This window comes from Paenisporosarcina sp. P5_A11 (assembly GCF_056400705.1).
The window spans coordinates 1-57,671 of the sequence record NZ_JBFUKT010000002.1; the positions used below are offsets into that span (position 1 = coordinate 1).

Annotated in this window: 54 protein-coding genes and 1 pseudogene (1 of these 55 running past the window's edge); 39 read left to right on the forward strand and 16 right to left on the reverse strand. The window is 35.1% G+C overall.

Features of this window, described 5'->3' with window-relative positions:
* The first annotated feature begins 197 nt into the window (after window positions 1–197).
* Window positions 198–899: a hypothetical protein gene (locus AC1DOS_RS00930; RefSeq protein WP_477536042.1), complete on the forward strand. Its 702-nt coding sequence runs from the start codon at window positions 198–200 to the stop codon at window positions 897–899.
* A gap of 16 nt (window positions 900–915) precedes the next feature.
* On the forward strand, window positions 916–2,118 hold the full coding sequence (locus tag AC1DOS_RS00935; protein WP_477536043.1) for a hypothetical protein: 1,203 nt from the start codon (window positions 916–918) through the stop codon (window positions 2,116–2,118).
* A 216-nt stretch (window positions 2,119–2,334) separates the two neighbouring features.
* Here AC1DOS_RS00935 and AC1DOS_RS00940 read toward each other — a convergent pair whose 3' ends face one another.
* Entirely contained in the window at window positions 2,335–4,239 is a 1,905-nt protein-coding gene (locus AC1DOS_RS00940) for an ATP-dependent DNA helicase (protein ID WP_477536044.1), read from the reverse strand.
* A 222-nt stretch (window positions 4,240–4,461) separates the two neighbouring features.
* Between AC1DOS_RS00940 and AC1DOS_RS00945 the strand changes: the two genes are divergently transcribed.
* Window positions 4,462–6,606 (forward strand): type IA DNA topoisomerase, encoded by a 2,145-nt coding sequence (locus tag AC1DOS_RS00945; protein ID WP_477536045.1) that lies wholly within the window; start codon window positions 4,462–4,464, stop codon window positions 6,604–6,606.
* An 84-nt stretch (window positions 6,607–6,690) separates the two neighbouring features.
* Here AC1DOS_RS00945 and AC1DOS_RS00950 read toward each other — a convergent pair whose 3' ends face one another.
* Window positions 6,691–6,933: a helix-turn-helix domain-containing protein gene (locus AC1DOS_RS00950; RefSeq protein ID WP_477536046.1), complete on the reverse strand. Its 243-nt coding sequence runs from the start codon at window positions 6,931–6,933 to the stop codon at window positions 6,691–6,693.
* 130 nt (window positions 6,934–7,063) lie between these two features.
* On the opposite strand from AC1DOS_RS00950, the gene AC1DOS_RS00955 reads away from it, so the two are divergent.
* From AC1DOS_RS00955 to AC1DOS_RS00965, 3 genes are all read left to right on the forward strand, one after another.
* Window positions 7,064–7,585 carry a hypothetical protein gene (locus AC1DOS_RS00955; protein ID WP_477536047.1) on the forward strand — a complete coding sequence of 174 codons (522 nt, stop codon included), beginning with the start codon at window positions 7,064–7,066 and terminating at the stop codon, window positions 7,583–7,585.
* 157 nt (window positions 7,586–7,742) lie between these two features.
* On the forward strand, window positions 7,743–9,428 hold the full coding sequence (locus tag AC1DOS_RS00960; RefSeq protein WP_477536048.1) for an Eco57I restriction-modification methylase domain-containing protein: 1,686 nt from the start codon (window positions 7,743–7,745) through the stop codon (window positions 9,426–9,428).
* 14 nt (window positions 9,429–9,442) lie between these two features.
* On the forward strand, window positions 9,443–10,183 hold the full coding sequence (locus AC1DOS_RS00965; protein WP_477536049.1) for a PaeR7I family type II restriction endonuclease: 741 nt from the start codon (window positions 9,443–9,445) through the stop codon (window positions 10,181–10,183).
* 107 nt (window positions 10,184–10,290) lie between these two features.
* Here the strand turns inward: AC1DOS_RS00965 and AC1DOS_RS00970 are convergent, their stop codons facing one another.
* The 4 genes from AC1DOS_RS00970 to AC1DOS_RS00985 are packed head-to-tail and all read right to left on the reverse strand — an operon-like array spanning window position 10,291 to window position 16,831.
* A complete protein-coding gene (locus AC1DOS_RS00970; protein ID WP_477536050.1) occupies window positions 10,291–11,013 on the reverse strand; it encodes a hypothetical protein in 723 nt (240 codons plus the stop codon).
* Window positions 10,997–12,643: a site-specific integrase gene (locus AC1DOS_RS00975; RefSeq protein ID WP_477536051.1), complete on the reverse strand. Its 1,647-nt coding sequence runs from the start codon at window positions 12,641–12,643 to the stop codon at window positions 10,997–10,999. Before AC1DOS_RS00975 ends, AC1DOS_RS00970 begins: the two co-directional genes overlap by 17 nt.
* 17 nt (window positions 12,644–12,660) lie before the next feature.
* Window positions 12,661–15,603, reverse strand: a complete 2,943-nt coding sequence (locus AC1DOS_RS00980; RefSeq protein WP_477536052.1) for a helix-turn-helix domain-containing protein — start codon at window positions 15,601–15,603, stop codon at window positions 12,661–12,663.
* Between the two features lie 4 nt (window positions 15,604–15,607).
* Window positions 15,608–16,831, reverse strand: a complete 1,224-nt coding sequence (locus AC1DOS_RS00985) for a tyrosine-type recombinase/integrase (protein WP_477536053.1) — start codon at window positions 16,829–16,831, stop codon at window positions 15,608–15,610.
* Between the two features lie 200 nt (window positions 16,832–17,031).
* On the opposite strand from AC1DOS_RS00985, the gene AC1DOS_RS00990 reads away from it, so the two are divergent.
* The 6 genes from AC1DOS_RS00990 (at window position 17,032) to AC1DOS_RS01015 (ending at window position 21,523) form a co-directional block, all read left to right on the forward strand.
* The gene (locus tag AC1DOS_RS00990) at window positions 17,032–18,825 is read left to right on the forward strand and encodes a type IA DNA topoisomerase (protein WP_477536054.1); all 1,794 of its coding nucleotides are present in this window, start codon (window positions 17,032–17,034) and stop codon (window positions 18,823–18,825) included.
* Window positions 18,826–18,837: 12 nt separating this feature from the next.
* Window positions 18,838–19,260 (forward strand): protein-tyrosine phosphatase family protein, encoded by a 423-nt coding sequence (locus AC1DOS_RS00995; protein WP_477536055.1) that lies wholly within the window; start codon window positions 18,838–18,840, stop codon window positions 19,258–19,260.
* 411 nt (window positions 19,261–19,671) lie between these two features.
* Window positions 19,672–20,097: a hypothetical protein gene (locus AC1DOS_RS01000; protein ID WP_108584905.1), complete on the forward strand. Its 426-nt coding sequence runs from the start codon at window positions 19,672–19,674 to the stop codon at window positions 20,095–20,097.
* Between the two features lie 179 nt (window positions 20,098–20,276).
* On the forward strand, window positions 20,277–20,405 hold the full coding sequence (locus AC1DOS_RS01005) for a hypothetical protein (RefSeq protein ID WP_477536171.1): 129 nt from the start codon (window positions 20,277–20,279) through the stop codon (window positions 20,403–20,405).
* A complete protein-coding gene (locus tag AC1DOS_RS01010) occupies window positions 20,375–21,073 on the forward strand; it encodes an alpha/beta fold hydrolase (RefSeq protein WP_477536056.1) in 699 nt (232 codons plus the stop codon). Before AC1DOS_RS01005 ends, AC1DOS_RS01010 begins: the two co-directional genes overlap by 31 nt.
* Window positions 21,074–21,205: 132 nt before the next feature.
* On the forward strand, window positions 21,206–21,523 hold the full coding sequence (locus AC1DOS_RS01015; protein WP_477536057.1) for an ankyrin repeat domain-containing protein: 318 nt from the start codon (window positions 21,206–21,208) through the stop codon (window positions 21,521–21,523).
* Window positions 21,524–21,593: 70 nt separating this feature from the next.
* Here AC1DOS_RS01015 and AC1DOS_RS01020 read toward each other — a convergent pair whose 3' ends face one another.
* Both AC1DOS_RS01020 and trhA read right to left on the reverse strand, forming a co-directional pair.
* On the reverse strand, window positions 21,594–22,073 hold the full coding sequence (locus AC1DOS_RS01020) for a transporter (RefSeq protein WP_108584906.1): 480 nt from the start codon (window positions 22,071–22,073) through the stop codon (window positions 21,594–21,596).
* A 447-nt stretch (window positions 22,074–22,520) separates the two neighbouring features.
* The gene (gene trhA, locus AC1DOS_RS01025; protein ID WP_477536058.1) at window positions 22,521–23,168 is read right to left on the reverse strand and encodes a PAQR family membrane homeostasis protein TrhA; all 648 of its coding nucleotides are present in this window, start codon (window positions 23,166–23,168) and stop codon (window positions 22,521–22,523) included.
* A 142-nt stretch (window positions 23,169–23,310) separates the two neighbouring features.
* Between trhA and AC1DOS_RS01030 the strand changes: the two genes are divergently transcribed.
* Together AC1DOS_RS01030 and recQ are read left to right on the forward strand one after the other, a co-directional pair.
* A complete protein-coding gene (locus tag AC1DOS_RS01030) occupies window positions 23,311–23,919 on the forward strand; it encodes a DUF1836 domain-containing protein (RefSeq protein ID WP_108584908.1) in 609 nt (202 codons plus the stop codon).
* 55 nt (window positions 23,920–23,974) lie between these two features.
* Complete coding sequence (gene recQ / locus AC1DOS_RS01035) at window positions 23,975–25,729, forward strand: DNA helicase RecQ (RefSeq protein WP_477536059.1); 1,755 nt, start codon at window positions 23,975–23,977, stop codon at window positions 25,727–25,729.
* A 395-nt stretch (window positions 25,730–26,124) separates the two neighbouring features.
* Here recQ and AC1DOS_RS01040 read toward each other — a convergent pair whose 3' ends face one another.
* Window positions 26,125–27,624 (reverse strand): MDR family MFS transporter, encoded by a 1,500-nt coding sequence (locus AC1DOS_RS01040; RefSeq protein ID WP_477536060.1) that lies wholly within the window; start codon window positions 27,622–27,624, stop codon window positions 26,125–26,127.
* Between the two features lie 138 nt (window positions 27,625–27,762).
* Here AC1DOS_RS01040 and AC1DOS_RS01045 point away from each other — a divergent pair, with 138 nt between their 5' ends.
* Window positions 27,763–28,059 (forward strand): hypothetical protein, encoded by a 297-nt coding sequence (locus AC1DOS_RS01045; protein WP_477536165.1) that lies wholly within the window; start codon window positions 27,763–27,765, stop codon window positions 28,057–28,059.
* A 762-nt stretch (window positions 28,060–28,821) separates the two neighbouring features.
* On the opposite strand, the gene AC1DOS_RS01050 is transcribed toward AC1DOS_RS01045, so the two are convergent.
* Complete coding sequence (locus AC1DOS_RS01050; protein WP_477536061.1) at window positions 28,822–29,676, reverse strand: VOC family protein; 855 nt, start codon at window positions 29,674–29,676, stop codon at window positions 28,822–28,824.
* A 1,503-nt stretch (window positions 29,677–31,179) separates the two neighbouring features.
* Between AC1DOS_RS01050 and AC1DOS_RS01055 the strand changes: the two genes are divergently transcribed.
* The 10 genes from AC1DOS_RS01055 to AC1DOS_RS01100 all read left to right on the forward strand — a co-directional run bounded on the left by AC1DOS_RS01055 (window position 31,180) and on the right by AC1DOS_RS01100 (window position 40,500).
* A complete protein-coding gene (locus tag AC1DOS_RS01055; RefSeq protein WP_477536166.1) occupies window positions 31,180–32,655 on the forward strand; it encodes a spore germination protein in 1,476 nt (491 codons plus the stop codon).
* A 14-nt stretch (window positions 32,656–32,669) separates the two neighbouring features.
* A complete protein-coding gene (locus tag AC1DOS_RS01060) occupies window positions 32,670–33,755 on the forward strand; it encodes a GerAB/ArcD/ProY family transporter (protein ID WP_477536062.1) in 1,086 nt (361 codons plus the stop codon).
* Window positions 33,752–34,858 (forward strand): Ger(x)C family spore germination protein, encoded by a 1,107-nt coding sequence (locus AC1DOS_RS01065; protein WP_477536063.1) that lies wholly within the window; start codon window positions 33,752–33,754, stop codon window positions 34,856–34,858. The genes AC1DOS_RS01060 and AC1DOS_RS01065 overlap by 4 nt, the downstream gene beginning before the upstream one ends.
* Before the next feature lie 123 nt (window positions 34,859–34,981).
* Window positions 34,982–35,401 (forward strand): MarR family winged helix-turn-helix transcriptional regulator, encoded by a 420-nt coding sequence (locus AC1DOS_RS01070; RefSeq protein ID WP_477536064.1) that lies wholly within the window; start codon window positions 34,982–34,984, stop codon window positions 35,399–35,401.
* On the forward strand, window positions 35,394–36,563 hold the full coding sequence (locus AC1DOS_RS01075; RefSeq protein ID WP_477536065.1) for an MFS transporter: 1,170 nt from the start codon (window positions 35,394–35,396) through the stop codon (window positions 36,561–36,563). The genes AC1DOS_RS01070 and AC1DOS_RS01075 overlap by 8 nt, the downstream gene beginning before the upstream one ends.
* 97 nt (window positions 36,564–36,660) lie before the next feature.
* The gene (locus AC1DOS_RS01080) at window positions 36,661–37,275 is read left to right on the forward strand and encodes a PH domain-containing protein (RefSeq protein WP_108584917.1); all 615 of its coding nucleotides are present in this window, start codon (window positions 36,661–36,663) and stop codon (window positions 37,273–37,275) included.
* A 261-nt stretch (window positions 37,276–37,536) separates the two neighbouring features.
* Window positions 37,537–38,211, forward strand: a complete 675-nt coding sequence (locus AC1DOS_RS01085; protein WP_477536066.1) for an SOS response-associated peptidase — start codon at window positions 37,537–37,539, stop codon at window positions 38,209–38,211.
* An 18-nt stretch (window positions 38,212–38,229) separates the two neighbouring features.
* A complete protein-coding gene (locus tag AC1DOS_RS01090) occupies window positions 38,230–38,970 on the forward strand; it encodes an ABC transporter ATP-binding protein (protein WP_477536067.1) in 741 nt (246 codons plus the stop codon).
* Window positions 38,948–39,976 carry an ABC transporter permease gene (locus AC1DOS_RS01095; protein WP_477536068.1) on the forward strand — a complete coding sequence of 343 codons (1,029 nt, stop codon included), beginning with the start codon at window positions 38,948–38,950 and terminating at the stop codon, window positions 39,974–39,976. Before AC1DOS_RS01090 ends, AC1DOS_RS01095 begins: the two co-directional genes overlap by 23 nt.
* A gap of 11 nt (window positions 39,977–39,987) precedes the next feature.
* The gene (locus tag AC1DOS_RS01100; protein ID WP_477536069.1) at window positions 39,988–40,500 is read left to right on the forward strand and encodes a GNAT family N-acetyltransferase; all 513 of its coding nucleotides are present in this window, start codon (window positions 39,988–39,990) and stop codon (window positions 40,498–40,500) included.
* Between the two features lie 41 nt (window positions 40,501–40,541).
* Here AC1DOS_RS01100 and AC1DOS_RS01105 read toward each other — a convergent pair whose 3' ends face one another.
* Complete coding sequence (locus tag AC1DOS_RS01105) at window positions 40,542–41,663, reverse strand: NADH-dependent flavin oxidoreductase (protein ID WP_477536070.1); 1,122 nt, start codon at window positions 41,661–41,663, stop codon at window positions 40,542–40,544.
* A 237-nt stretch (window positions 41,664–41,900) separates the two neighbouring features.
* Here AC1DOS_RS01105 and AC1DOS_RS01110 point away from each other — a divergent pair, with 237 nt between their 5' ends.
* Complete coding sequence (locus tag AC1DOS_RS01110; protein ID WP_477536071.1) at window positions 41,901–42,416, forward strand: GNAT family N-acetyltransferase; 516 nt, start codon at window positions 41,901–41,903, stop codon at window positions 42,414–42,416.
* Between the two features lie 7 nt (window positions 42,417–42,423).
* Here the strand turns inward: AC1DOS_RS01110 and AC1DOS_RS01115 are convergent, their stop codons facing one another.
* On the reverse strand, window positions 42,424–43,080 hold the full coding sequence (locus tag AC1DOS_RS01115; RefSeq protein WP_477536072.1) for a phosphatase PAP2 family protein: 657 nt from the start codon (window positions 43,078–43,080) through the stop codon (window positions 42,424–42,426).
* A 398-nt stretch (window positions 43,081–43,478) separates the two neighbouring features.
* Entirely contained in the window at window positions 43,479–44,498 is a 1,020-nt protein-coding gene (locus tag AC1DOS_RS01120; protein ID WP_477536073.1) for a potassium channel family protein, read from the reverse strand.
* A gap of 905 nt (window positions 44,499–45,403) precedes the next feature.
* On the opposite strand from AC1DOS_RS01120, the gene AC1DOS_RS01125 reads away from it, so the two are divergent.
* From AC1DOS_RS01125 to AC1DOS_RS01150, 6 genes are all read left to right on the forward strand, one after another.
* Window positions 45,404–45,859, forward strand: coding sequence for a YaiI/YqxD family protein (locus tag AC1DOS_RS01125; RefSeq protein ID WP_477536074.1), 456 nt, complete (start codon window positions 45,404–45,406; stop codon window positions 45,857–45,859).
* Between the two features lie 133 nt (window positions 45,860–45,992).
* Complete coding sequence (locus AC1DOS_RS01130; protein ID WP_477536075.1) at window positions 45,993–46,148, forward strand: YpzG family protein; 156 nt, start codon at window positions 45,993–45,995, stop codon at window positions 46,146–46,148.
* Window positions 46,149–46,427: 279 nt separating this feature from the next.
* Complete coding sequence (locus tag AC1DOS_RS01135) at window positions 46,428–47,234, forward strand: ABC transporter permease (protein ID WP_477536076.1); 807 nt, start codon at window positions 46,428–46,430, stop codon at window positions 47,232–47,234.
* A 4-nt stretch (window positions 47,235–47,238) separates the two neighbouring features.
* Complete coding sequence (locus AC1DOS_RS01140; RefSeq protein WP_477536077.1) at window positions 47,239–48,018, forward strand: ABC transporter ATP-binding protein; 780 nt, start codon at window positions 47,239–47,241, stop codon at window positions 48,016–48,018.
* A 13-nt stretch (window positions 48,019–48,031) separates the two neighbouring features.
* Window positions 48,032–49,105: an ABC transporter substrate-binding protein gene (locus AC1DOS_RS01145; RefSeq protein WP_477536078.1), complete on the forward strand. Its 1,074-nt coding sequence runs from the start codon at window positions 48,032–48,034 to the stop codon at window positions 49,103–49,105.
* 189 nt (window positions 49,106–49,294) lie between these two features.
* Window positions 49,295–49,966, forward strand: a complete 672-nt coding sequence (locus AC1DOS_RS01150; protein ID WP_477536167.1) for a TerC family protein — start codon at window positions 49,295–49,297, stop codon at window positions 49,964–49,966.
* A 189-nt stretch (window positions 49,967–50,155) separates the two neighbouring features.
* Here AC1DOS_RS01150 and AC1DOS_RS01155 read toward each other — a convergent pair.
* From AC1DOS_RS01155 to AC1DOS_RS01165, 3 genes and pseudogenes are all read right to left on the reverse strand, one after another.
* Window positions 50,156–50,254 (reverse strand): annotated as a pseudogene (locus AC1DOS_RS01155) (VOC family protein); the annotation flags it as partial.
* Window positions 50,255–50,380: 126 nt separating this feature from the next.
* Entirely contained in the window at window positions 50,381–50,623 is a 243-nt protein-coding gene (locus AC1DOS_RS01160) for a VOC family protein (RefSeq protein ID WP_477536079.1), read from the reverse strand.
* Complete coding sequence (locus tag AC1DOS_RS01165) at window positions 50,620–50,982, reverse strand: ArsR/SmtB family transcription factor (RefSeq protein ID WP_477536080.1); 363 nt, start codon at window positions 50,980–50,982, stop codon at window positions 50,620–50,622. Before AC1DOS_RS01165 ends, AC1DOS_RS01160 begins: the two co-directional genes overlap by 4 nt.
* A 174-nt stretch (window positions 50,983–51,156) precedes the next feature.
* Between AC1DOS_RS01165 and AC1DOS_RS01170 the strand changes: the two genes are divergently transcribed.
* The 7 genes from AC1DOS_RS01170 to AC1DOS_RS01200 all read left to right on the forward strand — a co-directional run.
* Entirely contained in the window at window positions 51,157–52,602 is a 1,446-nt protein-coding gene (locus tag AC1DOS_RS01170; protein WP_477536081.1) for a circularly permuted type 2 ATP-grasp protein, read from the forward strand.
* Window positions 52,602–54,482 carry an alpha-E domain-containing protein gene (locus AC1DOS_RS01175; RefSeq protein ID WP_477536082.1) on the forward strand — a complete coding sequence of 627 codons (1,881 nt, stop codon included), beginning with the start codon at window positions 52,602–52,604 and terminating at the stop codon, window positions 54,480–54,482. Before AC1DOS_RS01170 ends, AC1DOS_RS01175 begins: the two co-directional genes overlap by 1 nt.
* Before the next feature lie 212 nt (window positions 54,483–54,694).
* Window positions 54,695–55,033 (forward strand): bacillithiol system redox-active protein YtxJ, encoded by a 339-nt coding sequence (gene ytxJ / locus AC1DOS_RS01180; RefSeq protein WP_477536083.1) that lies wholly within the window; start codon window positions 54,695–54,697, stop codon window positions 55,031–55,033.
* Between the two features lie 145 nt (window positions 55,034–55,178).
* Entirely contained in the window at window positions 55,179–55,994 is an 816-nt protein-coding gene (locus AC1DOS_RS01185; RefSeq protein ID WP_477536084.1) for an STAS domain-containing protein, read from the forward strand.
* An 18-nt stretch (window positions 55,995–56,012) separates the two neighbouring features.
* Entirely contained in the window at window positions 56,013–56,525 is a 513-nt protein-coding gene (locus tag AC1DOS_RS01190) for a GNAT family N-acetyltransferase (protein WP_477536085.1), read from the forward strand.
* Between the two features lie 93 nt (window positions 56,526–56,618).
* Window positions 56,619–56,993 carry a nucleotide excision repair endonuclease gene (locus tag AC1DOS_RS01195; protein WP_108584941.1) on the forward strand — a complete coding sequence of 125 codons (375 nt, stop codon included), beginning with the start codon at window positions 56,619–56,621 and terminating at the stop codon, window positions 56,991–56,993.
* Between the two features lie 171 nt (window positions 56,994–57,164).
* A protein-coding gene (locus AC1DOS_RS01200; RefSeq protein WP_477536086.1) for a P-loop NTPase family protein crosses the window boundary here: on the forward strand, window positions 57,165–57,671 show its start. 534 nt of this gene lie beyond the right edge of the window; 507 of the gene's 1,041 nt are visible here — the first part of the coding sequence; the start codon lies at window positions 57,165–57,167; its stop codon lies beyond the right edge, outside the window.

Below are 57,671 nucleotides of genomic sequence, written 5' to 3' on the forward strand. Positions count from 1 at the left end.
AAAATAGTTGGGTAAATAACGAAAAATATGTTTTTCCAGATGAAAAAAAATTAATTGCGCAAAGAGAAGAAATTGTTAAAAAGTATTCGGAAAAAATTAAAGAGTTAGAATAGAACATCTCAAAGGTAAGAGAGGAACATCAATTTCTTACCAATACAATTACATCACAGGGTTTTGGCGAATTTCTTGTTGAGAATTTGAAAAAAGTTTTTGAATATATAGGATACAACAAGGTTATAGATTCAGACTTAGTTGTAGATGGAAATAGACAAGAAGATTTAAGAATATTAGATGATGACAGGCTCACTTTAATCGAAATAAAAGGACATAAAGGTCGCCCAACAGAAGATGATTGTCAAGCAATTGTTAAGTATATTCTTAGAAATATAAAATCGGAAAAAAGAACGGATGTTCATGGTATTTTAATAGTTAATCATCAGAGAATGTTAGCCCCTTTAGATAGAGGGTTTCCTGGTTACACCCCAGAACAAATTGAAGATGCAGACTCACATACCCTGGTTACAACTTGGGAGCTATATAAAGCAGTTCGATTATATCAAGAAGGATTAATTACATTTGAGGATATAAATAAATCATTGCATACACCTGGTCTTTTCAAAGCTATACCAAGTACTTTTAGTTATCTTGGGCAAATTGTTCAATTCTATAACAGAAATAAGGAAAATAACATTGTGTGTTTTAATCTAGAATGTAGTCGCATTGAACAAGGAGACCTCTTAATTATTAAAGATGGAAATGAGTATTTTTCTCAGATAGTAGATGAAATGATGGTTGAAAATGTAGTAGTAAAAAGTGCGAAAAGAAGGGAAAAGCTTTCAATTAAAATCTCTAAGGCAATATCTAAACAAGCTGAAATATATGTAAATAGATTAGATTAATTAGTGAGGTGTATATATGGAAAGTCCAAGAATGAATCTTTATGAAAATGGAATTGATTTTATCGAGAGGAGCTTAGAATCATACATACAAGCAAAAGAAAATACTGACGAGTACAAGTATGCAATTATGTTTTTAGGAATTGGCGTGGAATTAATCTTAAAAAGTATTCTTGAATCTGAACACCCTTTATTTGTGCTAGATTCACTAGATGGAGACAATAAAAAAACTATTTCATCAGCCAAAATTATTGATCGTTTAAAATTGGTTCATGAAAAAAAAGGTAGAAGTATAAAAGAAGCTGATGTGAAAAATTTAGAGTCAATTAGAATTATAAGAAATAATATTTTGCACAGAGAGGTTCATTTCGAGGAAGAACCAACTCGAATTTTTTCAAGTACACTTTATTCACTCGATAGAATGGTAAAGCTTTTTTTCGATAAAACTTTAGCAAATACGTTAAAGAATTGGAAAATGGTAGTTAATGATGATGCAGTTAGACAACAGTATCATCATAATATTGGGGGGTTTAAATTAGGAGATTACAATATGCCCTGCCCGTTCTGTTCATTGAACACCATAGTACAACAAGAGGTTGGATTTATTTGTAAACATTGTAATAACAATTATGATAATATACTTCAATTACTTGAGGACTTACAAATTGAATCCAAGACTATTGATGATATGCTTTGTACTTACATTGAAGTCCTATTAGAAAAGACTTCCCCAAAATCTATGGAAATAATTAAATCATTAAATGCAATAAAAAGTAACTTTTTAAAAGATATGAGTTCCAATAAAATTATTAGCTGTTTTTATACTAAAAATATAAAGATGCATGAGTGCCATGAATGTAATTACTACGAGTACTTATTTTACGAAGAATCAACTGACAAAATGTTATGTATTAGATGTGGAGAAATTGAGCTTGAAAAATGTGATAGGTGCCAAAAAAGCACTTTCTTAACAGATTATGAAGGATATGAGTATTGCTATTACTGTGATGAGAATACCAAAGGAGAATACTGTGATTTATGCCATTCTTCAGATTCTTCGACTCTGAACACGATTATTCTCGACATTAAGAGTAAACATGCATATGAAAAACACTTTGAATATAGCATTAATGAACCCCCGTTTTTTCGAGGAAAGTGTTGCCAGGAATGTCATAAGAAACTTTATTCTTTAGAAAGTCAGGAAGCAATCGTCTTTAATTAAACTAAAAACTTGAAACTAATTAGGATTTCGGATGAAATAAAAAGAAATACAATTGAAGCTCTTATATCAAAAAAATGAATTCGTAGGATAGATGAGGAACTTCACCGTTTGAGTGTATTGATCAAGTCTCATTTTAATCGTTTAACGGTAAGATTCCCCTACAATCCTATTAACAGAATTTACTATAGGAGAATCTCAAGTAATATTAACAATCGCTTATTGTTTGCTTTCCCAAAACCTTTTTACAACTTCGTAATCATCTGTGAAATTCGTGTAAGGTAATTGGACTAATAAGTTCTTTTTTTTGAAATATCTATAATCTAATATTGTTAAAATTCCAATATCATTTTCTGTTCTAATCAATCGGCCAGCACCTTGTTTAAGTTTTAAAATCATTTCTGAATCATATACACCCTTAATTTTTGAATTTTTATATTCAAATATAGGATCTGGTACAGGATAAGGCAATCGAACAACGATAAGTGATGACAAATCACTCCCTGGAATATCTATACCTTCCCAAAACACGCCTGTTGCTAACAGTACTCCATTAGTTTCTTTTAAATGATTGATAGTTTGCAGTGTATCATTAGACTGTTTTAATAATTTCCACGAATAATTAGAGCCTAAGTTCACTATTACTTGAAACACATCATTTAAATGCTTTTTAGCAGTAAATAATACTATGGTCCTACCTTGTGTTAAGTTTGCTAAACGTATAATCTCTTTAGCTATTTTTATTGAAGAGCCCTCAAGGCTAACATCAATTTTCTCTTTGGGATTATATAATACCGTTTGTTCATGATAATTAAATGGTGAATCTCTAGGTTCAGCATAAAAGGTATCTGATGGCAACCCAAGTGATTTTTTAGGGTAGCTGTAATACTTTTCAAAATTAGTTTTGTCACCATTTCCTAGTGTGGCAGATAAAAATACTAGAGTTTTTGATTCGCGGCTTCTATATAAAACCTCATCTAAAAGTAAATCTTTAATTTCAAAATTGATATCTTTTGGAGCAGTGTTTATTTGGAGATTTGTTTGAGAAAACATATTCGTGTATGAGCACCATTTAACCACACTATTATTTGAGATTCCTCTAAATAGTTCTATCAGTGTAAACAACAATTCTTCCAAAGATTCATAGATACTTTCTTGAAATTCAAGGTAATCTATATACATCAATTCTTCCTGTATTTCTTTCAAAGATTGATACACTTCCGTAATTACTTGTTTTTGTTTTGAAAAGAATTCTTCAATGTCTATACGTCGGTTTGTAATTTCCTCTGTGTCCTCAGCCAACCTATCTGATAGATAATTATGAATATCTTTGAATAAATTTTTTAATTTTATATAAGCTTCTAAATAACTTACTTTGTCAATGTTCAATTGTGTAATATATTTTTTATAGAGTTCAATATGTTTATGTTCTAAAGATTGACTTAACGCATCTCGGACGACTTCTTCAAATTTGTGTGCTTCATCTATAATAATAGTATGACCATCTCGAATAAGTTGTTTCTTATAAGGAAAATCTCTTTTTCGCTTTAAATGTTCCACAAGTAGATTATGATTAACTACAATGCAATTTTTGGAGTTATACTTGGTTAATTCGCCTCGCATTTGAAAAAATTCGCATTCATTCTTAAAAGAACATCTGTTAAATATACATTTTTCGACGCAGTATCGTCCTTGTTCACCACTGTTAACTGTCCTCCATCCGGTATGCATTTCATTTATAGATGCTTTGGATTGAGGATATATTTTGATAAATCGTTTATAACATGGATAATTCCGTTGACCTTTTCCCACAACAATTGAAAATGAATCATCGCATATTTCGGAAACACCTTTGACATCTTTAATTAACTGTTCAGTTAACTGAATAGATGAGGACGAGATTATTAAAGGAGTTTTGTTTATGTATTTAGAAGAGATTAATCCTGGTATCAGATWTGCAAAAGATTTACCTATACCAACACCTGCTTCAGCAATCATAACTCCACCTTTATCTATCAACTCCGCAATATCTAGCATGAGGTTGTTTTGATCTTCTCTGATTGTCAATCGCTCTATACTTTCCATTTTATCGAGTATATGGAAAGTTGCATTTACAATGTTCATTAGTTTCCCCCTATTGGCTTCAACCATCGAAAAAAGAATGTTTGTTCTAATTGTTAATTATTGTAACATAAATATTGGCGTAAAATAGATTCCCTTATTTTGATGGATTTTATAATCCTGTTTTCAATAAAACCATTGTTTTCTGTTGGTTGCATGCATTGCTTCAATGCATACCTCGTAAATCTATTTAAAGGGTGTAAAAAAATCGTAAGGAGGGGAAAAATGAGCAAAATAGCAATTCTTGCTGAAAAACCTTCTCAGGCAAAAGCATACAGCGAAGCTTTCACTGTAAAAAGTAAGCACAAAACTCACATCGAACTTAATCCCTGCAGTACCTTTCCTTCTGGTGCAATTATCACATGGGGGATTGGTCATTTAGTTGAATTAAAAGAACCTAAAGAATACAGAAAAGAATGGGGTTTGTGGAATTTAGAGTCGTTGCCGATCTTGCCAGACAAATTTCAATACAAGGTGGTAAAAGGTATGCAGTCGCATTTCGACTATATAAAAGACTTATTCAATAACCCTTCAATTTCAACTATCGTTAACGGCTGCGATTTGGATAGGGAAGGATCTAATATTTTTTATTCAATTTACCACATGACCGGTGCGGAGAGTAAAACAATCAAACGACTTTGGATTAATTCTTTGGAAGTTGCCGAAGTTCGTAAAGGGTTTGATAACCTTCATGATAATCAGAAAGACTTATTGCTCTATGAAGAAGCTAAAGCTCGACAAATAAGCGATTGGATTGTTGGAATGAATGGAAGTCGTTTATACACGCTCTTATTACAAAATAAAGGTTTTAAAGAAAGTCTATCTATTGGGCGTGTTCAATCACCAACCGTATATTTAATCTATCAAAGACAGAAAGAAATCGAGAATTTTGTTCCAAAACCTTTTTATGAAATTGAAGGAAACTTTACTGCAGCCAATGGAACATATAAAGGGAAATCCAAAATCAAAAGTGATAAAAAAGTAGATGTGCTAGACCTTTTGAAAAAGCATAATATATCTGATCAAAATAATGGATGTATAAAATCAATTTTTAAAAAAGAAAAATGCAAAAAATCACCAAAATTACATGYCTTGTCAACGCTCCAAGCGGTTGCGAATGAAAAATGGAGGTACAGCCCTGCTCAAGTTTTAAGGCTCGTACAAGGGCTTTACGAGAAGAAATTAGTTACGTACCCACGAACGGATACGCAATTTATCACTGCTAATGAATTCGCTTACCTTGCAGGTAATGTTGAAGCCTACCAGATGGTTGCAGGTGTCTCATTTCAGATTTCCACAAAAGAGCCTAATAAACGATTTGTGGATGGACAAAAGGTAAAAGAGCATTATGCCATCGTTCCAACAAAAAATATTCCATCAGACAGAACGCTTCAAGAAATGTCAAAAGAAGAACACAATCTTTACCTTGAAATTCTCAAAACGACACTAGCCATGTTTCATTCAGATTACGTATTTGAAGAAACAAAAGTTATAACAGATATAAAAGAACTAGAGTTTGAAACAACGGGAAATACGGAAATAAGCAAAGGATGGAAAGAACTCTTTTTAGATGAAAAAAGTAATAAGGGAAAAGAAGCGTCTCAAGCACTTCCAGTACTCGTAAATGGGGAAAAGGTAAATGGAGTCGTAAAGTGGAAAGAAGGTATGACAACACCCCCTAGACCTTATACAGAAGGCCAATTGATTGGGATGATGAAGACGTGCGGTAAAGAAGCTGAAACTGTAGAAGAAATGAAGATTTTAAAKGAAATTGAAGGCCTCGGTACGGAAGCCACTCGAAGTGGAATCATCGAAACTATCAAAAGACATGGTTATATTGAAGTGAAGAAAAATATTGTAAACATGACTAAAAAAGGAGAAATTCTCTGTCAATCAATCGAGGGAAATCTTCTTTCCAGTCCTTCCATGACAGCTAAATGGGAAACATACTTGAAGAAAATCGGAAATGGCAACGGTTCACAAGAACACTTTTTGTCGAATATTGCAAAATTCATTAATAAATTAATCATGGAAGTTCCTAATCAATTACAATTAGAAGTACTTGAGAAAAGCATCACGAGCATTCTAAAGAATGATCAAATTGCTAAATGCCCTACCTGTAAAAAAGGAAACATTCATAATAAAAAAACATTCTACTCTTGTTCAGAGTATATAAATGGCTGTAAACAAACGTTCCCCATTAGAATCCTTGGTAAAAAAATTACAGAGACTCATATAAATGATTTATGTTCAAAAGGGAAAACCAGTGTTATAAAAGGAATGAAATCTAAATCCGGAAAAGTCTTCAATGCTGCACTGAGGCTTGAGGGGGAGAATATTGGATTTGAATTTGCTAACAACAAGAAATAGTAATAGGGATTTCTACAATTCGTTCTAAGAATTGTAGATTTTTTTTGTAAATAAAATAATTTTTATGAGAGTAATATTCAATAATTAGTTTGGAAAAGTTTTAAAATTCATCATTTTTTCAGTAGCCATTATAACTGTACTGGGTAATATACCTAAACCAATACATAACGAGAAAATAGTATTTATAGTTGGCTTCCTTTTTCCTCGTTCCATGAGGCTTATATAGGTCCTATCTAACTCACAAATGTGGGCAAGTTCTTCTTGTGATAAAGATTTTTCTACTCTAAATTCTTTTAATACTATTCCAATGGCTTGTTCAACTTTCATTAAATCTCACCACAATCTTTTTCTTCATATTCAAAGAAATGTGCTATTCAGTCCACGGACTATAGTCTGCAAGAGATGTGGGAGTATGATAAAATATCAGTATTTAAACAATCAATTAGGGGGAGAAAAGATGAATGAGCTAAACACCTTGGTCAAGGCTTCAAAACTACCTAATCAATTAAAAGAATACTTTACAAATAGTGAGAGTATCAAAGAAGTAATAACTGTAAAATTAATTAAGGAGATTGAAGATTTATATATTTATTTCAATTCCCTTTACTCCTTCGATAAATCAGAGTACAGTGCGTATACAATAACCTCTTTAAAAAGATGCAAAGATTTAGATTCATTATATTTTTATTTAAAAAAAGTTCTGGAAACTAATTTAAAACTTCAATCAAAGGATAATGAATGTGATCAGTATCTCTTGAAAAACAAAACTGTTAATAGGATCTTCCAGAATACTGCGAGTGATTATTTTATTTTAATAGATAAGATTTATGAAAAAGAAAAAGATATTGATATGGCTGAAACTTATAAGGCTCTGGGGAAAATTGAATTAATTGTTGAATTAATTGATCATAACGATTTTAAAAAATATTTAATTGCGGGCAATCGGATAATTGAAAAATATATTAAAGATAATAAATAATCAATTATTTAACTATGTTCTTATTTCATTGGAAAGTTTTAAGAATTCTACTATACTTAGTTTTGATATTTTAATAAACAAATTCATTAAAGTTGTTTAACCTCATTAAAAATTCGTTTAATAAAAAATAGTTATCGTGAAAAGAGATTTGAGTATTATGAATAAGCAAAAAAAACTAGGTCAGTATTATACTAAGCCAATAATTGTAGAAGCAATGCTCGATATGATTGGGTATAAATCTAGCACAAAGTTATATGAGAAAAAATTATTAGAACCTTCAGCAGGAGATGGAGGATTCTTATTTTTAGCCATCGAACGTCTTGTCAAATCTGTGGAAATTGATTATAGTTCAGACATTTTAGGCGAAAATAATGAAATTATAATTAACATTTTAAAAAATTCTTTAAGAGTTATCGAATTAAATCCTGCAACATATGATGACCTGAAAAAAGAAGTACATGATTATCTTGTTAAAATAGGTTTTTCTGAAATAAACTCTAGAAAATTAGTTGATAAGTGGATAATTAACGAAGATTTTCTTATGTGGAATGTTGGAATGAAAGAGCGATTCGACTTTATAATAGGCAATCCTCCTTATATTAGGATTGAAAATATATTACCTGAAACTTTAAAAATATATAAATCGAATTTTAAAACTCTGTTTGATAGAGCTGATATTTATGTGGCATTTATTGAACATAGTTTAAAAATGCTATCTAAATCTGGAACTCTGTCTTTTATATGTACTGATAGATTTACTAAGAACAACTATGGGAAAATTATAAGAAATTTAATAAGTGATTCATTTAGAGTTAAATATTACATAGATATTCACAATACAATGCCTTACATGGATGAGGTCTCTTCATATCCGTGTATTTTTGGTATAGACCGGAAATTAGGTGGTGAATCATTATATCTGAATTCGGAAAGTATTCAAGAAGAAGAAGTCCAAGAAATGGTAGATTATGTTTTATATAGGTGTGCTCCTATAAAAATAGTCGCTGAAGTCCTCGAAAAGTGGTTTGAGAATGATCAACCTTGGATTATGGATTTCGAAGTAAATAAAATACTAAAAAAAATCCAAGAATTTCATCCATCAATAAAACAACTTCCAGAAGCTGTTAAATGTAAAGTTGGAGTTGCTAGTGGATTAAATGCCGTCTTTTTAGTTTCTAAAGAAACCATATTGACAAATTCCCTAGAAATAGAACTTTTGGTTCCCATAATAACAAAGAATCATATACGCAAAGGATTAGTTGATTGGGATGGTCTTCACCTAATTAATACGTATGATATTAATAATAAGCCAGTAGATATCAATGAATTTCCAAACATCCAAAAGTATTTGCTTAGCTACAAAGAGAAATTGGAAAATCGAGCTTTTGTTAAAAAAAAACCACATAAATGGTACTTCACCCAAGAAAAAATTAGATTAAATGAATTGTCTCTCCCAAAACTTCTCTTTCCAGATATTACTCAAGGTTCAAGGATAATAATTGAAAAAGGAAATTATTATCCAGAACATAGTCTTTATTATTTGATATCAAATAATTATGATATCAATTTTTTGAAAATAATAATGGAAAGCCCAATAGGTTTGTCATTTGTTCGTGCACATTCGACCAAAATGAGAGGCGACTATATAAGATTTCAAAAACAAAGTGTTGTAAACGTATGTTTGCCCTGCAATATATCACCTCAGTTAGAGAAAAAAATATTAGAGGCAGACAAATTGGGTGATGTAAGTAAATTACACTTACTATTACAACAAGCCTACAGCTTAGAGTCGGAAGAAATGGAAATTTTGAAGAATTTCACAATGCAAGTAAATAAAGAATAGGGGTATGAAAAGAGATGCAAATAAATATACCATCCGAAAGTGAGATTCAAGAAATTATTAACATATGTGTAGAACAATATTGGGAAGTTAGAGAAACTGGAGTGCTTAACGGTAGGACAATGTTTGCTTTTGAGAATGCAATAAAAACCTTATTAATTCAAAATGGAGTTGATGACAACCATATTGTAAATGGGACGAAGGCTACTCTTCCAGGTTATTTTAGAGCATCTAAGAATTGGGATATCGTTGTATATAAACCACTTTCAAATGGTAAAAATCTTCTGCTTGCAGCAATTGAAATGAAATCAATGTACGGGTCTGTGGGTAATAATTTAAACAATCGTTCAGAAGAAGCCATCGGCAGTGCATTTGATTTGCAGAAAGCAAATACGCGATTAAGACTTAGTAGTAAAGGTGAAAATTTTGAACGCCCATTTATTGGCTATATATTTCTACTAGGTGAGCATGAAAAGAATAAAAAGGGTTCAAAAATCGGAATCCCATTGTTTGGTGCAGATGAAGTATTTGTTCGGAAGGATCCGCAAGGAAATTTAATTCCTGAGAACTATGAAACTAGAACTGAAGTGTTGGTGAATCGTTTGGTAGAGAGTGAACTTTATACATCAGGTACATTTATATTAGCTAATAATACTACAGTTAAAGGATATCAAGAACCTAATCCAGAGTTGGGTTTCTATCAATTTATTGCTAAATTATTGGGAGAGGTTATTTCTCGCTATCATGTTGCACGATAAATTTATAAAAGTATAGTATTTTTATATGGTGGTTAAATAATACAAAATTAAGAAGAAGAGTAAAAGAAACTCTTCTTTTTTTACTAATTTTTAAATGAAATTTTCTACTATACATCAAATTTATTTAACAGTTTTTGCATGTTTTTGAACTGCTTTTTTTTTTCTATCTCTTGTTCTTTCTTTTCTTTTTTTTGTAATTGTTCGTCAGTAACATCAGGAAAGTAAGACGATAAATTTTCTAAGTTCGTATTTTTTTCTATATAACTTTCCATACTAATTAACTTTTGTTTTAAGTTCAATTTTTGTGTTGGTGATCCTAATTTATCTTGTAAATGTGGATATACACTTGATAAAGTAATGGTATTATATAACTGCTCATAATGTTCAGCACGCTTTTTCTGTATCGATACCTCACTTTTTAGTGATTGAATTTCAAGCATATTCTTCTCGTAAAGGTCTCCTCTTAATTTATATTCTTTTAGCTCTTTGTATATTTCATAAAACAGTATTTCAATTTCTAATAATTCGTTTTTTAAAGCTGTTTTATCGTTGCTGTATTTTTTAAAGATTAAGTCAATGCTAGGAATCATGATTTCATTTTTATTATCAATTGGGAAATTAGTAAGAGCTGGTTTATTTAGTTCGTCAATATATTGCTTCATTCGACGACTCCAAGTGTTTCTACCAACTTTTGTTTCTTTTTCTAAAAAAGAAGGAGTTAAACTCTTTCCATGATTCTTATATTTAATGTCTAATGCTAGCTGCATTAATTCTTCATCTGTCTTCTCTTTGGGTCTTCCGCGATTTTGTAATTCATTCTTTTTTTCCAAAAGAATCCACTCCCAACATTTTCGAATCAATCATTGCTTTCATATACATATAGCTTAGTAAATTTCTAGAGGTCGATTTTAGTAAATCATCATTTCCTTGAATAAATGATTTAGAGAGACTCTCTGATAGGTCTTTCATTAGCTCTATTGATTCTTGGATTTTTCTTTCAAGTGTATTTGAATTATTTGAAAGCCAATTGAAAGCATTTTTTTGCTCGTTAACGGATGGACTAAAAGCATATTTAGGACAATATTCGCAGTATTCTATACAAGTTTCGGGGAAATTTTCTTTCTTTTCAGTGCAATATCCATATTGAACTCTACCTACAAAATTTTCTGTATCTGTAATTTTAGCCGATTTACCCTTATCATAAATATATCGCTTCCATCCAATAATCCCACTATTCATTTCATTGTTAATTTTATGTTCGATTTCTTTTTGAGCAAGTCTATATACGTAAGATTGAGCAAAATGTTCAGCATGTGAATAATAACTTTGTTGACTTCTTATTGTCTCATGGCCGGCCATTCTAGCAATAGAAAGCATATTGAATCCTTGCAAAGCCATATTAATGATGGCAAAGTGCCTTGTATCGCCAGATTTAATTCTTTCAAGGTCATATTTGCCGTATATTCCTTCTACAACTTTTTCATAAAACTTCTTCTTTAATAAGTCGAAATCTCTTCTATTTATTCTATTATTTTTCTTATTGTGCTTAACTTTTCGGAATGTTAAAAGTAACTCCACTGAAAATAAATATTGAGACTTTGAATTTGTAAAATCTAATTTTTGTATGGCACTATGAATTACTCTATAGGCTTTTTCATCAATTTCAACAGTTTCATATTTAACTGAAAATCCCGGAGAATTAGATTTATTTTTAATTCTAGGCACTTTAATTCTATAGGGAGTTGGATGATTTTCATCAAACATTAAACATTCTTTCTCTAGGGATAGGAATTCGGTAGGGCGCATGGGTAAAATATTGGTCAGTAACCACCACAACATAATTGGATAGAATTCGATTGTTTCCATAGTTGAATGGTTCTGAAAATAATCATTAACAATATCATCGAAAATCATAATATCCTCAAAGGTAGGCAAATCTCTTGCAGTTCTTTTTAGTAACTGATGACTATTACAGATATTAATAATTTCATCATTATTATCTAACTTATAAAATGTTAGGAATCGCTTGATATCAATTGCCATTTGATATCCTTGATATGTATATGTTTGATTTTGAATATCTAAAAAAGATTCAAGTTTTCTTGTGTTTGTAAATCCGTTACTTTCTAGAATTGCTTTTTTTATCAATGTAACTTCGTTATAGACAGTGATTGCAGTTCTTCCAGATAGTAATCGGACAACTGTATAAGCCTTGAGTGCTAAATTGAATTTATAATATATTTCAATATCAAACGAGATAGTGATTGGGTAATCCGAAATATTACATGGCAATCTCCAGTGAATTTGATCAAAATTATCTAAAATATGATTATTTTCTGCAAGTTGCTTAAACATTCTCTTAAATTCATTTAAATCAAATGTTTCAAACTTAACATTCTGTTTTCTTTTTATGACTTCKTTTTCATTAAGAAAATCAATTGTCACTTTAATCTCAATCATGAACACCCCCTTAACAACTATTCAATAGTAAGTTTATGTGCAATTTTTTCAAGGTTCCCCCATATATTTTCAGGTGATATATATGCTTGAACTTTGTCATTCCCAAATTTAATACGGGCTTCTTTCCAAATGAACAATGCATGCATCAAAAACTTTGTATCTCTTTGAATGATAATGTCATTGGAAGCATTTTCAATCACCTCAAAAAGTCGTTTTAATTCTTTATTAAGTTGAATTAAAACGAGATTTCCAGGAATAACATATTCGCAGGAAAAGCAGTTGGTCAACTTGGGATTTTTACAATTAGGAAAAACTAAGCATTGCGCATGTTCATTTTTTGATGGAAGATCCCCGTTTGCTAAATTTGCAAGAATTTCCTGAATTTCTTCTTTTGAATAATCTTTTAGTTTTGAAATAACCGTTTGTCTTTTCTTGTGAATATTCTGTATAAAAATATCCATACTATCAGCTCTTCTATTTATTGGAAATGGGTTCAAACTGGTATTTACGAATTTAGCGATATTTTCTAAACTGATTGGAGAAATATCTAGTCTTATTTGTTCAATTAGACTACTTCGCTCTTCTAAAGTATCTTTAGTTCCTTCAAACTGCGTAACATATAATATTAAGTAATTATAAAGCCAGCCAAAATGACCTCTTTTAAAAAGATTATATGAAACACGATTAATGGAGCCGTCTCCATTAGTTGCCTGTATATAATTACTAGTTGAATCGGAGTTTTTATGTGATCTTGAAACTTTAGTTAGATGTAAAGCTAGATCACTGTCATTTCCTTCCTCTTCAGAAATGGAATAAAATAAATATGTTGCTACTGATCTATTCAATTTTCTTGAACTAAAAATAAATTCTGAATCTCTTTTCATGTTCGCAAAGAATTTTTGATGTTTTTTCTTTCCAGATGTTTTTATATTTTGAAAAACTCCTTCTAAAAATGTTTCTAAAAGCATTTCGCTCTTATCTAAACTACGGTGTAGTTCTGAAATAATTAATGAGGATGCTAAGGGAATTAATAAATCAGGTGCTACGATAAATGTGAGTAATTGATCAGTTTTGCTAGCTCTTTGATATCGAAAATGAATATATAATTGGTTTATTATAGATTGAGCTTGATATTCAGATAATTCGTTTTTAGTAAACCAATCTATAGAAGTGATACCTATAGTTTCTAAATCAATATTAGGTGTATTTAGTATTAAATCTTGTCCTCTAATAAAGTCTGTTAATAAAAGTGTTGTATAAACCCACATATTTGCATAACCTCGGTCGTTTAAAGCAGGGGGGATGTGAGCTTTAATGTCCTTTACATACTTATAAATTTCATGGAATAATTTAGGTGAGTATATTTCTTTATCACCAACTTTATCCATACTAGTATTAACAGTAAATTGTTGACTGGGTTCAATATTCTTTTTAATGTATGCATAGTTTAAAAACTGTACTAGAATTTTTTTCTCGGTTTTTCTAAACAAAAAATTTCCACTTAAAATACGCGTAATTTCCTCTGAAGAAATTAAAAAAATGTCTTCATTAATATGACTTATTAGCTTTTTAAASAACCTTTTAAAAAGAAGTACACGATCTCTTTTATAACGATTGGTGCCATTAATATTATTTATTTGTAATAAACAATATTGCATATATAAATTTTTAGTTTCAAGTAAATTGTCATTACAAATTAGAGAATCCACATAAGTTCTAAATTCAGAAAAAGCTAGCTGTGCTGTATAATCAATTGTCTTTTTTGATTCTTCTACTAACTTTTCGAATTTTTCAACATCTGTTAACGGAATCCTCCAGGAATTATCTACTTTATATGCGCTTGGAAGTCTTTTCTGTTTTGAGATGATTGTACTCACTACGCTTTTATCCGCAAAGCCTAATCTTTCAGCAGTTTCTTTTAATGACAGAGAGTTTAATATAGAAATTTCTTGTTGTTCAATTTCCTTTTGATATAGGTCAAATTCTATCTGAGGAATTAACCACTTCTTTTTATATTTAAATGCACCTGGAAACTTTCTTTTGTTTATTAATTTTCGAACTCTCGAATTATTTATCTTTAATAATTTACTTACTTCAGTAATATCTAAGCAATTCTGTTTTTTTGGAACCTCTTTATCAATTTCAATTTTTTTATTTTTTGCTTTTTTAACCTTCTTCTCAATTGCATGTAGAGTATTTAGATTTAAAGGGTTCAACAATCGCATATCACTTCTTTTTAACTTAAATGCTTCAATATCTTCAGGAATGATTCTCCATTTACTAAATCTATCTTTATAAGCACCGGGAAAAACATTATTTCTAATCATTATTAAGAGTAATGGCAATTTAATTTCTAGTGTTTGAGCAGCTTGAGTAGTATTGAAGGAATTTGATTGCTCTTTTTCTAAGTCTTCAATATCTGTTAGAGGTACTCGCCACTTATTATTAATCTTAATTCCATTGGGTAAGATAGATTTATTTATTAGCTGAATAATAGAAAAAGCACTTTTATACCCAAGTCTCTCTGCAGCATGTTTTGCATCTAAATACCCGTCTGTATTTGTGGTTTCTAAATATTCTTCGACAGCTTTAATAGGAATCAACCATTTTCCACCGAATTTGTATGCACCTAGAAGTTGGTTGGTGTATATTAGATCGGCAACGGATACTCTCGATTTACCTAATATTTTTGCAGCTTCATTACTTCCTATTACACCATCTAAATTCGATTTCCTTTCATACTCTTCTATATCCCTATGGGGAATTCTCCATCTACCTTCGGAATCTTTAAAGGCGCGTGGAAAAACATTTCTATTAATCAAAATAGAAACGTAATGCCGTGTTTTAAGGTTAAGTCTAAGACTAACTTGATTGGTATCTAATGTTTCTGTTTGCATTCTTAAAGCTTGTCCCGTTTTTAAATACTCATTTTCTTTACTATCTACATTATTAATATTCAAAAAATCACTCTTTTCTAGTAATTAATTTTGGCAAATAGACTTCATGCATATTAGAAAATTTATCTTCTATCTTTTTATGAATACGTTCTGTAGAAACCATGTAAGTTAAAGCAGAGTTAATATTTGAATCTCCTCGAAGATGGGAAATTTCATATGGATTTTCTGCATCTTCTGCAATCATATTTGTAAATGTTCCACGCCCAATATGTGTCGACCATTTCATATATTTCAAATGTTTTGCTAAAATTTTCTGTTCGTTATCACCATGATTTTCTAGTAAAGCGATAAAGTTTAATTTAACTTTTTGAAAGTATTGACGATAGCTCCTTTGAGACAAAGCATTTCCATCTCTGTTAACAAATAAAGCATTGCTTTTGTTTTTAGATTTGTAAAGATTTACATGGTCTTTATATAGGTTGTGACCCCAATCATTTATTTCTAAGACCCGTTGAGTTCGTTCTTTTTTGACAGAAGAATGTTCTTTTAAATCAGTTCTGAAGTTTTGGTTCTTGAGCTCTAATATAAAGTCACCTTCTTGCATTCTTCTAGCGACTTGTGTACGTTTTAAATTAATTACTTCAGAAACTCGCAATCCTCCAAAGAGTTGGAAGTACAGACCTAAAGCGATAGGTTTAGCTACAGCAATAGCTACTTCTAGTAATAAAGGAATATAACTTATTGGTAAAGTATGTTCGATTCTTTTAATTGACTTGGAAGGATACAATGGATTAAATGGTGATTCAAAATATGTTCCTAGTTGAGTTACTTTTTTTTCAAGAATATTCTCGGGTATAAGGGGAATGACATCTATTTTGGCCATCCAGTAGTAAAATTGTGTTAAGGTCCTTTCTGCATCTTTTACAGTAGATTTATTCACTCCTTTAAAGGCTAAATTATTTAAATATGCTGTTCCGTGGGAAATATTTAAATCTTGAAGGGACGATATCTTTAATTTTCTTTTGTTATCCACTAAGTAGTTCAAATATTGAACAACATTATTCGCATGTTTACGTTGAGTGTTATACTGTTTATTTTTCCAATTATCAAGAACGAATTGGCTAATGGGATGAATAACATGTATATCAAGTTCTGTTTCTTTCAGACCTATTACAGCGAAATGTTTCTTATCAACATCACCATTGTTATGAAATACATAATCAATCCATATAGAAATTGTGCTAAACTTTATGTATTCATTTTTGTCAAAGTTAACAATGTTCCTGATCATGTGACTCACTCCTGAAAATAATATTTATGTACACATTTACACTGGAATTAATATGGTAAATATAGGTTAACATTCATTATAATTATGTGCAATTCTTCTTGTGATGTAATGTCTAAATTCCGTTATAACAACAGTAATATAGATAATTTATTGATATTTATAAAAGTGCAATTATATTTCGTGAATTATTATAGAGATATGTGGATCGCGAAGGGTCTAATATTTTTTATAGTATTTTTGATTACACACGTGCGCGCAATAAAACAATTAAGCGGTTATGGATTAATTCACTTGAAATAGATGAAGTGCGAAAAGGGTTTCTTCAGTTACAAGATAATCGTAAAGATTTATTAATGTATGAAGAAGCAAAAGCCCGTCAAATGAGTGATTGGCTAGTTGGGATGAATGGCTCCCGACTTTACACACTCCTTATTCAACAAAAAGGAATTCGAGAAGTGTTTTCCATTGGCCGAGTGCAATCACCTACTGTTTATCTAATTTATCAACGTGCTCTTGAAATTGAACGTTTTGTGCCGGAAGCTTTCTTTGAATTAGAAGGAACGTTCCAAGCAGAACACGGTTCTTATAAAGGGAAAGTAAAAGGCAAGATGAAGAAGATGGAAGAAGCTCAAGTGCTGTTACAGAAGCATCAAATCAATGGGACTTTACCAGGTACGGTTCAGCAATTAAAGAAGGAAGATAAAAAAATACTTCCACCAAAGTTGCATGCATTATCGACCATACAAGCTACTGCAAATCGCAAGTGGAAATACAGCCCTGCTAAAGTATTGTCTACGATGCAGAGTTTATATGAAAAGAAACTGGTCACATATCCGAGAACAGATACTCAATTCATTACACCAAATGAATTTTCATACTTAGAAAGCCAAGTCGAAGCATATCAACAAATAATTCAGCAACCTTTCGAAATTGCCTCAAGAAGGCCAAGCAAACGGTATGTTGACAGTTCAAAAGTGCAAGAGCACTATGCCATCATTCCTACAAAAAAAATCCCAAGTGAGAGAGTTTTAGCGGGTTTGTCGCGTGAGGAACGCAATTTATATGAAGAAGTCCTCCGTACTACACTTGCCATGTTCCATTCAAATTATTTGTATCAAGAAACGACTGTGACGACAGAAGTTAATAGACTTGCTTTTTTATCGAGTGGCAAAACGGAAATCGATAAAGGTTGGAAAGAGTTATTTTCGAATGACAAAGATCCTAAAGCATCAAAAGAGCCAACCTTGCCAAAGCTTTCTCTTCATGAACAAGTGAAAAGTAAAGTAGCTATCAAAGAAGGCCAAACTTCGCCGCCTAAGCCATATACTGAAGGTCAATTAATAGCGATGATGAAAACATGTGGTAAATTTGTCGAAGATGCTAGTGAAACTGAAATACTCAAAGAAGTGGAAGGCCTTGGGACAGAAGCGACTCGAAGCGGAATTATTGAAACTATAAAGCGACATGGGTATATTGAAGTAAATAAAAACATCGTGGCCATTACTGAAAAAGGACGAGTCCTTTGTGAAGCCATCGAAGGGAATTTACTTGCTAGCCCGGCAATGACAGCAAAGTGGGAAGCATATTTGAAAAAAATAGGAACTGGTACAGGTTCTTCAGAGCTGTTTTTAGGAAGCATCGCGAAATTCTTGAATCATTTAATTCAAGAAGTCCCAGCACAACTTCACGATAAAGTGTTTCAAATGACGACTGAAACCTTTGTAGCGAGAAAAGAAATTGCGACTTGTCCAACTTGTCAAAAAGGAACCATCATTTCTAGAAAGAATTTTTACGGTTGTTCTGCTTATAAAGAAGGCTGCAAGCAGACGTTTCCAGCTAATTATTTAAAAAAGCGTTTATCAGCAAAACATATTGAAGATTTATGTACACACGGCAAAACTGAAGGGATTACAGGTTTTGTTTCAAAAGCGGGTAAAGATTTCAATGCAAAACTCGTCTTAACGAATGGTCAACTTAAATTAGATTTCCTTTAGGAGGATTACAGAATGAATGATAAACATTACCAAGCGTTAATCGATGATCGTATTTTTGTTGGTGGAGTAGCTGATGTACAAAGAGCAATAGAAGATGAAAAAATCGATGTCGTGTACGATTTACRTGCAGAAGTTGCAGCATCATCAAGTGAAATCAGTAAACATCAACCAATTGTAGATGATGGTGAATTTCAAGATGAGTCTATCCGAACGGGAGTAAAGCAAATTGTTCAAGATTACCAAGATGGCAAGAAAATTTTCTTCCATTGTAATTCTGGACGTGGCCGTGCAGGAACAATGGCGGTTGCTACGTTAATGGAACTTCGTTTAGCAGATTCAATTGAAGAAGCTGAAGCAAGAGTGAAGATGGTTCGACCTGAAGTTGACGTGAAACCTCAATTCAAAGAAGCTTTAAAACGAATATATGGGGCATGATAAGCATAGAATAAGTAAGCAATCTTCTGATAGTGAAGAGTGCTTACTTTTTTTTAGTGCTGTGAAAGTTAGTTGGTTTACTTTTTATTTTGCCAAATACGAAAACATTAGACGATTTTTCTTGAATTTAACTGGTTTTTTCATCAAACTTTATTCCCGAAACAGTCTATTTTAGTGGGTCATTTGTTTAAGGTTATTAAGGGATTAATGTCAATTTAGTCTTCATACGAATGGATTAAAAAATTATTATTAATTTTGAAGAACAACTTGAATCCCTTGTACAGCAAGGATTGTATGCTTCGACAAATTTTGCAAATTGAACGTTAGGGAGCATATTACCTATTTAGTGAGTGAAATTGCATTAAAAAAGGTGTATACTTGTACTAAGAGAACTTTTAGAAGAGGTGAAGTATGGAGAAAGATCAAATTCCAAGTGCAGTCAACAAGGACTTCTTGACAAATGAATTAGGATTAATTCAACACTTAAATACAACCATATTTAAGAAAAGAGATTTTTTTGTATTGTCACCGTCAGTTCAAAACAAGTCTAATGGATTTGATTTAAGAGAAGTTAGTTTAAACAAGTACAATCGAATCGCTCATAATGGATATTTACTTATTCGTTACAAAGAACGTTTCTTAATTGCTAAGCTTGCTAATTTCAGAAAAAAAATGATGCGTGAAGAACTTAAAGCAACTAGTACTTCAAAAACGTCTCATTGGAAATTTATTGTTAAGGAATCTCCTACATTACATGTCGTTTGTCAAACTGACAGTGATGAAACGTATCCCCTACAAGAGCCATCAAGTAATCAATTAATTAAATTTTTTCAATAAGTAAAGGAAAGCATGCGTATTCATTATACGTATGCTTTTTTGATTGAAAAAGAATAATTTTGTAAAATTACTATGTATTTTTTTGTCGTGATTTATACAATAAATTCAAATTCCTGCTTACTTTTTTTGAAATACGGGTATTCATATGACAAAACCTTAAAATGGGAGTTGTTATAGGTATGTTTATGAGAGATCATCATCAAATAGAATTATCTAATCTGACATTAGCTTATCAAGATACTGGAGAAGGAGAAGCAGTGGTTTTGCTTCATGGTTTTTGCGCAGCCATGCCTATTTTGATAAAATAATCCCCACCTTATCCGAAAAGAATCGAGTAATTGTACCTGACTTACCAGGGCATGGAGATTCAACTTTTCCTAAAGGGAATTATGAGATGGAATATATGGCGGATACGTTAAAAGAGTTATTAGATGGTTTGAATTTAGATAAGGTAACGTTATTTGGCCATTCTTTGGGAGGATACATAACACTGGCATTTGCGGAAAAATACGAAGAACGACTTCACGGATATTCATTAATCCATTCATCAGCATTTCCGGATACAGAGGAAGCAAAAGAAGGTCGAGATGCGGCGATAGATAAAGTAGAATCAGAAGGTGTTTCAGCACTAATAGAAGGTCTAGTTCCAAAGTTATTTTCTCCTGATAACGTGGGTTCACATGCAAGAGATGTGGAAAAAGTGAAAAACATTGGTTGTGAGACAACTAAAGAGGGCGCAATCGGCATGTTGAAGGCAATGAAAAATCGGCCGGATCGAAATCATGTATTAAAAAGCAGCAATCTTCCTGCACTTCTGATTGCAGGTGAAAAAGATCAAGTAATTCCTCCCGAAAAAACATTCTCAGTTCATAAAGATACGATTTCACAAGCATTAATTAAGGGTGCAGGCCATATGAGTATGATGGAAAAGCCTGAAATCCTCATATCCGAAATTCAGCACTTTTTAAAATCATAATGTAAATTTACGTAAAGACCTTTGTTCTCCTGAGCAATGGTCTTTTCGTTTTATTGATTAAATTTTTTACTCTTGTTGCTCCAATATTATATGTGTGAATTTATTCATTTTCGCTTAGAAGAAGTGAAAGCTTTGATTGAAGAAGATACTGATTTAGAAGCAAGAGATGCAGAAGGCTATACAGCTTTATCCTATGCTGAATTTTCTGGAGAAAATGAAATCGCACAAGTTTTATTTGAAGCAGGTTCAGACCCGAATGCTCAAGATGATTATTCAAATGTACTAGTGGGTGCGTTATACAATGATAATTATGAATTGGCATCTATGCTTTATGAGTATGGAGCGGACCTAGCACTACAAGATCCGTCAGGGGAGTCTGCTTTTACTTATTTAGTGTCGATAATGAAGAAGATTTTTTCTGGCAATAGAAGAATAATCATCATCAAATAAAGAGGACGTTGCGAAAGTCATGATTGCTGACTTTCATAACGTCCTCTTGTTTAATTGAAATTGGATTTACTTAAAAACATTGGAAAGATGAAATTCTTTGTAGATCCGTTCCGTAGTAACTCCATCTACGACCATTCCATCTAAATCCGGCAACAGATTCTCTACCTACGAATGTTGGGAAAAACCAAAAAGCACGACCGTTTCTTAACCATATATAGGTAAAACGGAACAAACATCCACGAATCGCACCAGGATCTACTGCAAATGCTTGTGCCCCACCTCGAGCTCCAGCTGGTTGTTGGGGAACGAATGATGGTGGTGGTCCAGTCGGTGCACTAGAAGACGGTTGGCCTCCTCCTGGGAATCCTCCCTGTCCAGGAAAACCTCCTTGACCAGGGAAACCAGGTCCTTGACCAGGAAATCCGGGTGGTCTCATTTGTCCAGGGGGATTTGGGAATCCAAAGCCTGGCCCTCCTTGTCCAGGAAAGTTTGGGCCTCCAAAGCCTGGTGATTCATCACCTGGTTGAAATGGGGAAAATTGATTAACCAAAAATGGGTACCTCCTTTAATCTGTATTCGAGTTAGTATATGGCTTAAATAAATAATAGACTGGGTTCTGTTTATAGGTTTGAAAATGGAGAAAATCGAAAGGAAGAAAAAAGTGCCAGACTCCGATGTAAGTGGATAAAAAACGTCCAACAAAACGTGAAGTGTCTGGCACTTTTCTGAAAATGAGAAAGTATAAGGTTATTAGAGCTACACCATCGAACTTGGAGATTGGTTTTCGACCAATAAACGTGTGTTTTCGACTACTAAATTTAAGTTTCCGACCAACTAAGCTTTGTTTCCGACCGTTCAACAGGGGTTTCCGACCACTCACGTAACGTTTCCGACCATTCGCTTGGACAAGGACACCAATCCTCTCCGGTAGGACACTAATTTCTTTGCAAAGTTTCCCTATTAAAGAAAAACCAAACGCCAGCTCGTTGGCACCCCTCTATAAAACATACATATAAACGCATAAGAAGTGGAATGTAGATCCTAAAAGTATAAAGATGTGAAATATTTCATGGAAGCCAAGGTATTTAGATTGTAAAAATGTTGGTTTTGCACCGTATATAATACCGCCAATCGTATACATTAAGCCACCTAAAACGAGTAACCAAAAACCAATAGAGCTTAATGTCTCAGCAAGAGGTGAAGCTAAGAAAACGATAATCCATCCCATTCCAATATAGAGTCCAGTAGAAAGCCATCTTGGGCAGTTGAACCACACCATCTTAAATAAAATTCCAGCGATTGCTATGCATGTCACAACCGCGAATAACACAAAACCAGTTGAACCATTTAATGCGATTAAACAAAAAGGGGCATATGAGCCTGCAATTAATAAAAATATCATCGAGTGGTCAAGCCTTCTTAAAATAGCTATGATTCGGTCTTTTGCAAGCACCATATGGTAGGTGGCTGAGGCGGAATACAATAAAATCATGCTAACTCCGAATATCGTGACAGCAACAACATGTAGGGTAGGAGCATCCGTTATAGATGCTTTGACAATCATTACTATTAACGCAACAACTGAAAGAACCGCACCGGCTAAATGTGACAATGAATTAAAGGGTTCGCGTATATAAGTGTGCAAATCAACACCTCCATAATTATATGTAGTTATTAATACTACTTATCACAATATACGCATATCATCATCTGGTCAACATTTACGATTGCTCTTTTTTACGTTACAATTACACGAGTAAATGCCAATGAAAACAGAGGGATGTTAAATGGAAAACACAAAAGACATACTCAATAAGCTTTCTTTAGAAAACAATATTTCACTTCAAGAAATGCCTGATATTGATTTATATATGGACCAAGTGATTCAATTATTTGATCACACCTTTAAAATGACAAAACGAAATGACGATGAAAAGGTTTTAACGAAAACAATGATCAACAACTATGCAAAAGGGAAACTTTTTATTCCCATTAAAAATAAAAAGTATTCGAAGAAGCATCTCATCTTAATTAGTTTGGTTTATCAACTAAAAGGATCTTTATCCATCAATGACATCAAATCTACTCTTGGCGTAATTAATGATAAATTGACCAATGAAGACTTCGAACTGGAAAAGTTTTATAAAAGTTTTCTATCCATTCAACAAAGGAATGCGGTAGACTTCGAACATGAATTCCAACAAAGAGTAAACGACGCACACAGCGAAGTCGCTAAAATGGAAGAAAGCGATAGAGATAATCTTGAGAAAATCCTTTTAATCTTATCTCTCGTCAATATTAGTAACTCTTACCGCAAAGCGGCAGAACTGTTAATCGACGAATTGAAAGAAACCAAGATAAAGCAACCTGGCACTTCAAATAACAAAAAAGCTTAGCTACTCAAAAAAGTGCCTGGCACTTTCAACCTGCAATATAGAAGGAGTGACCACTTTGTTAGACCAAGCAAGAAAGTATCTACAAACGTACTTTGGATATGAGACATTTAGAACCGGACAAGAACAGGTGATTAACCAGGTGCTGAATGGAGAGAATTCCATTTGTGTGATGCCTACTGGTGGAGGGAAATCCATTTGTTATCAAATTCCTGCGCTTGTTTTAGAAGGAACAACCATTGTCGTGTCACCACTTATCTCTTTAATGAAAGATCAAGTTGATACATTAATAGAGGCGGGCATTTATGCTGCTTATATCAATAGCTCACTGAGTCACGAAGAAGTACGAGAAGTGATGTATGATGTTAAACGAGGTGCGGTTAAACTTTTGTATATCGCTCCAGAACGTTTAGATTCACAATCGTTTTTGAATGAATTACGTGAAATTCCAGTACCACTTATTGCCGTTGACGAAGCGCATTGTATTTCGCAATGGGGTCATGATTTTAGACCAAGTTACCGCTTGATTAGCAGAATGACGGAGTTATTTCCAAATACGCCTACCGTTCTCGCATTAACTGCAACTGCGACACCCCAAGTCCGCGAAGATATTTGCCGCATTCTCCAAATTACTGAAGAAAATACAGTAATGACAGGATTTGAACGCTCTAACCTAACATTCTCTGTTATCCGAGGACAAGACCGTGAAAAGTTTGTAAAAGACTATGTAATGAAAAATGAAAACGAATCAGGAATAATTTACGCAGCGACGCGAAAAACAGTAAATCATATTTATGAGATGCTTCAAAAACGTGGGATTAGTGTGGCGAAATATCATGGCGGCATGTTCGATGAAGACCGTAGTTACGAACAAGAACGGTTTTTAAAAGACGAAGTTCAAGTGATGGTAGCGACGAATGCATTTGGAATGGGAATCGATAAATCAAACATTCGTTATGTCATTCATTATCAATTGCCAAAAAATATGGAGAGTTATTACCAAGAAGCTGGACGTGCAGGGCGAGATGGACTACCGAGTGCGTGTACAGTGTTATATGCATCTCAAGACGTCCAAACTCAGAGATTTTTAATTGATCAAGCTCAAGATCCTAGTCGCATTCCTGCAGAACTCATTAAATTGCAAGGAATGGTTGACTATTGTCATACAGAAAATTGTTTGCAACAATTTATCATTCAATATTTTGGCGACACATATCCAGACACTTGTGGACAATGTAGCAATTGTACCGATCAACGTGAAAGTCAAGATGTCACACAAGACGTCCAAATGGTTCTTTCATGTGTTATTCGAATGGGTCAAAAATTCGGTAAAACGCTGATAGCCCAAGTATTAACAGGGTCTCGAAATAAAAAAGTATTAGAATTTAGATTTGACAAACTATCAACTTATGGCATTTTAAAACACTATAATGCTAAAGATGTAGCGAATTTAATGGAGTTTATGATATCTCAGGACTTATTAGCTGTAGATCAAGGTTCATTTCCTACAATCTATGTGACTGAGCAAAGTAAAGAAGTCCTAAAAGGCAATTGCAAAGTATTACGAAAAGGTGCCATCGTCACGCAACAAGTTGCAGACAATGATCCATTATTTGAAGAACTCCGTGTACTTAGAAAGAAATTGGCTGATGAATCAAATGTCCCGCCATTTGTTATTTTTTCGGATAAAGCACTCAAAGATATGTGTGCTAAGCGGCCGAAAAATGAAGAAGAGTTCCTTGAAGTCAGTGGAGTAGGTGCAAATAAACTCGAGAAATATGGCGAGTCATTTTTGATTGCCATAAATCAATGAACAAAAGGGTATGGGATTTCGAATTATAAGGTTTTTCATATACTTTTTTCTCCTGAACGCAATTGCTTTTACGGGCATATTTATTGCTGATATGGATACTCTTCAGCGATATATTCATTTCGATTACATGAGAATGGCGAGTGCAATTATTCGTTCAATCATTAGTTTGACTCATTTGAGAATTGCCTGCTTTCTGTTTAAAAGGTTCAAGGACATTCCAACATGGCTGAAAATAGTATTGGCAGTACTTTCTTTTTTCGTAGGGATTGCTGCAGCTGGATTCCTTCTCAGTGTATACTTTCCTTCGAGTTTTAATTGATGCTAAATAAACAAAAGGGGCTTTTCCTACCGTCATCATTCATGACGTGTAGGGGAAGCCCTTTTGACTGTTGTTCTTATTTTTCTTTTGACACTTCTAACTTCTCATTGCCCATGAAATAGACAGCGACAATCGCGATGGTAATCGGGATGAGTGACCACAAGAATGTAGCTGAAATGGAATTTGCCATTGCGTTGACGATGACATCCAAAATATTCGGTGGTATTAACTCCCGTTGTTCTGGTTGAAAAACGGTCTGTAAATTGTCGATGATCTGCGATGCACCTTGATTAGAACTTCCCAGCTTGTCTTGAATTTCACTTGTTAATAATTTGGTTTGTAATGAACCGAATATCGTGATACCGAGTGCCAGGCCAAGTGAACGGAAGAAGGAGTTGGTGGAATTGGCAGAACCGCGATGACGATAGTCCATCTTATGCATACTTGCTGAAGGTAATAATGAGAATGAGAATCCTACACCCAAACCAACCAACATCATATAGAGAGTAAGTAGAACCCGACTTGTATCAGGAGAAATCGTTGACATTAAAGCCATTCCGATTGTGTAGAAAACTACCGAAATAGCCATGATTTTTTGGTAAGAAATTTTGGATTGTGTAATCCCTGCAAAGGCACTGCCAGCAACAGATCCCAGTAACATCGGCATTAAGATAATACCTGCATTTGTAGCAGATCCGCCATATACGGCTTGAACAAAAATAGGAATGAAAATGGTCAATCCAACAAACGTGGCTCCATATAAAAATGCCAACACTTGCGATGAGGCGAACAGGCGATTTTTAAACATCCAAAATGAAATGATTGGCTCTGATGCTTTTGTTTCTGCCCATAAAAATACAATGGAGAATACAACGAAAATGCCAAATAACGTGAAACTTTGCCATGAATTCCATGCGAATTCCTTGCCACCAAGCTCCAATCCAAACATCAGACTTACGACAGCCGTTATCAACGTAATTGCACCAAGCCAATCAATTTTGAGTTTCGTACTTTGCTTGGTCTCTTTGTAAAATTTTAATATCAAGAAAAGCGACACGATTCCGATTGGAACGTTCACATAAAACACCCAGTGCCAACTGATAGTGTCCGTTATAAAGGCTCCAAGTAATGGGCCGAGAACACTGGAAGCACCGAAAACAGCTCCCAATAAACCTGTCATTTTTCCTCGTTTTTTAGGTGGGAAGATATCAAAGACAATCGTAAAAGCTATCGGCATCAATGCTCCTCCACCGATACCTTGAATGGCTCTGAATATGGCCAATTGAGGTACAGACTGTGCAATCCCACATAAAGCTGAACCAATTAAGAAAATAGTTATTCCAAAGACGAAGAATCGTTTGCGACCATACATATCGGATAATTTGCCGAAAATCGGCATCCCTGCCAACACAGCTACAGCGTAAGCCGAAGTAATCCACACATAACTCTCCACGCCACCTAAATCTGCTAATATCGATCCGAGTGCTGTCGCAACAATCGTATTGTCCATAGCGGCCATCAGAATCGCTAACAACAAGCCCGTCACTACAAGTCGTAATTTTGATTTTTCTACCATGTAATTTCTCCTCTAATGTAAAAAATGTGAATACTATCGATAAAAATAGTATAGCAATAGAGTTCTTGAAAGAGAAATTTCAAAATATCTAATTTAATTAGCTGTATCAAATTGTTAGAGAGTTTATATGTTTCCCAATTGGAATATCCACACTTTATATTTGAGACGATTCGCTTCGGTAATAAATACTTTGATGCAAAGCAACCTTGGAGAGAAATTCACGAGAACCGAGTAGAGTGTAAGAATATCTTACTTACATGTGTGCATATTATTGCAAATTGTGCCCAACTCTTATCTCCATTTCTGCCTTTCTCGAGCGAAAAAGTGAAGGGAATGTTACATTTGGATACTTATCATTGGCAATCAATAGAAAGAGTATGTTATCAGATTACTCAGGTTAGCCCATTATTCGAACGAATTGATATAAATTGGTAAACTAAACGCGAAATGAATAAAAGAGATGGTAAATTCCACACAATGGAATCACCATCTCTTTTAAACTTTACGATATTCATTTCTTTAATCAATTACTAATTTGAGTACAAACTTTGTGACATAGAGAGTTGAAGAATTCTTTAAAAATATCAAGTGCAACTCATGAACACTTAATATGGATAACCATACCCTGGATAATACGGGTAATACGGGTAATACGGATAATACGGGTAATACGGGTAAAAAGGAAAATACGGATACCTTGGGGATCTACGTCGTCGCGAACGTCGACTTTCATCAAATCTTCCGTATGGCATAACCATTCAAAAACACTCCTCATTGTAAAATCTCTCTATTTTATGCAAATTTGAAATGAATGTATAGGTTTTGGAGTGTTCAGTACGATTCATTGACTAAAAAAATTGATTTATTGTCTTATCAAAATGAGAAGCTGTTTGAATTTTTCAGTATGCATTTAAATTGTTTATGGAGAAGAACAGTATAAGTTTCACGCAACTCGATGATTGGCAAAAAGCCAAACATACTCGGATATTTTCCGTGTCTGTTTGGCTTTTTTGTTATATCTTATCGACTTGTTTCTGTACGCACAACGGGAGCTACGCCTGAAGTCAAAATTTCGAAACCTTTTGCTACTTAAGAAAAATGCAATCCACCACTATCAATTTGGGAATGAAGCGAGGATAACCAATACCTAACGAATTAATTTAGGATCTCTACACTTGATACAAATTTGGACTCTAATTAAGCGATAAACAATTGAACTTCAATCCCCGATGGATCAATAGCACTTACAAAATCTTTTTTTTCTAAAACAGAGGCACCAATTTCTTTTAATTGCGCAACAACTTTTTGTCTTGATTCTTCACTTGGATAAACGATTGAATAACTTTTCAGTCCAAGTGTAGAATCATCGCGTTCAATCGGATTTGGACGTCCCCAAACATTCAATGCGATGTGGTGATGATAGCCATTTGAAGAAATAAACATTGCTTGCGCCCCATAACGATTGGCGACTTCAAACCCAAGTCCTTGCACATAAAATGTTTCTGCTTCAGCAAGATTAGCTACTCGAAGGTGGATGTGGCCCATCACAGTGCCTGTAGGCATCCCACTCCAAGTTGTATCTATTGCACTTGCCACAAGACTCTCAATATCAAGCGGATCAACAGTCATCTCTACGTCACCATTTTGCCAATTCCATTGGTCGGGACTGCGGTCATAATAGATTTCGATGCCGTTTCCTTCCACATCATTTAAATAAAGGGCTTCACTTACTTTGTGATCGGAAGCACCACTGAACGGATAACCAGAGCTGTGAATATGCTTGAAAATAGTACCTAGTTCTTTCTTTGAAGGTACTAAGAATGCCATATGGTATAGTCCTGCCGCATTTGAAACGACATTATTTTTAGCCGTAGATTTTTCTATTGTTAATATTGCATCTTGTCCATTAGCCGTGAAATTCACCATTGTAGGTGTTTGGTCCAGAATACGAAGTCCTAAAATATTTTCGTAAAAAATGGCCGAGCGAGAAAGGTCTTCCACATTTAAATGGACATGCTTTGTATAAGTGGTTGGATGTTGATGAAATGTCATGTGAGTTATCTCCTTTTATGGTTACGTTTTTAAAGCAACTTACTTTATGTAAGTAATTTTATGTTAGGTTGCAACATATGTCAACACTTACGTTTACGCGTATGAATTTTTCCATATTGGGTAAGACTCGTTTCAAATAGAAAAGCCTTCAACGCGAAGGGAAGTGGCCAAATGAACATATGGAAACGTGCGCGAAAATTGATCGTAGATAGTAATAAAAAAACACTGGATTATGCTCAATCTAAAGCTCAATCCACAGCTCAAACAAAGTCTAAGCCAACAGATCAATCAAAGGCCGAGCCAAAAAATCAATCTAAGCCAGAATCTAATGCTGAAACAAAGGTTATGCCAACAGATCAACCTGAGACTAAATCTACAGCTCAAACAAAGGCCAAGCCAACAGATGAATCTGAGACTAAACGAACGAAGCCTGAGCCAACAGGGGGAACTTGGACTAAATCAGCAGCTCAAACAAGGCCTAAGCCAAAAGATGAAAATGAGACTAAACGAACGAAGCCTGAGCCAACAGGAGAAACTTGGACTAAATCTGCAGCTCAAACAAGGCCTAAGCCAGAAGATGAATCTGAGACTAAACAAACGAAGCCTGAGCCAACAGGGGGAACTTGGACTAAATCAGCAGCTCAAACAAGGCCTAAGCCAACAGATGAAGCTGAGACTAAAACAGAAGAACAAACCAAGCCAAAGCCAGAAGATGATTCTGAGACTAAACGAACGAAGCCTGAGCCAACAGGAGAAACTTGGACTAAATCAGCAGCTCAAACAAGGCCCAAGCCAACAGATGAATCAGAGACTAAATCAGCAGATCAAACCAAGCCAAAGCCAGAAGATGAATCCGAGACTAAATCAGCGGCTCAAACTAAGACAAAACCAAAAGATGAAATTGAGACTAAAACAGCAGATCAAACCAAGCCTAAGCCAACAGATCAATCTAAGACTGAATCTTCAGCTCAAACAAAGGCTAAGCCAACTGATGAATCAGAGCCTAAATCAGCAGTTCAAACAATGCCTAAACCAACAGATGAATCTGAGACTAAACGAACGAAGCCTGAGCCAACAGAGGGAACTTGGACTAAATCAGCAGCTCAAACAAGGCCTAAGCCAAAAGATGAATCTGAGGCTAAATCAGCAGCTCAAACAAAGCCAAAACTAAAAGATGATACTGAGACTAAAACAGCAGCTCAAACTAAGCCTAAGCCAAAAGGTGAATCTGAGACGACTAAAACAGCAGATCAAACCAAGCCTAAGCCAGAAGATGAAACTGAGACTAAATCAGCGGCTCAAACAAAGCCAAAACCAAAAGATGAAACTGAGGCTAAAACAGCAGATCAAACTAAGCATAAGCCAAAAGATGAAACTGAGACTAAATCAGCGGCTCAAACTAAGCCAAAACCAAAAGATGAAACTGAGACTAAAGCAGCAGATCAAACCAAGCCTAAGCCAACAGATGAAACTAAGCCTGAATCTAAACAAACAAATCAATCTATGACTGAATCTACATCTCAAACAAAGGCTGAGCCAACTGATCAATCTAAGCCTGAATCTTTAGTGCAAAAAACTCCTGAACCAATTCAACTAGTCTCTTTAAAAAAAGAATTAAACGATATTGATGATGCAGTCTTCAAAGATTATCAAACAACAAAAGGACTAGTCACAATTGTTTATCTGAGCTCTCTTATTGATAGGTTGACTTTACATAAGACCATAGTCTTACCGTTATTGAATAATAGTGAGGAAATATTTAATTCTTTTGAGACAGTTGAGGGAGAGAATAGAGAAGCAATTCTCTTATCCATTACGAATGGGGACACTATTCTCTATCACCATGACCAACAACAGTTCTTGAAGGGACAAACATTTAGCCCGTCACAACGTTCAATCGCTCCTTCAGAAACGGAGTCAACCGTAATTGGTCCACAAGATTCATTTACAGAGTCTTTGAAGACCAACTTATCGTTAATCAAAAAAAGAATTCATCAACCCGGATTGAAAAGTAAAAATCGTATTATCGGAAAAGAAACGAATACAAAGATATCCGTGATGTATATTGAACATCTTGTCAATAATGAAAACCTTTATAGGATAGGGAAACGAATAGATGAACTTGATTATGACGGGTTTTTAGATATCACAATATTAAAACAACTAGTGGAAGATAATCCATTTTCCCCTTTCCCTCAATTTGGGATGACTTCTAGACCAGATACTGCGGTGAATTCTTTATTAGACGGTCGAATAGTCATCGCGATGGAAAATAGTCCAAACGTGATGTTCTGTCCCGCGTCATTCATGGAAATGTTCAATTCTCCAGAAGACTTTTATAACAGGTGGTCAACAGCAACTCTTTTAAGAATATTACGATTTGCAGGATTTTTTATTACCATCATGCTGACACCGACGTATATTTCTGCACTTTCTTATCATCCCGGAATCCTACCTTTTGAATTATTAATCATGATACAAGAATCAAGGAGTAAGGTGCCATTTCCACCTGTGATTGAAGTGCTGTTTATCGAACTCGTCATTGAAATCTTAAGAGAGGCTGGATCCCGAATGCCTACGAAAATTGGTCAAACGATTGGTATTGTAGGGGGTATTGTAATCGGAACAGCGGCGGTGGAAGCTGGCTTGGTCAGTAATACACTTATTGTTCTTGTTGCAGTTTCTGCTTTATTGTCGTTCTTATTACCGAATTTCCTGATGAGCAATGCCAGTCGTGTAGTTCGATATATTTTTATCCTTGCAGCTGGATTATTTGGATTGCTTGGTCAAATGCTTGCTTTAGCTTGGTTATTTAATCATCTATTGAATTTAACATCATTAGGTACACCTTATATGACACCAGTCATTCCAAGATCATGGTCGGACTTAAAAGACAGTGTTATTCGTTTTCCACTAGCATTTATTCAAAAGAGGAAAGGTCTGTCTAGAGCAAAACAAGTGAAAAAGGATTCCAAGTAGGGGGGTGATCGAAAGTGGATGTAACTAAAAAGAAAGTGTTAAATGGTTATCATGTGGTTTTTCTGGTTCAGAATATAATGATTGGCATGGCCTTATTATCATTGAATAACACTTTAAGTCCTGTCGGATATAGTCAATGGTGGTTCCCCATACTTTTTGGCATAATTGCAAATATTACACTCATTCCGATGGTTTGGATTGCCTTACAATATAAAGACGATGATTTGTTTGATATTCACGAGAAATTGTTTGGGAAATGGATTGGGAAATTGTTAAATAGTTTATTAATTATCTACGCGATTGTGCTATTCGCTGCAGTTATTAATACCTATCTGGACCTTGTTCAAATTTCGGCGCTCCAGGATCGGACGAGGATAGGTCATTTAATTTTGATTATACTGTTAGCAGTATTTATTGTAAAAGGTGGGATCAAGTCAATTGCCAGATTCTGCATCCTAACTTTTTTTTTAACGGGGTGGCTCATCTATTTTTTAAGATGGGGCATCGCGCAAGGTGAAATCAGCCACCTATTACCTCTCTTTAATTTCACAGCTTCGGAATTTTGGGACGCCACAAAAAAAGGGTATAACTCAATGGCCGGATATGAAATTCTTATGGTTTTCTTCCCATATATTATTCATCCACAAAAAGCATTCAAGCATGCATCATTGGGCATTTGGTTGACAGTCTTTTTTTATTTGTGCACAGCAATTGTTGGAGTCATGTACTTTTCAGAATGGCAACTTAAACATTTGTTTTATCCAGTCCTTAAATTGTTTCAAGCAGTAGATCTCTCCTTTGTAGAGCGAATCGATACGCTCGGTATAACCATTTGGGTGTTTTTAATTTTAACCACAGCTGGAGGTTATTTATGGATGGCGAAGAAAGGGATAGACTCTGTACGTGATAAAAATAGTCAGTATCATATTTATGGCATGGCTGTATTTGCTTTTATCGTCCTCAATCTTCCTGTTTCTAAAGTATTTGAAACCACATTATATGAGAACGTTTTTTATGTCAGTTATGGGGTAATTTTATGGCCTATTATTTTATGTTTCATTCATTTCTTAAGAAAGAAGAAAATAGAGGTGATCAAATGAAAATGAAAGTGATTATCCTTGGGATTTCTTCTATTATTGTACTTTGTGGATGTACACAACAAATGAATCAACCTTCTTTGGAAAAATTGGGGATGATTAGTGTCATTGCTGTCGATTATGTTGACGATGACACAATGAAAATGATCGCCATTATGCCTCAGCCTGCCGCTGAAGCCATCAAACATACACAAGTTTTTTCAATCGAAACAGATATGATTCATAAAGGGATAGTTGAAATTTCAGCACAAGCGGATAAAACCGTTACATTAAGGCAGCTACGAGTCGTCATGTTCAGTGAAGAATTCGCAAAAACAGGAAAAATGAAAGAAGTAGTGGAATATTTATATAAGGATACTGAAGTGAGATCAAACACATTTGTGGCAGTTGTAAAAGGCTCGGCTGAAGAACTACTGACAAGCGAGTATCCGGATAAACAGAATACTAGCGTATACATCAACAATCTATTCCAACCCAGAATGTACACATACTTCAGTCCATTCACAACGGTTCATGAATTTGTTTACGATCAAACCAATCCACTATTGGACGCAATAACACCATATGTTGAATTAAAAAATGGATTAATCAATATTGAGGGRATTGCTGCATTCAAAGATGGAGATTTGAGTTATGTCTTTACCCAACAAGAAGGGAAGAGCATACAGATACTGCGTGGACGAAATAATTTATCAGTTTTAGCCGTTACGCTTGATAAAGATTCTTCTGATAAGGAAAAAGTGGTTTTGGAATTTATAAGATCCAAAGCTAAAATTAAGTCCAATCATGATTTAGCATCGCCTAAGATAAAGATTTCTCTGGAATTTGAAGGAACATTAAGCGAATATGACGGCGAAAAAGATTTGGCCAATAAAACTGAATTGGCTTCTCTTGAAAAAGAGATAAGTAAAAAAATCGAAGACGATGTTCGAGGATTCCTCCAAAAATGTCAGGAATTATCGATAGATCCTGTGGGGCTTTTTGAATCTTATCGTATGCAATACAAAGGAGATTGGCCAAGTGATTTGACCGATCAATTATTGGCTAAAGCAGAGTTTGAAATTGTTGCAGAAACGGAAGTTTTGAGTACAGGTACATTAAAATAAAAGAGTTTCATATTCTCAAAAACCTGCGAATTGCAGGTTTTTTTCTGTACTCTTTTTTCAATTAGCCGTATACTAGTGAAAGAATATTATTTACCTAGGTAAATAACGAAAGAAGAGATGGAAATGAACAAACTAGTATTTCACGAATTACATCAGAAAGCTCGGTTGTCGATTAAAGAAGTTAACGAAGCCTTAAAAGAATATGAATTATATAGTGCACAGTGGTCAATTTTGTATAGTCTAAAAAAATTCGGAGCTATGACACAGACCGAGATTTGGCAATATCTAAATGTCGAGGCACCTACTGTGACGAGAACATTAGTAAAGTTGGAACATCGAAAACTTATTACTCGTAACGAAGGCAAAGATAAGAGAGAACGAATCGTCCAGCTGACAGAAGAAGCGCAAAGCTTAATTCCCAAAATCGAAGAGAGAATTGCTGAAGTCGAACAACAATTACTGCTATCTTTATCTCTAGACGAAATGAATCAATTAACTAAATTACTCAAGAAAATAGGGATAGGCAGTGAACAACATGTCTAATAACAAGCCTATTTGGACCAAAAATTTTATTAACATTTCTGTGAGTAACTTTTTCATTTTTACCGTGTTTTATGGGTTGTTAACATTGATGCCGATTTATGTGTTGGATTTGCCTGGTGGTACGTTGGGTCAAGCTGGACTCGTCACGACCATTTTTCTATTATCAGTCATTCTAGTTCGCCCATTCTCTGGAATCATCATAGAGAAACTGGGTAAAAAAAGAATGTTAGTTACGAGTATGCTAGCGTTTGCGTTATCCACATTTTTATACACATTAACGGAAGACATCACCGTGTTGCTCATTTTACGGTTTATCCACGGTATTTCATTTAGTATCGCTACTACAGTGACATTGTCTATTGCCGCTGTTATTGTTCCCCCAGAAAGAAGAGGAGCTGGACTCGGTTATTTTGGAATGTCGATGAACTTGGCTATGGTAGTTGGTCCATTTCTTGCACTAACTCTTCAGCCATTTATTTCGTATCATAATATTTTCAATATATTCGGTGGGTTTATGGTTATAGGATGGCTGTGTAGTTTGTTAGTGAAAAATACTATTGCGGTTATTCCACCTAGAATTAAAAAGAAATTAACTTGGTCGGATTTATTTGAAAGAAAATCCCTCGCTATTTCAACTGTTGGTTTATTCATTTCATTTTCCTATGCAAGCATTATGTCTTTCATTTCAATTTACGCACAATCATTAGGATTGATTGAAACGGCGAGTTACTTTTTCCTTGTATTTGCAGTTGCTATGCTCATTTCACGTCCATTTACCGGAAGATTATTTGATGAAAAGGGACCAAATGTCGTAATTATACCGGCGATCCTCGTTTTTGCGATAGGTTTGTTTGTGCTTAGTGTAACAACTTCTGCACCGATGTTATTAGTCGCTGGCGGATTAATTGGTGTAGGGTACGGTACACTTTTACCATGTTTCCAAACTCTGGCCATTCAAGCTTCACCTAAACATAGAAGCGCTTATGCGACAGCTACCTTCTTCACACTCTATGATACCGGAATTGCAGCAGGTTCCTTTATTCTAGGTATTGCAGCATTCTATTTAGGCAATGCCCATATGTATTTAGCATTAAGTGGATTTGTAGTCCTAATCGTCTTTTATTATAAATGGATAATGAACTTAAGCAATGGAAATGCTTAAGTTATCCACATAATTATCCACATATTCGAAAAATGCGAAACTTTTCGTTTGTTTTATCGTACCTATAGTGGAGCTTGAATTTTAAGGAGGAAAACAGATGTTTAAAAAGTTAGCAGCAGATGCACTGGGTCTATCCGATATTGGCATTGTTGTTCCAAAAGCAGATTTTGATAAAACGGAGTCCGACGATTTTGTCATGCATGAATCGGGTGAAGAAATCTTCTTCCTGATTAAAACTAAAGCCGATGAATATTGCTTTACAAACAAAGCTTTAATTCATGTAGATGGAGCAAATGCGATAAGTAAGAAACGCATACTTAAACGTTATGAATATGCCTATTACCCGATCACGAATGTTGCACTTGAAACGGCAGGAACCATCGACTTAGATGTTGAGATTAAGTTTACCATGGGTAATATGCCACTAACTGTTGATATTCACAAACGATTTTTAGCTGAAATTAAGGACTTATATAAAGTATTATTTGCGATTTCTGTTGAAGTGAAAGAAAATGAGAAAAAATATGCGATTGCTGAGAATAGCTTATCGTATGCGTCGCAATCAATAGGTCGTAATGGTAACAACGAAGTAACGCCAGCTCAATCATTCGAAGATATAACTCGATTCGCTCATGATTGGATGCATGAAAATCGTTCAAAATATGCAAAAAAAGATTTCAAAGATATTTTTGACCTATATATTAATCAATAATCGGAATTTATCCTGGCCGTCCTTCTTATAATAGAGGGGCGGCTATTTTTAGATAAGTTTGTTCTGTTTGGGGTAAATGTGTGCTGCTCTAGGTTAGTGTCGCTCCAGGTTGACGAAGTAGCATCCCAGGTTGATGGAATGCCGCTACAGGTTGTACAAAATCCGAATATTAATAGATGCATGTTGAATTCCATGTGCTAGGTAAAGGAAATCTGTCAAATATAGCGAATTAGTTCTTTAGAGAAGAGTGGAGGGTTGAATATGTGTGGACGTTATAGCTTGTTCGCAGATTTTCGAGAAATTGAAGAACGATTTGGTGAAGCTACTTTTGAAGAAGATGAGTATGAAGAAAGCTACAATATCGCACCTTCTCAAATGGTCCTCTCGGTTATAAATGATGGAGTGAAAAACCGTTTAGGCTATTTGAAGTGGGGACTAGTGCCATCGTGGGCTAAAGATTCAAAAGTAGGCTTTAAAATGATAAATGCAAGAGCAGAAACCGTCCATGAGAAACCAAGTTTTCGTGAAGCTTTTAAGAAGAAACGTTGCCTAATCGTTGCCGATTCATTTTATGAATGGAAGCGAACGGAAGATCAGAAAGTTCCGATGCGCATTAAAATGAAGAATAATGAACTTTTTGCAATGGCTGGTCTATGGGAATCTTGGAAGTCTCCAAGTGGAGAGCTTGTTCATACATGCACCATCCTGACTACCGAACCAAATGATTTAATGTCGACCATTCACGATCGGATGCCAGTTATTCTTAAACAAGCAGATGAACAAAAGTGGTTGAATCCTGCAGTAAAAACTATTGATGACTTAAAACCATTTTTAATTCCTTTAGAAAACGGTTTACTAGAAGCGTACGAAGTGTCTGACAAAGTGAACTCACCTAAAAATAATGATTCTGATTTGATTGTAAAAGTGGGGGAATAAAAGGAGAGGTGCGAGTGAATGTCAGTTTTACATGTCAATAATGTAAGCAAATCTTACGGGAAACACCAAATCCTTTGGGATGTACAATTTTCAGCACAGCAAGGTCAAATCGTCGGACTTATTGGACCTTCTGGATCTGGCAAAACAACTATTATTAAAATCGTTATGGGAATGGATCACCCATCTGCTGGGAATGTGGAAGTTTTGCAAAAACAAGTGCCGGATCTACGTTTGCTGAAGCAGATTGGGTATATGGCACAATCGGATGCACTATATCAAGACTTAACAGGTTATGAAAATTTAACATTCTTTGCTTCGATGTTTTTGATGAGTAAAAAGGAACAGCAAGAACGAATCTCGTATGTCGTTAACCTTGTTCAATTAGAAAGTGCAATAAAGAAAAGAGTTGCCACTTATTCGGGTGGTATGAAACGTCGGTTGTCACTAGCGGTAGCCCTTATTCAAAATCCACCCTTGTTAATTCTTGACGAACCGACCGTTGGGATTGATCCTGAGCTTAGGAAATCAATTTGGCAAGAGCTTACTAGATTGAAGAATGAAGAACAAAAGACCATTATTGTGACAACTCACGTTATGGACGAAGCAGAAAAATGTGATGACCTTGTGATGATAAGAGAAGGTCGTGTGATTACAACTGGCTCTCCTCAAAAACTGAAAGATGACTATCAAGTGACTACCTTAGAAGAGGTTTTCTTAAAAGCGGGAGGGGAAGCTCATGCGCATCAGAGCATTAGTTAAGCGGATTGTTTTGCAGCTTGTACGCGACAAACGAACACTTGCCTTGTTGTTCATTGCGCCTCTCCTGATTTTGACGCTTATGCATTTTCTATTTACTAGTAATGGAGTGCCTTCTAAAATAGGTATTGAAGGTCTGTCCAGTGAAATGGTTGAGCGACTAGAAAAACTTGAAATTGATGTTGTCTCTTTTCAAGAAACTAGTGATATAGAGGACACCATTATTGAAAATGAATTAGATGGCTACCTTGTTTCCGAAGGCGAAACATTGAGATTAACGGTAGAAAATACGGATCCATCTCGATCGAATTTGCTACAGGCAAAAATTCAACAAGCCATGGGTAGTGGTCCTTCTGAATTAGTGGAGAGCGGATTTAAAACAAATTATATATATGGAAGCGAACATACGTCTTTCTTTGACGTGTTAAGTCCAATATTGGTTGGTTTTTTTGTGTTTTTCTTTGTGTTTTTAATTTCAGGGATTGGGTTGTTACGTGAACGCATGACAGGAACACTCGAAAGGCTATTGTCAACCCCTATACGAAGATGGGAAATTGTCGTAGGCTATCTAATAGGGTATGGGTTGTTTGCTATCATTCAAACAATCATCGTTGTTGTTTACGCTGTAAGTGTTTTAGATATGGTATTGGTTGGCTCCATTTGGCATGTACTCGTTACAAATGTATTAATTGCGCTCGTAGCTCTAAGTTTGGGTATTTTACTTTCATCCTTTGCGGCATCAGAATTTCAAATGATACAATTTATCCCTTTAGTAATTGTCCCTCAAGTGTTCTTCACAGGAATTATTCCGATTGCAGGAATGCCAGAGTGGTTGCAAATTTTCTCTAAGGTCATGCCCATTTCGTATGGGGCAAATGCATTAAAAAGCATTATGTATAAAGGAACCGGGTTAAGTGAAATACTTACAGACTTACTTGTGCTTATTGGTTTTGCCACTGTATTTATAGCTCTTAACATTGTGGCTCTTAAAAAGTATCGGAAAATTTAGAGGTGATTTAAATGGAAATTATAGAAACAGATCGTCTTCGTATTCGATATATGAAGACTGAAGACGCACAGTTTATGCTAGAGCTTTTAAATGAACCTGATTGGATTAAATATATTGGAGATCGAGGTATTCGGACAGTAGAAGAAGCTAGAAAATATATTGTAGACGGACCGATGGCCATGTATGAAGAAGAAGGTTTTGGTTTGTACTTAGTCGAACTAAAAGAAAGTAAGATCCCAATTGGAATATGTGGTCTAATTCAACGAGATTTCTTAAAAGATGTGGATCTGGGGTTTGCAATTCTTTCAGAGTTTTGGGGAAAAGGCTATGCATATGAAGCAGCGCGCGCGACATTAACGTTTGGACATGAAGTATTAGGGTTTAATCGTATTGCAGGGTTTACTTCACTAGATAATGAAAAATCCATAAACCTACTGCTTAAATTAGGAATGGCAGAAGAAGGGAATATTAAATTTGGTTCAACATCCGAAGACGTTAGATTGTTTGCTATAAAATATAAATAAAAAGATTGAAACGAGACTGTCTCGTTTCAATCTTTTTCATTTTATACGCCAGGAACCCAGCCAGGAGCATTTACTATGGCCTGCCAAAGAGGGGTTGGCATGTCTAACTCTTGTTGCTTATCAAGATTTAGCTTTGTCACGATTTCTTCTTCGCGACCTTGTTCAATTTTCTGTACCCAATCAGGATCAATTAATAATTCACGACCAAGACTAATCAATGGAATACCTGAAGTTAAGGCTTTTCTTGCATCTTCTGCAGAATAAATCGAACCAACTCCGATGACTGGAACACGATCACCGACAGCTTCCTGAATGATTTCAATGCGAGAACGAGCATCATCAACTCCACGTCTTGGAGTTGACCAGAAATCCATTAGTGAAACATGGAGATAATCTAAGTTTTTATTCGCCAATTCATCAATTAATACTAACGTATCAGACATTGTAATACCTGGAGTTTCTGGTTCTTCTGGTGAGAAGCGATAGCCAAGGATAAATGGTGCTTTTGCATTTTCTTTCACTACTCGTTGTACTTCATCTACAATAGCTAACGGGAAAGTAAGCCGTTTTTCTAATGACCCGCCAAATCGATCCGTTCTCCGATTGGAATGTGGGGAGAAGAATTGTTGTATTAAATAAGTGTTGGCACCATGAATTTCGACACCATCGTAACCAGCTTCAATCGCACGGCGAGTTGCTTCCCCAAAGTCACGGATAATGGATTCAACTTCTGCTTCTGTAAGCGCACGAGGTACCGGTTTACCTTCCGCTTCGTCTGGAATATTACTGGCGCTTACTACGTCCCCATTCACGATATCCGCTGGTACTTGACGACCACCATGGAAGATTTGCAAAATAGCTTTTGCTCCTGCTTCTTTAATAGAGGATGCTAAATGACGTAGACTAGGAATCATCTCATCAGTATGTGCGCCGAATTCACCTGGAAAACCTTGTCCATTTGCGGTGACGTATGTGCAAGCAGTAATTACCATACTGACCCCTTTTGAACGGCGTACATAATAGGAAACTTCCGCATCTGAAACCGTGCCATCTGCATTAGAAGAGAAGTTCGTCATGGGTGCCATAACAACACGATTCTTAAGTACCGTGCCGTTAGGTAATTCAAATGTTTCAAGTAGTGGTTCATATTTTTTATTTACCATATGTCATAACCTCCAGAATTTATAAAGTATTGTACTAATTCATGCTTAAACATGAAAAAGCATAGTGTCACTTTATGCCTTCTTGTTTTCGATAGTCAAAAATTATGCCTATATAAAATTAGATTCGATGTGTAAACTTAATGGGAAAATCATAAGGGAAAGAGGAATTATGCAGTAAGAGCTAGAACTTATAACACATAACTTATGTAAGAAGTATTGAGAAAAAAGGTGGAAAATATGCTAATTCGAACTGAAACTAAAAATGATTATAAACAAGTATTCAATCTCAATTTCTCAGCGTTTGAAAATCGAGATGATGAGGCTAAATTGGTAGAGAGCATACGCTTCTCAGATGGTTTTATACCAGCATTATCACTAGTGGCTGAAGAACAAGGAGAAATAGTGGGTCATATCTTATTTAGTAAGGCTAAGATTATTCGAGAAGATGCGGAGACAGAAGTTCTGGTTCTAGCTCCGGTAGCTGTGAACCCTACTCTTCAACAGAGAGGGATTGGCAGCAACTTAATTGAGGAAGGCTTAAAAAGAGCAACAAATCTCGGTCATGGCCTTGTATTACTAATTGGGCATCCAAATTATTATCCGAAGTTTGGTTTTCAGTCAGCTAGACAGCATGGTATAGAATTAACTCAATTTAAAGTGCCTGAMGATGTTTTCATGGTTTGTGAATTAATAGAAGGAGAGCTTCAACAAACGATTGGAGAATTACGCTATCCTTCACCATTTTTCAAGTGAAATTAGTTTAAATATAGGGATATTTCGTGTGTGTTCTTTCGTGAATTTTTTCTTTGAGGAACTGAAAACACCAAATCGAGGTTATCAGCCAAAAGGCACCAGCAAAATAGCCAGCAATTACATCACTAGGGTAATGAACGCCTAAGTAAATACGGCTAAATCCAATCGTTAAAATCATGAAAATACTAAATATTACTAATAGACTGCGACCCCACCGAGTGGGAATATGACGCCATAACAGGAACGAAAGAATTCCATATACAGTAATGGCATTCGTCGCATGACCACTTGGAAAACTGTATCCACCAATCTCGATAAGACGGTGCAAATCAGGGCGAGCTCGATGAAAGATTTCTTTTAACAATCGAAAAAGATAGTGGGAACCCATTAATACCAAAATAAAGAGCAGGAGCTCGGATAGATAATGAAAGAGGAAGTAAAGGACGATTATGCTAATAATAACGATAAAGTTAATTGATGATTCTGACCCTATAAAAGAGAAAAACTTCATAGTTGACGTTAAAAATGGGGTTTCAAAACTTTGAATAAAAGAGATAATGACTTTGTCGAAATACACAATATCGTTCCCTTTTATTAAAAGTGTAATTGAGGCGAAACCAACTAGTGTGATTAATAGGAGCGGAAATCTTAACTTTGAGTGCATTTGCTACATCTCCTTGATTCATAAAGAACGATGATAGGAATATTTCAAAAGACCTCAGTTATGTGAATCACAACAAGGTGAGGAGGGATTCATCAAGTTTTAAAGTGCACCATTTATTGAAGTAGCAATGATGCCTTATCTTATGAAGTCAATCTGCCCGTGCAAATACCTTTCAAAACAAAGGGATTTAAATCTTTTAGAAACTGTAAATCCGGACTACCACATAGTTAATCTGAAGAAATTACATAAGGCAAGGCCAACCAAGCTTTTTCGATGTGAATAGGAAAGAAGCTGAACCATGAGCATAGTTTGTCTACTCACGAAACAGCTTCTATCTATGTATCATCAATTTAATGAAAAATACCCCCTTATTTAAATGATTAATAGATTAAGTGTAATTAATTAAAACTCAACTTGCGATGCGTCTCTTCGTTACAAATCACATACAACACTGCATCTGGAGGGATAGCCTCATTCAATCGTCTATTAATATCCATTTGTTGACGATCTGCAATTAGAGTCGCTCCTTTTTMCAATAAATCATGGAAAGCGTCCCCATAAGTTTGCCAATTAGAATCTTTTTTTACTTCAAACAGATCTTCGCCGATACTTCGACTAATCAACTGTGTAACGATGGTACTCACATTTTGATGCATTGCTGAACGAACCGCAAGAAGAGAAGTCGTTTCCTGAGATAAAATAAATTCATCAACTTTTACATGAGAAAAATTAGCGATTTGTTTCTTTGTCATAAGTTCCACAGTGGTGTGAACATGAGGAGCTAATCGTTCAACTGTTATTGCAATCGTCAACGTTTTAGCATCTCTCAAGGAAGGCACTTGAATCGTATCGTCTGCGAAAATAATAACGGATTTAGATTTTTTAATATTCGCTCGAGTAAATGTTTCTTCTTCTGAAGCATCACCTTGGACATAGTGCACACGATCGATGGCAACATCTATCGGTGAAGTTGGTAAAGTGTCAATAATGACAATTTCACTAAATGAATCTGAAGACAAGATTTCTTCTACAGCGGTTTCTGTTTTCTTTCCCCAACCAACAATGATAATATGGTTTTCATGTGTAAACGCCAACTTGCCTTCCTCCTTCCGTTTTCTAAATATAGAAAACGAATCTACTATCTTACCAATAACAACACCAAGTAACCCAATCCCTAGAAGATACATAAGGACTGTGAAAAGTCTTCCGGCTCCTGTAGCAGGCGAATAATCTCCATATCCGACTGTAGAAAAAGTTGTCATGACAAAGTAAAATGATGTTAATAAACTTTCAAATGTTTCCGGCTCCAATAAATAAATTGTCACCGTACAAAAAGTAATGAAAATAAGTGTAGCAATTAATAGTGATAAATTTTTCATACGGACCAGACTGAGTCCTACTTTCAAGAAAAAATGCATTCACGAACCTCCACGCATCAAAATTTCATTTAATTCAGTGTACCGCTTTTTAGTTTGATGTACTAGGTATGAGCGAGAGCAAAGTTGTGAAATGAAACAACTTAATGTGCCTCTTCAAGCCCAGCATTTGGATGATTGGAATCTTTATTAGGCCAGGCAATATCATGTGTTTGCATAAGCGGTGACCTTATTCCATGAAAATAGATACCCAACAAAAATAAGTATCCCGAAAATTAATCCTAAAGCTTTTCGCAAAAGAATAAGATGCATAAAGGCATCTACACCATGGGGCATAATTAAAATTGCCTCATGACAAATCCTGGAACTACAAAGAGCGCAGTAATAAGTTGAAACCACTTTATATTTTCTTTTATCCAATAAAGATGCTTACTATTTCACGGGGGAATCCTTGTAAATAAACAAAGTCTACTGCAAAATAAAGCGCAAGTGGTTTTTTAAATATCATGGATAATAAGTACACTGCAGTAAATTTGTATAGTTTCGTCCATAGTTCCAGATGAAATAGGGAAGCGTCATAAAGACAATGATTTCGATTCCAATAAACTTGATTTCATGATGACCTCCGCGACATGTAATATTCGATGGCTTGTTTAATAACAGGACCAATCGAATCATCAAACTGATACATACCGATCTTACCAATGTACTCTTTGTGCTTAACCCGAAAATTTTGAGCTAAATCAAAGGTGCTATGAACGGTTAGTTGACTTTCTTTTGCAAGTTGACCAGAATCCCTCGTTTCCAATCCTTACCAATATCATAATACCTAACGTTACGTGAGATACAAGTAAAAAATTTTTTTCATGTCAGACAAGAGTAATGAGATAGAAGATAACAGCTAATCATAAAAATAATAAAACTTTGTATGATGAAGGAGAGACCTTATGATAAACATTTTAGTCGACGCAGATGGTTGTCCAGTTGTAGATTTAACCATTCAATTTGCAAAACAATATGAACTGCCTGTAACGTTATTTTGCGATACTGCACACAATATGCAACGTGAAGGTGCAAAGACTATTATGGTTTCAAAAGGCATGGATGCGGTTGATTTTGAACTCATCAATCGAGTTAAACCAGGCGATATTGTGATTACACAGGATTATGGTTTAGCAGCTATGGTATTAGCTAAACGAGGTCTCGTTATGGATCAAAATGGGCGAGAGTATACCAATGAAAATATAGACCAACTTTTACATAGTCGTCATATTGCAAAAAAAATTYGACAAGCAGGAGGACGGATGAAAGGGCCGAAGAAGAGGCGGAAGGAAGATAATGAAAGCTTTGAAATTGCCTTTAATGCATTGATTTTGAAGCAAATAAATAAGTTGGATGAGTAAACATTAATTAATGTCAGATTGTTTAATTTGCACAATCAGTGCACGATATTGAATTAAAAGCATAGGTCAATGGATTTTACTCATACTAAATAAGATTTCTTCTTTTCATTCTTAAAAAAAGAGGTGAAAGGTAATGAGTAAGAAACAACCATTGGATGCAAAATCCGCGGAGATTCATCACAACTGGACGAGACCGAAAAGATCTAAAACCCAAGTCAACGGCCAAACCGAAGAATCACAGTCTACTCAGCTTTTAAAAACCAGCGCCAAAGTCCACTCGCTTAAATAAGTTGAATAAGAAGAAAGTCGAGGCCCAGAGATTTTTCTGGGTCTTTTATTTTGGAATAAATTGGGCGAACGGGAATTACTGCAGCGTGAATGGGAATAAACACCTCGTCAACGGGAATAAACAGTAACTGAATGGGAATAAATCCAATATGAACGGGAATAACGTCGCAAACGCCTCACAACAGGTGTCAAAACCTCAACAGACCATCAATTTAACTAAGCGATTCTAGCACATATCTGTATATACCTACATATTATTTGGATGAAGAGGTGGTGAAAAATGACGGAGTTAAAAAATCCAATAGAAACGGAACAGCAAGAATGGCGTAAGCAACAAATGCAACAGCGATTGAAGACATGGCTGACCATTTTTTCACCGCTATGCCTCCTGCTTATTTGGCAATTTTTATCTCAAAGTGGGCTTATTGATGCTCGGTTTTTCCCTCCACCCACTGCTATTGTCTCTACATTTATTGAGTTGCTCACAACTGGTGAGTTATTTCAGCACATCAACATTTCGTTGTTTCGAATTTTAGTTGGATTTTTACTAGGTGTAATTCCTGGTATCATCATTGGTCTGTGCATGGGCTTATATGCACCGGTTCGCCACTTTATTTCTCCTCTTATCATGGCGTTAATGCCCATTCCTACACTTGCGTTACTGCCAATAATATTAATCATCTTTGGAATTGGAGAAGTGTCGAAGGTTGTCACCATTGCGGGAAGTGTTTTTTTTCCTGTTGTCATTAATACGGTCGCAGGTGTTATTTCAATTGATTCTATTTATTTAGATGTAGCGAAAAATTATGGGGCAAATCGGAAAGATTTCTTTATGAAAATTGCTTTACCTGGCTCACTGCCTTTCATGTTAGAAGGAATCCAAATGGGGCAGGCAATAGCATTACTTACAATCGTAGCAGCTGAAATGATGGGGGCAAGATCGGGGATAGGTTACTTAATATGGACGTCCTATAGTGCTTTTTTATTAAAGGAAATGTTTGTTGGATTGATTCTCATTTCTTTCTTTGGCTATGTCTTTTCATTGTTGTTGCGTTGGTTGCAACGAAAGCTAATACCTTGGAGGTGACGATATGGGATCTAAGCCCAAAATTTCAATTCAGCAACTGACGAAAGTGTTTTATAAAAAAGAAAATAGTGTCACCGCGCTCGAAAATATATCTCTAGATATCAAAGATGGAGAATTTGTTTGTCTGGTTGGACCAAGCGGGTGTGGGAAAACGACATTACTTCGGATACTAGCTGGACTTGAAAATCAAAGTTCAGGTGACTTTACAATTCAAAAAAGTGACCAAAATCGTCCCAATCAATCCATGGTTTTTCAAGAACGAGGTATTCTACCTTGGTTAACGGTCGAAGAGAATGTAGCGTTCGGGCTTTCAATGCGCCATTTACCTAAAGCGCTTGTTAAAGAACGTACTACTTATTTTTTAAATAAAGTGGGTCTTTCAAAGTTTGCGCAAATGTACCCAAAAGAACTTTCAGGTGGAATGAAGCAAAGGGTTAGTATTGCCCGAGCATTTGCAAATGATTCTGAGATTCTATTAATGGATGAACCGTTCGGAGCTTTAGATGAACAAAATAAATACATTTTACAAGAAGAATTATTATCAATTTGGTCTGAGACGAAAAAAACAGTGTTATTTATCACGCATAGCATTGATGAAGCATTGTATTTAAGTGATCGCGTGTTACTCATGAGTGCTCAACCAGGCAAAATTCTTAGTGAAATGAAAATAGAATTACCTCGACCAAGAAAATTAGAAGAAATTCGATCAAATCCTGAAATGGCTACAAAATTTTTAGAAATTTGGCGTCATTTACAGGTAGAAGTGCAAGGGTCCAGATTGTGAAGGGAGTGTATAGATGAAAAAGTGGTTAGGGATATTAGGAGTATTAATTTTATTGGTTGGGGGTTGTTCGGAAAAAGAGTCTGTTCAAGTCAACGACGACGTAAGCAAAGATAATCCATCTGGTGATTTAGCGCCATTAACTGAGAAAACAAAAGTTGTGATCGCGGAGGATGGTTCAGCTTCCGGAGCAGGTTTTTATATAGCTAACGAAAAAGGGTATTTTGATGATTACAATATTGAAGTTGAGTTTGTGACATTTGCGAATAGTGACGATATGTTGCCTGCACTCGCTTCGGGAGAAGTTGATATTGCTGGAGGTATTTCATCAGCTGCGTTCTTTAATGCAATTGCCCAAGGAATTGACGTAAAAATCATTGCAGATAAAGGACACAATGCCAAAGGACGTTCGTACTTTACTTTTGTAATTGGTGCTGACAAACAAGACGAAATTAAAGACTATAGTGATTTAAAAGGGAAAAAAATTGCTGTGTCAGGAGAGCATGGCGTTGATGATTACATCTACCAACTAATGCTCGAACATGCAGGTCTTGCAAAAGACGAGGTTGAATTTGTGCTCATGCCTGACTTTGGAACAATGTTAGCTGCTATAGAGAACGGCTCGATTGATGCGGCATTAAATATTGAACCTCTCATTACTCAAGGAGTTGCACAAGGTATTCACGCACGCTTAGGTGATGCAACAGACTTTGCACCAGAAGCACAAATTGCCATGGTACTTGGCTCTCCACAATTTATGAACGATGAACAAGATGTATCCTTGCGCTTTATGGCTGCTTATTTAAAAGGTGTCCGTGATTACAATGATGCTTTCATTAAGGGCGAAGGTAAAGACGAAATTATTGATATTATGACTGAATACACGGCATTAAAAGATGCGGCAGTGTGGGAAGATGTTTTTGTGACAGGTCTTGATCCAAATGGCAAAATGTTCATCGGTGATATACGTGACCAATATGAAATGTATAAGAAAAATGGAGCCATTCGTGGAGAATTCAAATTTGACGAAGCAATCGATACGTCAATTACAGAAAAAGCAGTGGAGATAATAGGGGAATACGAAAAATAAATACAACAAAAGTCTAAGAAAAGATGTAATAATACATCGCTTTTTAGACTTTTTTTATAAGGATTTTAACATGCTAAGAGAAATTATTTATTTCAAATTGATGAGTTCAATACTAGTTTGTTGAAAGAATCTTTAGGAAGCGTAAAATAGAAAGTGGTTTTAAAGTTCAGTAAGAGAGAAGATGAAAAAGTGGATACACATTTTTGGGGATTATTGCTTGAAATTATTTTGATCAATATTGTCTTAAGCGGCGATAATGCAGTGGTCATTGCTTTGGCGAGCAGAAATTTATCAGAAGACAAACGAAAAAAAGCCGTTCTAATAGGCACAATCGGTGCACTAAGCTTGCGTGTAGTTTTAACATTTGCAGCTGTGTATCTTTTGGAAGTTCCTTTTGTTGAAATTATCGGTGGATTGTTACTATTGTATATTGCCTTTGATTTAATTAAAAGTGCACAACAAGATCCGAATTTGCACTCTTCCACTACGCTTAGCGGTGCTATCCGTACAATCATTTTCGCAGATTTAGTGATGAGTTTAGATAATGTATTAGCTATTGCAGGAACTGCACAAGGAAATATTATCCTAATCATTATCGGACTTGCGGTAAGTGTTCCATTAATTGTCTTTGGAAGTCAGTTCATTATGAAGTTAATGGACAAGATGCCGATTCTTGTATGGGTAGGAGCTGGAATTATTGCATATACAGCGGGGAAAATGATGGTAGCTGATCGATACGGTCATCTTTTTATAGAACGAACATGGCCAAGTCTTGAATATATGGCGCCTATATTATGTGTTGTGTTAATAATAACTTTAGGTCTTATACAAAAGAAGCGGAGAAGAGATTTAGCTTCTTGAAAAAGATTGGTAATAAAACCTACTAAGATTACTGGATTCTAAAAGAAGGACATCCGTAACCCCTAATAGTATTCAAATTCTATCCTGTTAAAGAAGGACATGATTAGCAAATATCCATATTTGAATTATTTAATCTACAAAATAATAGGGAAAGGTTATTCTACATTTAGAATAACCTTTCCCTATTATTTATGATTTTGATTTTTCGAAATTCAAGTCCCAAATGACGCCAAAGGGATCTTGTAATTTCGCGTATTTGGCACCCCAAAATGTATCTTTAAGTTCCATAAAATGTTAAATAAGGAGTAGCTTGTATCAATTAAATTCTCTCCTTTGGATTCATACGAAAACGGATTTTCAATTCAGTGGTCACCAACGTCGGTGTTAAGGTAGCGTGGCATTTCGCTTTTCTAATTACTGAGCGTTCTCATCAACATGAAAAACGCCGAAAATAAGGCCTTCAGGATCTTTACAATAAGCAACGTAGCCCATTTCTGGGATTGCTGCTTTTGGTACGACCATTTCGCCGCCGTGCTCACTTATTTTCGCTAAATAGTCATCTACATTGTCTACTTCTACTGTGTTGAAAGTGCGTGGTTGAGCATCTGGGGAAGGCATAATTCCGCCATTTACTCCATTTCCATCTTCACCCATCATAACAAACCAGTAATCATGTTCGCCGAATTTTTCAATATTCCTCCAGCTTCTAATTTTGTTTTTAAGCTAGTTAAAGATGTTGATAGTTTCGATTCATATTTACTGACCCAACGGTTATAAATTTCTTGTAACGGGATGATATTCAAGAAGTTTAATCGTGTACGACCTTGTCTTCTAATAACGATTAAATGGACATCTTCCAATATCTTAAAATGCTTCATAACTGCATATCTTGATACATCAAAGTGTTCACTTACCTCACCTGTAGATAAAGGCCCTTTTTTTAATAAATCAAGAATATCTACACGAATTGGRTGAGATAGAGCTTTAAATAGATGAGTAACTTCTTCGTTAACCATGATTTTAATTCCTCACTCCCTTTCAAAATAATATGTTACTAAAAGGTAACGTATTATTTTTTTAAAGCAAGCTTGATGCAATAGGAGAAAGGGTGATGAAAAGAGGAAATATATGATAAACTTAAACTAGTATTTTCTTAATATTCTTACTTTAGATATAGAGAGGGTGTTGACATGTTTATTTCGTATAAAGTAAAACCATTTTTTGATGAAATGTTAAAAGAAAGTGGAAAACCAAAAGATCATTATCAAAAGTTTTATGATATGATTCAAAACTTTACTGTTGATGAACTTAAAGAAAAACATGAAACAGCCCAACTATCTTTTTTGAGACAAGGTATAACCTTTACGGTCTATCATAATAATGTAGGTGCTGAACGGACAATGCCTTTTGATTTTGTTCCAATTATCATTCCCCCAGAAGACTGGGAAACGATTGAAAAAGGCATGATGCAGCGCTCTGAAGCGTTAAATTGCTTCTTGCATGATGTTTATCACGAGCAGCAAATTATTAAAGACGGCCTCATTCCTCGAAATCTGGTAGAAGACAATCCCTATTATTACACCAAGCAAATGCAAGGGATAAAAATCCCATTAAATAATCATATATTTCTCGCTGGAATTGATTTAATTCGAGATGAAAATGGCAAATACTTAGTACTAGAAGATAATTTGCGTAACCCGTCAGGTATTTCGTATGTATATCAAAACCGTTATGTAATGCGTCAAGTTTATCCAGAGTTTTTTGCCAAACATTCTGTCCAAACGTTAGAACATCAAGTAACCTTTTTACATGAAGCTATCATGGATCATGCACCAGAAGGAGTGGACAATCCTCGAGCCGTTTTACTTACTCCAGGTATCTACAATTCCGCTTATTATGATCATGTGTTTTTAGCACAACAAATGGGACTTCCGCTAGTTGAAGGCCGTGACTTAATCGTCTCAAATAACATTGTCTATATGAAAACGATTCGTGGACTTGAAAAGGTGGATATCATATATCGTAGAATAGACGATGATTTTTTGGACCCCCAAGCCTTCCGTGAGGATTCTACACTAGGTGTTAATGGATTATTAGAAGCGTATCGTCTAGGAAATGTGGCAATATTAAACGGCATAGGTAATGGCGTAGCTGACGATAAAGCGATGTATGTATATGTACCAGATATGATTCGTTACTACTTAAATGAAGAACCAATTATTGAAAACGTGACGACATATCGTTTAGATAATACATGTCAAAGGGAATGGGTACTCGAACGTTTACACGAATTAGTTATCAAAAACGTAGGTTCATCGGGTGGCTATGACATGCTTGTTGGACCGCATGCAACTGCGCAAGAAATTGAGATTTTCCGAGAGAAAATTCTTGAAAACCCTCATCAATACATTGCACAACCAACCATCAAATTATCAAGAGCCCCTTCCTATCAAGGGGAAGAGTTTTATCCTTGTCATGTGGACTTACGTGTCTTTGTAATGAGAGGAAAAGAAACACATGTATTTCCTGGTGGCCTATCTCGTGTGGCACTGAAAAAAGGTTCCCTGGTCGTAAACTCATCGCAAGGTGGTGGTGGTAAAGATACATGGGTTATGAAAGCAGGAGGAATGAGCTAATGTTAAGTCGTGTAGCAGATTCACTCTATTGGATGGCACGCAATATTGAACGTACTGAATTAAACGCACGCATTTTAGACGTTCATTTAACACAAATGGTTGAAACCTCGAGTGAAGATCTATTAGACGGAAAACACTGGAATATTTTGTTTGAAGTATGTTCGACAAAAGAGGAATTAGAGGAACTGAAAAATAATGCTGAAACACAGGATGAAGAATATATTCGTTATTTAGCGTTTGAAACAGATAATGAAAATTCTATCTTCAGCTGTGTACGTGTGGCAAGAGAAAATGCACGAATCAGTCGTGACCACTTACCAAATGAACTTTTTGAAGTTTGGAATGATTTGTACCTTTATACACATCAAGCAGAACAAGAGCAATTTTCAATCCATCAATTGCGAGGGTTTTTGCAAAAAGTGAAAATGGCATCGTTAACAGCCCAAGGAATTATTGAGTCAGGGATGTCTCGTAGTGTAGCATATCGGATGATTAAGATCGGCAAATGGCTCGAGCGAGCAGAAAAGACAGCCCGTATTTTAAATGTTGTTTGTGAACAAACACGTGAAACGCAATTATTGTATAAAGGTGACGATTACTATGCATGGTTGGCTGCATTACGAATGTTAAATGGCTACGAAGCTTATTTAAAAGTAAATCGTCCGAAAATGGATCCTAAAACCATCTTAACTTTTTTAATTACAGACGAGTCTTTTCCAAGATCGATTCACTATAATATGAATCATGTTCGAGCAGCAGTTGATATTTTAGAAAATGCGAAAATTGCCCATTACTCTTCAGAATTATATTATGCTCTTGAAAATCTTAAGAACGATTTTGATGAAATATCTATTCAAGAATTAAATTCAGACGATATGCTCACTTTTTTAAATCAATTCCAAAATAAATGTAATGAAGTCGGTCAAATTTTCTCTAAAACCTATTATTTGATTGAACCGATTGCTAAGCAAGAACAAACTCAAATAGTTAGCATCCCAGAACAATTGAATTTGGAAAAAGCATCATCCATGAAATATAAAATTGAACATACGAATATTTTCGATTATGACACATGGGTTGATCAAAGTATGAACTCCATACGGTTAAAACCACGCACGGATGAGTGTCAGCGTTTGCTTTCTTATCGTACTGATATAACGCCTGTAGCTCTTACGAAAGAACATGTAGACATTTGGGGAAACAGTGTAGAATCATTCTTTATTGCAGATCATCATAAGCATTTAGAAGTAAAGGCGACTTCTGTGGTGAGCATTCAAAAAAGTCCGTGGATTCATCGAATTGATTATTCACCTGAAATGCACGCCATTTTCCATTCCGATTTATTTAGTAGTCATTACTTAGCCTATTTAAGCAATACGGCATATACGTATTTAACTCCTGAACAAATCGAACAGGTAGACTACGAAATTGGAGTCATGGTCAACCCGGTGCAGTATGCCATAGATGTAATGGGCTATTTATTTAATCGCTTTGCATATGATGGATCTTCTACTACCGTGTCAACGAAGGCACTAGAATCGTTTGATATGAAAAAAGGCGTTTGCCAAGATATTTCACACGTCATGCTTGGGATTTTACGAACTAAACACATCCCAGCAAGGTATGTAAGTGGTTACTTATATGTAGGTGAAAACTCCGCGTTGGTAGGGGACGCGGCTAGCCATGCTTGGGTTGAAGTGATGGTACCGGGAATTGGCTGGGTAGGTCTCGATCCTACCAATAATGTGGAAGCTCTAGAAAATCATATCCGCGTTGGTGTAGGACGTGATTATGGTGACGTAAGTCCAGTACAAGGTGTCTACCGTGGCGGTAGTCATAAATTAGATGTCAAAGTATCCGTAAGTCTAATTGAACAATAAGATGTAGCCTCGATAGTTTTAACGTCGAGGCTTCTTTGGAGGAAATTGGGTGAAAGCGGAATAAATCTTGGTTGTAGCGTAGTAAGAGGTTGTCAATTAAATGAAGCATAAAGCCGGATAAACTTTGCTTGACATCTTAAAAGACAAGTTACGGGCGATATACACGGAAATTAGACATAATAGAATAAATAGCTTTGAAAGGATGATTCCACATGACTACATATACAGAAATTACTACACTTCCACAATGGGAAAACGTTCTTCAACAATCAAAAGACAAACCATTCTTGCTTTTAAAGCATAGTACAACTTGTCCGGTCAGTTCAGCTGCATACCGTGAATTTACATCGATTGAAACGGAACTTGACTTGTATTTAGTAAAAGTTATTGAAAGTCGTCCAGTCTCCAACGAAATTGAAAGTAACTTAAGTGTGCAACACAAATCACCGCAACTCTTTTTAGTGTCAAATGAGGAACCAGTATGGCACACTTCTCATTGGAATATTACTCAATCAAACATAACTGATGCTATCCAACATCATCAGGCATAATAACGAAAATAAAACCCACTCTTGTTTCATTGGAGTGGGTTTTACTAATTTAATAAAAAACTTAGAATAGTCATGTATTATTACTATTTCTATAGTAATATTTTCTTAAGTAGATTTAATGAATACATATGAGGACGTGGGATGAATGGATTCAATAAAGCAGGTAGGTCAATATTTAATTAATAACGCGGATTCAATCTCACTTGAAATGATGAAATTGAGTTTAGACAAATTAGAAATAGAATTTCCAGTAGAACTTATAAATCAATCCGTCAAAGCGAATGCAGAATTTTTAGTATTACTAGCAGAATCTTTCAATGAAAGTGAAGAGAATGCTGCACAAGAATTAATAGAATGGGGTAAAAAGTACGGAGAACAGCAAGCATCTATGCTCTCACAACTTTCAGCTATCATAAAACCTTATGCTGATAACCGCTTAACTTTCATCAAACGTATTACACAGATTTCTATCGATCATAATTTAACAACTGAGAATGTTGTAGCGATTAATAACCGTGTCAGCTACCTAATGGATGTCAGTATGATAGAGACAATCTTTGCATATGAGGCATACCGCGATGAATTAATGAAGGAACGTCAACGAGAAATCAACGAATTATCAGCACCTATTGTACCTATTCAACAAGGAATTTCTGTTTTACCATTAATTGGGGTCATCGATTATCCTCGTATTCAACATTTATTGAATAACGTTCTTCCAGGTATTTCACTGATTGATACTGAACACTTAATTATCGATTTTTCAGGTATTTTAACAATTGATACAGAAGTTGCTCAACATATTTTCACCATCCATAATGTACTAAAATTGTTAGGCATCCATGTGATGTTCACAGGAATTCGCCCTAATTTATCAATGGCGGTTGTACAAGCTGGCATAGACTTTACCGCGTTCAACACTTTTGGGAGCGTCAAACAAGCAATTGAAAGTATTAAATAATGTCTTGAGGTGAATATAATGGTTCAATTAATAAAACCAACTGTTGATTTGCAGCCAGCTTATTTATCCTTCTACGAAGAGTGGAAAGCGTCTGAAGAACCCATGATACCTTGGGTAATTGAAAAAGATCCTAGTGATTTTCCAGCCATGGTCCAGTCGTTGTTGGATGCCGAAAAAGGAATTGGTCTACGAGAAAATTGGGTACCAGATTCTACATATTGGCTAGTGGATGAGGAATACCGAATACTAGGTGCCGTGAACATTCGCCATTCATTAACTGAGTATTTATTAAACGCAGGGGGTCATATAGGGTACGGTGTACGGCCATCCGAACGTCAAAAAGGCTATGCAACAAAAATGTTAAGATTAGCTTTAGAAGAAACAAAAAAGCTTAGAATCAATCCGGTATTAGTGTGTTGTGACGCTGTAAATACTGCTTCGGATAAAACCATTCGGAGTAATGGTGGCGTGGCAGATATAGATTTTGTTGAAGACAATGGAAATGTGATTAAACGATATTGGATTGGCTAAAGCTTTCTATGTGGTACTGTATGTCGTGAACATAGATTTTTGATGTGATTTGTGATAGCATTACACTTTAAAGAAGTGAGGACGTGATCGAATATGATTAACATTGAAGTGCCAAAACCAGATATTACGATTGTTCAAAGAGTACAAGATCGTTCAAATGACGAACCAGAGATTCCTTCAGTTTACGGCTTTATTGATTTTCATCAAATTGCGCGTGACAAAGGCGGAATTATTATGTTCTTCAACAAAGAAGAAGAGCTTTTGTTTGTCGGAAAAGCGCGTAAAGTAAGACAACGTGTTAAAAAACATTTTGAAGATAATGTATCGCCAATTAAAGATCATCGTGATGAAGTAACTAAAATCAAGATTTTTTATGTTGATGATGCAATGGAACGTGAAATTTACGAAACATACATCATTAATAAATTTGTAGCGAAGTACAATATCGAAAAAAAATTCGCACATTAATCAGTAAAAGCCATCCAATAGCGGATGGCTTTTTTGTTTGGGAATTTTCTAAAAAATAGATTTAAGCGATATGAATTACTCTTTAATTTAAAACAATTACGCTTAAACGAAATTATTATTGCATTTAAAGGTAATTTAAATTACTATAAAAAGTAAGAAAGGGGTTTTAAAATGGATGATATTCGATTGAACGTCGCATTACTTAGAAGGAAAGTACCAAACTTAACAACAGCAGCAAAATCAATAGGCATTCGACCAGCTACAGTTTCAAATTTATGCACAGGTAAAATTGATTTGGGGAAAGCGGAAGTTCGCACTTTAGTTGGACTCGCATCACTTGCTAATTGTTCACTAGACGAATTGATACTTAGAGGGGAGAAGTTGAATATGATTGAAACGAAGATTAAAACGTTAGATTTCTTTGCACCTTTAGTAAAGGGAGGGACGACTGGATTAGTGGCTCGTCCTGGTATGGGTCAAGTAGTTATTTTAGCAGAATTAATGCATCGTTTTAAAAAGAGTGACCTCACAACTGTATTATTACTTCCAAATATCAACCATCCCGAACTCGAAGGTACAACTGAATTAGCTGATATCGTGACCTCATCAATCGATGAAACATTCACAACCCTAACATCACAGAGTGGTGATGTTGTTTTCATTACAGACAAGAGTTAC

Bases quoted from the DNA above. Each gene is read 5' to 3' on its own strand.
- AC1DOS_RS00965 (WP_477536049.1), top strand. From the start codon at position 9,443: ATGCAAATAAATATACCATCCGAAAGTGAGATTCAAGAAATTATTAAC.
- AC1DOS_RS01080 (WP_108584917.1), top strand. From the start codon at position 36,661: ATGTTTAAAAAGTTAGCAGCAGATGCACTGGGTCTATCCGATATTGGC.
- AC1DOS_RS01185 (WP_477536084.1), top strand. From the start codon at position 55,179: ATGGATTCAATAAAGCAGGTAGGTCAATATTTAATTAATAACGCGGAT.
- AC1DOS_RS01130 (WP_477536075.1), top strand. From the start codon at position 45,993: ATGAGTAAGAAACAACCATTGGATGCAAAATCCGCGGAGATTCATCAC.
- AC1DOS_RS01175 (WP_477536082.1), top strand. From the start codon at position 52,602: ATGTTAAGTCGTGTAGCAGATTCACTCTATTGGATGGCACGCAATATT.
- AC1DOS_RS01085 (WP_477536066.1), top strand. From the start codon at position 37,537: ATGTGTGGACGTTATAGCTTGTTCGCAGATTTTCGAGAAATTGAAGAA.
- AC1DOS_RS00985 (WP_477536053.1), bottom strand. From the start codon at position 16,831: ATGATCAGGAACATTGTTAACTTTGACAAAAATGAATACATAAAGTTT.
- AC1DOS_RS01095 (WP_477536068.1), top strand. From the start codon at position 38,948: ATGCGCATCAGAGCATTAGTTAAGCGGATTGTTTTGCAGCTTGTACGC.
- AC1DOS_RS01050 (WP_477536061.1), bottom strand. From the start codon at position 29,676: ATGACATTTCATCAACATCCAACCACTTATACAAAGCATGTCCATTTA.
- AC1DOS_RS01090 (WP_477536067.1), top strand. From the start codon at position 38,230: ATGTCAGTTTTACATGTCAATAATGTAAGCAAATCTTACGGGAAACAC.
- AC1DOS_RS00935 (WP_477536043.1), top strand. From the start codon at position 916: ATGGAAAGTCCAAGAATGAATCTTTATGAAAATGGAATTGATTTTATC.
- AC1DOS_RS01000 (WP_108584905.1), top strand. From the start codon at position 19,672: ATGGAGAAAGATCAAATTCCAAGTGCAGTCAACAAGGACTTCTTGACA.
- AC1DOS_RS01055 (WP_477536166.1), top strand. From the start codon at position 31,180: ATGACTGAATCTACATCTCAAACAAAGGCTGAGCCAACTGATCAATCT.
- ytxJ (WP_477536083.1), top strand. From the start codon at position 54,695: ATGACTACATATACAGAAATTACTACACTTCCACAATGGGAAAACGTT.
- AC1DOS_RS01195 (WP_108584941.1), top strand. From the start codon at position 56,619: ATGATTAACATTGAAGTGCCAAAACCAGATATTACGATTGTTCAAAGA.
- AC1DOS_RS01115 (WP_477536072.1), bottom strand. From the start codon at position 43,080: ATGCACTCAAAGTTAAGATTTCCGCTCCTATTAATCACACTAGTTGGT.
- AC1DOS_RS01190 (WP_477536085.1), top strand. From the start codon at position 56,013: ATGGTTCAATTAATAAAACCAACTGTTGATTTGCAGCCAGCTTATTTA.
- AC1DOS_RS01100 (WP_477536069.1), top strand. From the start codon at position 39,988: ATGGAAATTATAGAAACAGATCGTCTTCGTATTCGATATATGAAGACT.
- AC1DOS_RS01105 (WP_477536070.1), bottom strand. From the start codon at position 41,663: ATGGTAAATAAAAAATATGAACCACTACTTGAAACATTTGAATTACCT.
- AC1DOS_RS01170 (WP_477536081.1), top strand. From the start codon at position 51,157: ATGTTTATTTCGTATAAAGTAAAACCATTTTTTGATGAAATGTTAAAA.
- AC1DOS_RS00950 (WP_477536046.1), bottom strand. From the start codon at position 6,933: ATGAAAGTTGAACAAGCCATTGGAATAGTATTAAAAGAATTTAGAGTA.
- AC1DOS_RS00955 (WP_477536047.1), top strand. From the start codon at position 7,064: ATGAATGAGCTAAACACCTTGGTCAAGGCTTCAAAACTACCTAATCAA.
- AC1DOS_RS01145 (WP_477536078.1), top strand. From the start codon at position 48,032: ATGAAAAAGTGGTTAGGGATATTAGGAGTATTAATTTTATTGGTTGGG.
- AC1DOS_RS01030 (WP_108584908.1), top strand. From the start codon at position 23,311: ATGGAAAACACAAAAGACATACTCAATAAGCTTTCTTTAGAAAACAAT.
- AC1DOS_RS01160 (WP_477536079.1), bottom strand. From the start codon at position 50,623: ATGATGGGTGAAGATGGAAATGGAGTAAATGGCGGAATTATGCCTTCC.
- AC1DOS_RS00960 (WP_477536048.1), top strand. From the start codon at position 7,743: ATGAATAAGCAAAAAAAACTAGGTCAGTATTATACTAAGCCAATAATT.
- AC1DOS_RS01005 (WP_477536171.1), top strand. From the start codon at position 20,277: ATGTTTATGAGAGATCATCATCAAATAGAATTATCTAATCTGACATTA.
- AC1DOS_RS01135 (WP_477536076.1), top strand. From the start codon at position 46,428: ATGACGGAGTTAAAAAATCCAATAGAAACGGAACAGCAAGAATGGCGT.
- AC1DOS_RS01075 (WP_477536065.1), top strand. From the start codon at position 35,394: ATGTCTAATAACAAGCCTATTTGGACCAAAAATTTTATTAACATTTCT.
- AC1DOS_RS01040 (WP_477536060.1), bottom strand. From the start codon at position 27,624: ATGGTAGAAAAATCAAAATTACGACTTGTAGTGACGGGCTTGTTGTTA.
- AC1DOS_RS01140 (WP_477536077.1), top strand. From the start codon at position 47,239: ATGGGATCTAAGCCCAAAATTTCAATTCAGCAACTGACGAAAGTGTTT.
- AC1DOS_RS01070 (WP_477536064.1), top strand. From the start codon at position 34,982: ATGAACAAACTAGTATTTCACGAATTACATCAGAAAGCTCGGTTGTCG.